Here is a 57671-nt window from a genome sequence, read left to right as displayed (position 1 = left end):
TGCGCCGGGCCGGTCTCGCCGTCGGGCAGCGGCCCCCGTCCCCGCCCGGGACGCCGTCCCTCTCCCCGGCGCCGCTGATCCTGCTGCCCGCCCTGGCGCCGGGCGGCCCCGCCCGGTTCGCCGTCTTCGACGTCCCCGACCGGGCGGCCCTGGTCCGCCTCGGCGCGTCGACCTGCGTCGCCACCGTCCTCGGCGGGCGCCTGGTCCACCGGCGCCGGTAGCCGGGGCCCGGCTCACCCGCCCCGGACCGGGACGCCCCTCTTCTGCACCGGGTGCGCGTCCGCGTGCTTCAGCAGATCGGTGCAGCGGGCGTCGCGCACGACGGCGAGCAGCCGGTCCGGCGCCGAGGTCGCGGGCGGTCCCCGCGTCTCCGCACAGGAGGCACGCGGTGCGGTACGGCCGCGTCCGCGCGGATCGGGCGAACTCCTCGAACCCGACGTCCGAGCCGGGCGGTGACGGCGTCTCGCTCCCTTCGCCAGCGCTGTCGCCCTTCCTCGAGCGCGCCCGGCCGGAAAAGGCCGAAGCCGATTCCCGGAAATCCCCCGGGCGCCGGGGCCGGTCCCCGGCCGCCCGGGGGGTGGCTGCCACAATGGCCGGGTGAGCCGAGCATCCCTGGACAAGCAGCCGCACGAAGTCGCCTCGATGTTCGACGACGTGGCGGCGAACTACGACCTCACCAACGACGTGCTCTCCCTGGGGCAGGACCGGCGCTGGCGCAAGGAGGTCGCGAAGGCGGTCGACGCGCGGCCCGCGCAGAAGATCCTCGACCTGGCCGCCGGGACCGCGACCTCCTCGCAGCCGTTCGTGAGGGCGGGGGCGTACGTCGTCCCGTGCGACTTCTCCCTGGGGATGCTGCGGGTCGGCAAGAAGAACCACCCGTGGATGCCGTTCACCGCGGGCGACGGCATGAACCTGCCGTTCCGCGACGACGTCTTCGACGCGGTCACCATCTCCTTCGGGCTGCGGAACATCCAGGACACCGGCCGGGCGCTGCGCGAGCTGCACCGCGTGACGAAGCCCGGCGGCCGGATCGTCATCTGCGAGTTCTCGCACCCCACCTGGGCACCGTTCCGCACGGTGTACGAGGAGTACCTGATGCGCGCGCTGCCGCCGGTGGCCCGCGCCGTGTCCTCCAACCCCGACGCGTACGTGTACCTCGCGGAGTCCATCCAGTCCTGGCCGGACCAGCCGACCCTGGCGGGCATGATGCAGAAGGCCGGCTGGTCGAAGGTGGCCCACCGGAACCTGACGGGCGGCATCGTGGCCCTCCACCGGGGCTTCAAGGCCTGACCCGCGCCCCTCCGCCCATGAACTTCCCCCCTCCTTCCCTCGACCCCTCCGGGAGACCCGCCGTGACCGAGCAGCCCCTCTCCGAGCACACCGCAGATGTGATCGTCGTCGGGGCAGGCCCGGCCGGCTCCACCACCGCGTACTACCTGGCCAAGGCCGGACTCGACGTCCTGCTCCTGGAGAAGACCGCCTTCCCCCGCGAGAAGGTCTGCGGCGACGGCCTCACGCCGCGCGCCACCAAGCAGCTCGTCGCCATGGGCATCGACATCTCCGAAGAGGCCGGCTGGCTGCGGAACCGGGGCCTGCGGATCATCGGCGGCGGCGTCCGCCTGGAGCTCGACTGGCCGGAGCTCGCCTCGTACCCGGACTACGGACTCGTCCGCAAGCGCGACGACTTCGACGAGCAGCTCGCCCGTCAGGCGCAGAAGGCCGGCGCCCGGCTGTACGAGCGCTGCAACGTCGGCGCGCCGATCATCGACGACCGCACGGGCCGGATCACCGGCGTCCACGCCAAGCTCGGTGAGGAGAAGCGCGAGGTCACCTTCCACGCCCCGCTCGTCGTCGCCGCCGACGGCAACTCCACCCGGCTCTCCCTCGCCATGGGCCTGCACCGGCGCGAGGACCGGCCGATGGGCGTGGCGGTCCGGACGTACTTCACGAGCCCCCGCCACGACGACGACTACCTGGAGTCCTGGCTGGAGCTGTGGGACCGGCGCGGCCCGCAGGACCGCCTGCTGCCCGGCTACGGCTGGATCTTCCCGATGGGCGACGGCACGTCCAACGTCGGCCTCGGCATCCTCAATTCCTCGAAGGCGTTCCGGGAGCTGGACTGGCGCGAGGTCCTCAAGGCCTGGTGCGCCTCCATGCCGGAGGACTGGGGCTACACCCCGGAGAACATGACGCAGCCGATCCGCGGCGCGGCCCTGCCGATGGCGTTCAACCGCCAGCCGCACTACACCAAGGGCCTGCTGCTGGTCGGCGACGCGGGCGGCCTGGTCAACCCGTTCAACGGCGAGGGCATCGCGTACGCCATGGAGTCGGGCCAGATCGCGGCCGACGTCATCGTCCAGGCGCACGCGCGCGCGACGCCCGCCCAGCGCGAGCTGGCCCTGCGGAACTACCCGCAGGTCCTCAAGGACACCTACGGCGGCTACTACACGCTGGGCCGCGCCTTCGTGAAGCTCATCGGCAACCCGAAGATCATGAAGATCGCGACCCAGCGCGGTCTGACCCACCCGCTGCTGATGAAGTTCACCCTCAAGATGCTGGCGAACCTCACGGACCCGACGGGCGGCGACGCCATGGACCGCATCATCAACGGACTGTCGAAGGTGGCGCCGAAGGCCTGAGCGGCCCCAGGCGCAGCGCTCGACGGCCCCGGCGGACTGCCGGGTCACCGGGGGCCGGGGCACGCGGGCGCCACGTCACCGTCCGGTTCCTCATGGAACCGGGCGCTCCGGGCACGATGGGCGGGCGCGTGGGCACGGGGCTCGGCGCGTCCACGGTGATCGCGGTGGCGCCGGTGCGGGACCGGACGCCGGTGGTGCACACGGGCACGGTCGTCGCGGCCCCGGTCGTCGGCCTGGTCACGGGAGTCGTCGCCGGGCCGCACCCGGCCCGGCGCGCCTCGCGCATCGAACCGGCCGAGGCGCTGCGCGGCTGGTCCCCGGTACGCCGAAGGGCCGTCGCTCCCCCGAGGAGTGACGGCCCTTGGCCATGCCGTGGGACGGGTCAGAGGATGCGGACCGCGCCCGAGGGGGTGTCCCAGTCCATGGAGTGCTGGACCACGCCGCTGGAGGGGTTCTGCGCGCCCACGTACTGGCCGCCGCCGACGTAGATGGCGACGTGGTACGAGCCGCTGCGGCTGCCCCAGTACAGGATGTCGCCCGGCTGCAGGTCGCTCAGGGAGACGGAGGTGCCCATGCTCGACTGCTCGTACGAGATGCGGGGCAGGTCGATGCCGGCCGCGCGGTAGGCGGCCTGGACGAGGCCGGAGCAGTCCCAGGAGTTGGGGCCGGTGCCGCCGGAGACGTACGCGTCGCCGATCTGGGCCTTGGCGAAGGCCACGATCGCGGCGGCGGAGCCGGTGGGGGCCTGCGTCTGGCTGCCGCTGTCCGAGGCGGTGGAGCCGCTGTCCGACGACGAGCCGCCGTCGTTCGAGGAGCTCTGGGCGGAGAGCTGGGTGCGGACGGTGTCGCGGGAGGCGCGTGCCGCGGCCTCCTGGCGCTCCTGCTCGGCCTTGAGGCGGGCCTCCTCGGCGCGCTCGGCCGCGGCCTTGCGGTCGGCCTCGGCCCTGGCCTTCTTGGCCTCCTTGGCGGCCTTCTGCAGCGCCGCGTCCTCCTGGGACCGGAGGCTCTGGTCGAGCGCCTCCTGCTGGGAGGCCTCGGCGGAGGCGGCGACGGCGCTGGCGAGGCCGCCGGCGGCGTCGAGGGAGCCCAGGGCGGGCATTTCGATGGTCTCGGTCACCGGCTCGGCGTTCGCCGGCCCGGCAGCACCGGCCACCGCGATGGTGCCGAGGACGCCACCGGCAACTCCGGCGCGGAGCGCGAGCTTCGAGGCGCTGCGGCGGGGCTTCCGGTGGCTGGGTATGTGAGCGGTGTGGGACATGGGAACAACCGCTATCAGGGCGCGACGGTTCCCTTCAAGAAACGTGGGGTGCGCCACAGTTGCGTTTGGAATCCGTGAATCCGCCCCCGTCGCAACCTTATTGACGCCGTAACGGGCAAATCGGGCACGGCCCATCCAGCCCTTGATCACGGGTTTTCATTGAAAAGCCCGAATTGCCCGACGCTTACCACCTCTTGACGCCGATGGCCAAGCCCTCTTCTTTTGAAGCTTCCGTGACGTGACGCAGGTCACACGTTGCTCGTGAAAACGCGCACGCGTCCACCTCCGTACGCGCCAACCCCCTACCGGGCGAAGGGCGGTTCCTTTATCACCCGGACGCGTCCATCGCCAATTTGCCTGCACTGGGCATCTCTTGATAGAGCGACACCCCTCCCGAGCAGCGATTTCCGGTCCGGATGTCACATCTGGTGATCACCTGCGTGCTTCGCGCAACAAGATCACTGCTCATCCGACTTCATGATCCTTCGCCTGGTGGTGGAGATCACAAAGTCCGCGCTGCACCCCGTGTCGCAGATCACAGAGGGGCAGGCATAAGATGCGGGGCAACCGGGCTTGTGAACTGCCTCACATGGGGGCGATCTTCCACGACCCGGCGGTGCGGTCCAACGGTCAAGGACGACTGGAAGGAGCGAGGAGCGTGAATGCGTACGCGCCCGTCCTCGTGCTCGGTGCCCTGGGTGCGGGGTTTGCGATCTTCTCCGTGGTCATGGCCACGCTTATCGGGCCAAAGAGGTACAACAGGGCAAAGCTTGAGGCGTACGAGTGCGGCATCGAACCGACGCCCACTCCCGCCGGGGGCGGTCGCTTCCCGATCAAGTACTACCTGACGGCGATGCTCTTCATCGTCTTCGACATCGAGATCGTCTTCCTCTACCCCTGGGCCGTCACCTTCGACGCCCTGGGGCTTTTCGGGCTCGTGGAGATGCTGCTCTTCGTGCTCACCGTCTTCGTCGCCTACGCGTACGTGTGGCGACGCGGCGGCCTGGAATGGGACTGAGGGGCTGAGAGGCACACTCATGGGACTCGAAGAGAAACTCCCCAGCGGCTTTCTGCTGACGACGGTCGAACAGGCCGCGGGCTGGGTGCGCAAGGCGTCCGTGTTCCCCGCGACCTTCGGCCTCGCCTGCTGCGCCATCGAGATGATGACCACCGGAGCCGGCCGGTACGACCTGGCCCGCTTCGGCATGGAGGTCTTCCGCGGCTCGCCGCGCCAGGCCGACCTGATGATCGTGGCCGGGCGGGTCAGCCAGAAGATGGCGCCCGTCCTGAGGCAGGTCTACGACCAGATGCCCAACCCCAAGTGGGTCATCTCCATGGGCGTCTGCGCCTCCTCGGGCGGCATGTTCAACAACTACGCGATCGTGCAGGGCGTCGACCACATCGTGCCGGTCGACATCTACCTGCCCGGCTGCCCGCCGCGTCCGGAGATGCTCCTGGACGCGATCCTCAAGCTCCACCAGAAGATCCAGTCCTCCAAGCTCGGCGTGAACGCCGAGGAGGCGGCCCGCGAGGCGGAGGAGGCGGCGCTCAAGGCGCTGCCGACGATCGAGTTGAAGGGTCTGCTCCGTTGAGTGACGAGACACCCAACCCCGACAAGGAACTCAGCGCCCAGAACCTGCCGGGCCAGCGCGGTGACCACGGCGAGGAGGTCCGCGTCCAGCGCGGCATGTTCGGCGCCCAGAGCGGGGCCGACACCTCCGGCTACGGCGGCCTGGTCCGCTCGATCCGGCTCCCCGGACCGGCCGCCCGCCCGTACGGCGGCTGGTTCGACGAGGTCGCCGACGAGCTCGAGGGCGCCCTGGAGGAACAGGGCCTCCTGCCCGAGAACGCCCTCGAGAAGACGGTCGTCGACCGCGGCGAGCTCACCTTCCACATCGAGCGCGAGCACCTCGTCCGCGTGGCCCGCACCCTGCGCGACGACCCGGCCCTGCGCTTCGAGCTCTGTACCGGCGTCTCCGGCGTCCACTACCCGGCCGACAAGGGCCGCGAGCTGCACGCCGTCTACCACCTGCGCTCGCTGACCCACGGCCGGCTGATCCGCCTGGAGGTCTCGGCCCCCGACGCCGACCCGCGCATCCCGTCCCTCGTCGCCGTCTACCCGACGAACGACTGGCACGAGCGCGAGACGTACGACTTCTTCGGCATCGTCTTCGACGGCCACCCCGCCCTCACCCGGATCATGATGCCGGACGACTGGCAGGGCCACCCGCAGCGCAAGGACTACCCCCTCGGCGGCATCGCCGTCGAGTACAAGGGCGCCCAGATCCCGGCTCCGGACCAGCGGAGGTCGTACTCGTGAACAGCACCGACGCGTCGTCCGCACGCGAGACCACCGAGGGCGCCGTCTACACGGTGACCGGCGGAGACTGGGAAGAGGTCGTCCAGTCCGCCGCGAAGGCCGACGACGAGCGCATCATCGTCAACATGGGTCCCCAGCACCCGTCCACCCACGGCGTGCTCCGCCTCATCCTGGAGATCGACGGCGAGACCGTCACCGAGGCGCGCTGCGGCATCGGCTACCTCCACACCGGCATCGAGAAGAACCTCGAGTACCGGACCTGGACGCAGGGCACCACCTTCGTCACGCGCATGGACTACCTCACCTCGTTCTACAACGAGACGGCGTACTGCCTGGGCGTGGAGAAGCTCCTCGGCATCACCGACCAGATCCCGGACCGCGCCAGCGTCATCCGCGTGATGCTGATGGAGCTCAACCGGCTCTCCTCGCACCTGGTCTGCATCGCCACCGGCGGCATGGAGCTCGGCGCCACCACGATCATGATCTACGGCTTCCGGGACCGCGAGATGATCCTGGACCTGTACGAGCTGATCACCGGCCTGCGGATGAACCACGCGTTCATCCGCCCCGGCGGCCTCGCCCAGGACCTCCCGCCCGGCGCCGTCGACGCCGTCCGCGAGTTCGTGAAGACCATGAAGAAGAACCTGCCGGAGTACGACAAGCTCGCCACCGGCAACCCCATCTTCAAGGCCCGCATGCAGGACGTCGGCTACCTCGACCTCACCGGCTGCATGGCCCTCGGCGCCACCGGGCCGATCCTCCGGTCGGCGGGCCTCCCGCACGACCTGCGGAAGACCGACCCGTACTGCGGCTACGAGAACTACGACTTCGACGTCCCGACCGCCGACACCTGCGACTCCTACGGACGCTTCCTCGTCCGCCTGGAGGAGATGCGGCAGTCCCTGCGGATCGTCGAGCAGTGCCTCGACCGCCTGGCCCCCGGACCGGTCATGGTCGGCGACAAGAAGATCGCCTGGCCGGCGCAGCTCGCCCTCGGCACGGACGGCCTCGGCAACTCCACCGACCACATCGCGAAGATCATGGGCACCTCCATGGAGGCCCTGATCCACCACTTCAAGCTGGTCACCGAGGGCTTCCGGGTCCCCGCGGGGCAGGCCTACGCGGCCGTCGAATCGCCCAAGGGCGAGCTCGGCGTCCACGTCGTCTCCGACGGCGGCACCCGCCCCTACCGGGTCCACTTCCGCGACCCGTCCTTCACCAACCTCCAGGCCATGGCCGCGATGTGCGAGGGCGGCCAGGTCGCCGACGTCATCGTCGCCGTCGCCTCCATCGACCCCGTGATGGGAGGCGTCGACCGATGACCGACCAGATCAGCCTGGGCATGCCCCAGCTCCCCGCCCCCGAGTACCCGGCGGACGTCCGCGCCCGCCTGGAGGAGGACGCCCGGGCGATCATCGACCGCTACCCGGGCTCCCGCTCCGCGCTCCTGCCGATGCTGCACCTCGTGCAGTCGGAGGAGGGCCACGTGACCCGCACCGGCATGCAGTTCTGCGCCGACATGCTCGGCCTGACCACCGCCGAGGTCACCGCCGTCGCCACCTTCTACACGATGTACCGGCGCAAGCCCTCCGGCGACTACCAGGTCGGCGTCTGCACCAACACGCTCTGCGCGGTCATGGGCGGCGACGCCATCTTCGAGGAGCTCAAGCAGCACCTCGGCGTCGGCAACGACGAGACCACGGCCGACGGCAAGATCACCCTCGAACACATCGAGTGCAACGCGGCCTGCGACTTCGCACCCGTCGTGATGGTCAACTGGGAGTTCTTCGACAACCAGACGCCCGAGTCCGCCAAGAAGATGGTCGACGACCTCCGGGCCGGACGCACCGTCGAGCCCACCCGCGGCGCCCCGCTCTGCACCTTCAAGGAGACCGCCCGCATCCTCGCCGGCTTCCCCGACGAGCGCCCCGGCGCCGTCGAGGCCACCGGCGGCGCGGGCCCGGCCTCCCTCGTGGGCCTGCGCCTGGCGAAGGGCGAGAAGCCGCACCACCGAATCGTCCACCCGCGTGGTGAGACCTCCGGACAGGAGGGGGAGGAATGACCTTGGCCGCCGAGATCAACAACAGCAGCCCCGAGAAGCTCCTGGCGCCCGTCCTGTCGGCCTTCTGGGACCAGCCCGACTCCTGGACCCTGGAGACCTACGAGCGCCACGAGGGCTACCGGGGCCTCAGGAAGGCCCTCGCGATGAGCCCCGACGACCTCATCGCGTACGTCAAGGAATCCGGCCTCCGCGGACGCGGCGGCGCCGGCTTCCCCACCGGCATGAAGTGGCAGTTCATCCCGCAGGGCGACGGCAAGCCGCACTACCTCGTCGTCAACGCCGACGAGTCCGAACCCGGCACCTGCAAGGACATCCCCCTCCTCTTCGCCAACCCGCACTCCCTCATCGAGGGCATCGTGATCGCCTGCTACGCGATCCGCTCGAACCACGCCTTCATCTACCTGCGCGGCGAGGTCGTCCCCGTCCTGCGCCGCCTCCACGAGGCCGTCCGCGAGGCCTACGCCGCCGGCTACCTCGGCACGAACGTCCTCGGCAGCGGACTCGACCTCGAACTCACCGTCCACGCCGGCGCCGGCGCGTACATCTGCGGCGAGGAGACCGCGCTGCTCGACTCGCTCGAAGGGCGCCGCGGCCAGCCCCGGCTGCGCCCCCCCTTCCCCGCGGTCGCCGGTCTGTACGCCTGCCCCACCGTGGTGAACAACGTCGAATCCATCGCCTCGGTTCCCGCGATCCTCAACAGGGGCAAGGACTGGTTCACGTCGATGGGGACCGAGAAGTCCCCGGGCTTCACGCTGTACTCGCTCAGCGGGCACGTCGCCTCGCCCGGCCAGTACGAGGCCCCCCTCGGCATCACCCTGCGCCAGCTCCTCGACATGAGCGGCGGCATGCGCCCCGGCCACCGGCTCAAGTTCTGGACCCCCGGCGGCTCCTCCACCCCCATGTTCACCGACGAGCACCTCGACGTGCCCCTCGATTACGAGGGCGTCGGCGCCGCCGGCTCCATGCTCGGCACCAAGGCGCTCCAGTGCTTCGACGAGACCACCTGCGTCGTCCGGGCCGTCACCCGCTGGACCGAGTTCTACGCCCACGAGTCCTGCGGCAAGTGCACGCCCTGCCGCGAGGGCACGTACTGGCTCGTCCAGCTGCTTCGCGACATCGAGGCCGGGAAGGGCGCGATGTCCGACCTCGACAAGCTCAACGACATCGCCGACAACATCAACGGCAAGTCGTTCTGCGCCCTCGGCGACGGCGCCGCCTCGCCGATCTTCTCCTCGCTGAAGTACTTCCGCGAGGAGTACGAACAGCACATCACGGGCCGGGGCTGCCCCTTCGACCCGGCCAAGTCGACCGCCTGGGCGGACAACCACAAGGAGGTGACCGCATGACCGTCATCGCGTCCACCCCCAGCGGCGGCGGCAGCGCGCCGGTACCGCCCGAGGACCTCGTGACGCTGACCATCGACGGCGCCGAGATCTCCGTCCCCAAGGGGACGCTGGTCATCCGCGCCGCCGAACAGCTCGGCATCGAGATCCCGCGCTTCTGCGACCACCCGCTCCTCGACCCCGCCGGCGCCTGCCGCCAGTGCATCGTCGAGGTCGAGGGGCAGCGCAAGCCCATGGCCTCCTGCACCATCACCTGCACCGACGGCATGGTGGTGAAGTCGCAGCTCACCTCGCCCGTCGCCGAGAAGGCCCAGCACGGCGTGATGGAGCTGCTGCTCATCAACCACCCGCTGGACTGCCCGGTCTGCGACAAGGGCGGCGAGTGCCCCCTGCAGAACCAGGCCATGTCCCACGGACAGGCCGAGTCCCGCTTCGAGGGCGTCAAGCGGACCTACGAGAAGCCGGTCGCGATCTCCACCCAGGTGCTGCTCGACCGCGAGCGGTGCGTCCTGTGCGCCCGCTGCACCCGCTTCTCGAACCAGATCGCCGGCGACCCGATGATCGAGCTCGTCGAGCGCGGCGCGCTCCAGCAGGTCGGCACCGGCGAGGGCGACCCCTTCGAGTCGTACTTCTCCGGCAACACCATCCAGATCTGCCCGGTCGGCGCCCTCACCTCGGCCGCCTACCGCTTCCGCTCCCGCCCCTTCGACCTGGTCTCCTCGCCGTCCGTCTGCGAGCAGTGCGCCGGCGGCTGCGCCACCCGCACCGACCACCGGCGCGGCAAGGTCATGCGGCGGCTCGCCGCCGAGGACCCGGAGGTCAACGAGGAGTGGATCTGCGACAAGGGCCGCTTCGGCTTCCGGTACGCCCAGCAGCGCGACCGGCTGACCACCCCCCTCGTCCGGAACCCCGAGTCCGGTGAACTGGAGGCCGCCTCCTGGCCCGAGGCCCTGGAGGCCGCCGCCCGCGGGCTCGTCCGCGGCCGGACCGGCGTCCTGACCGGCGGGCGGCTGACCGTCGAGGACTCCTACGCGTACGCCAAGTTCGCCCGGGTCGCCCTCGACACCAACGACATCGACTTCCGGGCCCGGATCCACTCCGGCGAGGAGGCCGACTTCCTGGCCTCCGCCGTCGCCGGCCGGGGACGCGACCTGGACGGCACGGGCGTCACGTACACCTCCCTGGAGGCCGCGCCGGCCGTGCTCCTCGTCGGCCTGGAGTCCGAGGAGGAGGCCCCCGCCGTCTTCCTGCGGCTCCGCAAGGCCTGGCGCAAGCACGGCCAGAGGACCTACGCGGTCGCCCCGTTCGCCACCCGGGGCCTGACGAAGGCGGGCGGCACCCTGCTGCCCGCCGCCCCCGGCACCGAGACCGAGTGGCTCGACGCCCTCACCTCCCGGGTCGGCCTCTCCGAGGAGGGCGCCGCCGCGGCCGAGGCCCTCCGCCGGGAGGGCGCCGTCCTCGCCGTCGGCGAGCGGCTCGCGGGCGTGCCCGGCGCGCTCACCGCCGCCCTGCGCGCCTCGGCCGCCACCGGCGCCCGCCTCGTGTGGATCCCGCGCCGCTCCGGCGAGCGCGGCGCCGTCGAGGCGGGGGCGCTCCCCGCGCTGCTGCCCGGCGGCCGGCCCGCCACCGATCCCCGCGCGCGTGAGGAGGTCGCCGCCGCCTGGGGCGTCCGCGAGCTCCCGCACCGCTACGGCCGCGACACCGGCCAGATCGTGGAGGCCGCGGCCGCCGGCGAGCTCGCCGCGCTGCTCGTCGCCGGCGTCGAGGTCGCCGACCTGCCGGACCCGGCACGCGCGCGTGAGGCCCTCGACACGGCGTTCGTGGTCTCCCTGGAGCTGCGGCCCGGCGAGGTCACCGAGCGCGCCGACGTGATCCTGCCGGTCGCGGCCGTCGCCGAGAAGGCCGGCACCTTCCTCGACTGGGAGGGCAGGGCCCGGCTCTTCGAGGCCGCGCTCAAGCCCGAGCAGATGACCCGGCCCCTCGCGCCGACCGACGCCCGCGTGCTCCACATGCTGGCCGACGCCCTCGACGCCCACCTCGGCCTGCCCGACCTGCGGTCCGTGCGGCGGGAGATGGACCGGCTCGGCGGCTGGACCGAGGAGCGGGCGACCGAGCCCGCCTCGCCCGGCCGTCCGGCGCCCCGGCCCGGCGACGGCGAGGCCGTCCTCGCCGGACACCGGCTCCTCCTCGACCTCGGCAGGCTCCAGGAGGGCGACGCCGCCCTGGCCGGCACCCGGCACGCGGCGGTCGCCCGGCTCTCCGCCGCCACCGCCGCCGACACCGGCGTCAAGGACGGCGACCTCCTGGAGGTGACCGGCCCCGCAGGCTCGGTCGCCTTCCCGCTCCAGGTCACCGAGATGCCCGACCGGGTCGTCTGGCTCCCGCTGAACTCGGCGGGCCGGGGCGTCCTCTCCGACACCGGCGCCCGCCCCGGCTCCCTGGTCCGCATCGGCCCGGCGACCCCGCAGGAGGTGCAGGCATGACCCCGAACGTCCTCGCCGCCGAAGACCTGTCCATGTTCGGCACGGACCCCTGGTGGCTCGTGCTGGTCAAGGCCGTCTTCTGCTTCGCCTTCCTGATGATCACCGTGCTCTTCTCCATCGTGTGGGAGCGCAAGGTCGTCGCCTGGATGCAGCTGCGCATCGGCCCCAACCGGCACGGCCCCTGGGGTCTCCTCCAGTCCCTCGCGGACGGCATCAAACTGATGCTCAAGGAGGACGTGATCGTCCGGCGGGCCGACAAGGTCGTCTACGTCCTCGCGCCGGTCGTCGCCGCGATCCCCGCCTTCATGGCGATCGCCGTGATCCCCTTCGGCCCGGCCGGCAACGAGGTCTCGATCTTCGGGCACCGGACCGCGATGCAGCTCACCGACCTGCCGATCGCGATGCTGTACGTCCTCGCGGTCGCCTCCGTCGGCATCTACGGCATCGTCCTCGCCGGCTGGTCCTCCGGATCCACGTACCCGCTGCTCGGCGGCCTGCGGTCCTGCGCGCAGATGATCTCGTACGAGATCGCCATGGGCGCGGCCTTCGCCTCCGTCTTCCTCTACTCCGGGTCGATGTCGACCTCGAAGATCGTGGAGGCGCAGGCGGACCGCTGGTTCGTGATCCTGCTGCCGGTGTCGTTCATCATCTACATCGTCACGATGGTCGGCGAGACCAACCGCGCCCCGTTCGACATGCCGGAGTCCGAGGGCGACCTCGTCGGCGGCTTCAACACCGAGTACTCGTCCATCAAGTTCGCGATGTTCATGCTCGCCGAGTACGTGAACATGGTGACGGTCTCGGCCGTGTCGGTGACCCTCTTCCTGGGCGGCTGGCGGGCCCCGTACCCGATCTCCTCCTTCTGGGAGGGCGCCAACCACGGCTGGTGGCCGATGCTCTGGTTCGTGGTGAAGGTGCAGCTGCTGCTGTTCTTCTTCATCTGGCTCCGCGGCACCCTGCCCCGCGTCCGCTACGACCAGCTGATGAAGCTCGGCTGGAAGGTCCTCATCCCGGTCGCCGTGGTCTGGCTGATGCTGGTCGCCACCGTCCGCGCGCTGCGGAACGAGAACATCGCCTTCTCCAACATCGTGCTGTACGTGGCCGGTGCCGTCCTCGCCCTGCTCCTCCTCTCCTTCGTGGTGGACGCGCTGCGCGACCGGAAGGCGAAGGAGGCCGCGGCCGGCCCCGCCGACGAGCGGGCCTTCGACCCGATGGCGGGCGGCTTCCCCGTACCGCCCAAGCCCGGACAGTCCCTGCCGCCCGTGCCGCGGCGCAGGTCGCGGTACGACCGGGACCTCGTTGTCAGTGGCGCCCCCGATACTGCTACTGCGAGTGATGGAAAGGAGACGGACGGTGTCTGATTTCCAGAATCCGGTGGCCGGCTTCGGCGTGACCTTCAAGGCCATGTTCAAGAAGCGGCTGACCGAGCAGTACCCGGAGCAGCAGAAGACGACGGCACCCCGCTTCCACGGCCGGCACCAGCTCAACCGTCACCCCGACGGCCTGGAGAAGTGCGTCGGCTGCGAGCTGTGCGCCTGGGCCTGTCCCGCCGACGCCATCTACGTCGAGGGTGCGGACAACACCGACGAGGAGCGCTACTCGCCGGGCGAGCGGTACGGCCGGGTCTACCAGATCAACTACGCCCGCTGCATCCTCTGCGGACTGTGCATCGAGGCGTGCCCCACGCGCGCGCTGACGATGACCAACGAGTTCGAGCTGGCCGACTCCTCCCGCGAGGCCCTGATCTACACCAAGGAGCAGCTCCTCGCGGGCCTGGAGGAGACCATGGTCGACACCCCGCACGCGATCTTCCCGGGCATGACCGAGCAGGACTACTACCGGGGGCTCGTCACCGAGGCGGCGCCCGGCACGGTCCGTCAGGTCGCCGTGTCCAAGGGGGAGAAGGGCGAGCCGGAGGGGGCGGACGCATGAGCGCGAACCTCGCGGCCTACGCCACTTCCACCGGTGAGGCCTTCCAGTTCTGGGTCCTCGGCACCGTCGCCGTCGTCGGCGCGCTGTCCACGATCCTGATGAGGAAGGCCGTGCACTCGGCGCTCTCCCTCGCCGGCACGATGATCGTCCTCGCGGTCTTCTACCTGGCGAACGGCGCGTACTTCCTCGGCATCGTCCAGATCGTCGTCTACACCGGCGCGATCATGATGCTCTTCCTCTTCGTCGTCATGCTGGTCGGCGTCACCGCCGCGGACTCGCTGAAGGAGACCCTCAAGGGCCAGCGGTGGCTGGCCGTCGCCTGCGGCCTCGGCTTCGGCATCCTGCTCGCCGCCGGCATCGGGAACGCCTCGCTGACGGAGTTCGCCGGCCTCGGCACGGCCAACAGCGCCCACGGCGGGAACGTCGAGGGCCTCGCCGCCCTCATCTTCACCAAGTACGTCTTCGCCTTCGAGATCACCGGCGCGCTGCTGATCACGGCGGCCGTCGGCGCGATGGTGCTCACCCACCGGGAGCGGACCGAGCGGGCCCGCACCCAGCGCGAGCTGTCCGAGCAGCGCGTCCGCGAGGGCAAGCACGTGCCGCCGCTGCCCGCGCCCGGCGTGTACGCCCGGCACAACGCCGTGGACATCGCCGGTCTGCTGCCCGACGGCACCGCGGCGGACCTCACCGTCATGGGGACCCTGCGCAAGCGCGGCCAGATCCGGGACGTGTCCACCGAGGCGATGGCCGACCTCAAGGCCCTGGAGCAGCGCTCCGAGGAGCGGCTCGGCCGCGACCGGGACGAAGAGGAGGCCACCCGGTGAATCCCGTCAACTACCTGTACCTCGCCGCCCTGCTGTTCACCATCGGTGCGGCCGGGGTGCTGATCCGGCGCAACGCGATCGTCGTCTTCATGTGCGTCGAGCTCATGCTCAACGCCTGCAACCTCGCGTTCGTCACGTTCTCCCGCATGCACGGCAACCTCGACGGCCAGATCATCGCCTTCTTCACGATGGTCGTCGCCGCCGCGGAGGTCGTCGTCGGGCTCGCGATCATCGTGTCCGTCTTCCGTGCCCGCCACTCGGCCTCGGTCGACGACGCCAGCCTGATGAAGCTGTAAGGGGCGGAACCGTGGACAATCTGATTGCGCTGCTCATCGCGGCACCTCTGCTCGGAGCACTCGTCCTGCTCCTCGGCGGGCGGCGGCTCGACAAGTCCGGGCACTGGCTCGGCACGCTGCTCGCGGCCGTCTCCTTCGTGATCGGCCTGGTGCTCTTCGCGGACATGCTCGGCAAGAGCGCCGACGACCGGGCCCTGCACCAGACGCTCTACACCTGGATCCCCGTCGAGGGCTTCCAGGCGGACATGGCGTTCCGGCTCGACCAGCTGTCGATGACCTTCGTCCTGCTGATCACCGGGGTCGGCACGCTCATCCACGTCTACTCCATCGGATACATGGAGCACGACGAGCGCCGCCGCCGGTTCTTCGGCTACCTCAACCTGTTCGTCGCGGCGATGCTCCTGCTCGTCCTCGCCGACAACTACCTGCTGCTGTACTTCGGCTGGGAGGGCGTCGGCCTCGCCTCGTACCTCCTGATCGGCTTCTGGCAGCACAAGCCCACCGCGGCCACCGCCGCGAAGAAGGCCTTCCTGGTCAACCGGGTCGGCGACATGGGCCTCTCGATCGCCATCATGCTCATGTTCACCACCTTCGGCACCTTCGCCTTCGGGCCGGTGTTCGAGGCGAGCGGGCAGGCGTCCGAGGGCAAGCTGACCGCGATCGGCCTGATGCTGCTCCTCGCCGCCTGCGGCAAGTCGGCCCAGGTGCCGCTGCAGTCCTGGCTCGGGGACGCGATGGAGGGCCCGACCCCGGTCTCGGCCCTCATCCACGCGGCCACGATGGTGACCGCCGGTGTCTATCTGATCGTCCGCTCGGCCGACATCTTCGACGCGGCGCCGGACGCCCAGCTCGTGGTCACCGTGGTCGGCGCGGTCACGCTCCTCTTCGGTGCGATCGTCGGTTGCGCCAAGGACGACATCAAGAAGGCCCTCGCCGGCTCGACGATGTCGCAGATCGGATACATGATCCTGGCGGCCGGCCTCGGCCCCATCGGCTACGTCTTCGCGATCATGCACCTGGTGACGCACGGCTTCTTCAAGGCCGGGCTGTTCCTCGGCGCCGGTTCGGTCATGCACGGCATGAACGACGAGGTCGACATGCGGAAGTACGGCGGCCTGCGGAAGTACATGCCGGTCACCTTCGTCACCTTCGGCCTCGGCTACCTCGCGATCATCGGATTCCCGGGCCTGTCCGGCTTCTTCTCCAAGGACAAGATCATCGAGGCGGCCTTCGCCAAGGGCGGCACCGAGGGCTGGATCCTCGGCGCGGTCACCCTGCTCGGCGCCGCCATCACCGCGTACTACATGACCCGCGTGATGCTGATGACCTTCTTCGGCGAGAAGCGCTGGCAGCCGGCGCCGGACGCCGACCAGGCGCCCAGCGCCGAGCCGGCCGCCGAGCACGCGGCGGGCGCCATGCCCCACCCGCACGAGTCGCCCAAGTCCATGGTCATCCCGATGATCCTGCTGGCCGTCGGCTCGGTCGCCGCAGGCGCCGTCTTCGAGTTCGCCGGCTTCGTCGAGTGGCTGGAGCCGGTCACCGGCTTCGAGCACGGCCATTCGCCGGTCAGCGCCGCCGCCGTCACCGCCGCCACCGTCGCCGTCATGGTGATCGGCGTCGGCCTCGCGTACCTCCAGTACGGCCGCCGGCCCGTCCCGGTGGTCGCCCCGCGCGGCTCGCTGCTCACCCGGGCCGCCCGCCGCGACCTGCTCCAGGACGACTTCAACCACGCCGTCTTCGTCACCGGCGGCACGCACCTGACCCGCTCGCTGGTCTACGTCGACCACAGCCTGGTCGACGGCGTCGTCAACGGCACCGCGGCCGCCGTCGGAGGACTCTCCGGCCGGCTGCGCAAGCTCCAGAACGGCTACGCCCGCACGTACGCGGTCTCCATGTTCGGAGGTACGGCGGTGCTGATCGCCGCGACCCTGCTGATGAGGGCGGTGTGACTCCCATGTCCCCAGTGGTCAACGCGGGCTTCCCGCTCCTCACGGCGACGGCGCTGCTGCCGGCGGCCGGCGCGGTCCTCACCGCCGCCGTCCCCGCCGCCCGGCGCACCGCCGCCAAGTGGCTGGCACTGCTCGTCTCGCTCGCCACCCTCGTGCTCGCCGCCGTCGTCTTCGCGGGCTTCGAGCCGGGCGGCGACCGCTACCAGTTCGTCGAGTCGTACTCCTGGATCAAGGACTTCGGCGTCCGGTACGAACTCGGCGTCGACGGCATCGGCGTGGCGCTCATCGCGCTCACCGCCCTGCTGATCCCCTTCGTGATCCTGGCCGGCTGGCACGACGCCGACCCGCTGGAGACATCCTCCAAGCGGTGGCGGCCGACGCAGGGCTTCTTCGCCCTGATCCTCATGGTCGAGGCGATGGTGATCCTCTCCTTCGAGGCCACCGACGTCTTCCTCTTCTACATCCTGTTCGAAGCCATGCTCATCCCGATGTACTTCCTCATCGGCGGCTTCGGCGACCGCGCCCACAGCGGCTCCGACGAGAACGCGGCGGCCCAGCGGTCGTACGCGGCGGTCAAGTTCCTCCTCTACAACCTCGTCGGCGGCCTGATCATGCTGGCCGCCGTCATCGGGCTCTACGTGGTCGCGGGGAACTTCTCGCTCACCGAGATCGCCGAGGCCCGGGCGAACGGCTCGCTGGAGATGGCGACCAGCACCGAGCGGTGGCTGTTCCTCGGCTTCTTCTTCGCCTTCGCCGTGAAGGCGCCGCTCTGGCCGCTGCACACCTGGCTGCCGAACGCGATGGGGGAGGCCACCGCCCCGGTCGCCGTCCTCATCACCGCCGTCGTCGACAAGGTCGGCACCTTCGCGATGCTCCGCTTCTGCCTCGGGCTCTTCCCCGAGGCGTCGAAGTGGGCGACGCCCGCGATCGTCGTCCTCGCCCTGATCAGCATCGTGTACGGCGCGCTGGTCGCGGTCGGCCAGCGGGACATCAAGCGACTGGTCGCCTACGCCTCGATCTCGCACTTCGGCTTCATCATCCTGGGCATCTTCGCGATGACCAGCCAGGGCCAGTCGGGCGCCACGCTCTACATGGTCAACCACGGCATCTCGACGGCCGCGCTCATGCTCGTCGCCGGCTTCCTGATCTCCCGGCGCGGCTCGCGGCTCATCGCCGACTACGGCGGCGTGCAGAAGGTGGCCCCGGTGCTCGCCGGCACCTTCCTGATCGGCGGCCTCGCGACCCTCTCGCTGCCCGGACTCGCCCCGTTCGTCAGCGAGTTCCTGGTGCTGGTCGGCACGTTCGCCCGGTACCCGGTGGCCGGGATCGTCGCCACCACCGGCATCGTCCTCGCCGCGCTCTACACCCTCGTCCTGTACCAGCGGACGATGACCGGGCCGGTGAAGGAGGAGGTCCGGGCGCTGCCCGACCTGCGGGCGCGCGAGCTGGCCGTGGTCGTCCCGCTGATCGCCGTCCTGATCTTCCTCGGGGTCTTCCCGAAGCCGCTGACGGACGTCGTCAACCCGGCCGTGCGGCACACCCTGTCCGACGTCCGGCAGAAGGACCCCCAGCCCCAGATTCAGAACGTGGAGGCGGCCAAGTGAGTTCCATGGCTGTCCACAGCTTGTGGACGACAGCTGCCGGGCCGCTGGACAAGATCCCGGCGCCCCACATCGAGTACACGCAGCTCTCACCCGTGCTCATCGTGCTCGGCGCCGCGCTCGTCAGCGTCCTCGTCGAGGCCTTCGTGCCCCGCAAGGCCCGCTACCACAGCCAGGTCTTCCTGTCGGTCCTCGCGCTCGTCGCCGCCTTCGCCGCGATCGTCGGCCTGGCGGCGGGCGGTTACGGCTCCACCAAGGCCCACATCGCGGCCATGGGGGCCGTCGCCGTCGACGGACCCGCCCTCTTCCTCCAGGGCACCATCCTCCTCGCCTCCCTCGTGGCGGTCTTCACCTTCGCCGAGCGCAGGCTCGACCCGGCCGACCACGGCCACAGGGTCGACTCCTTCGCCGCCGAGGCCGCCGCCGTCCCCGGCAGCGACCAGGAGAAGGCCGCCGTCAAGGCGGGCTTCACCACCACCGAGGTCTTCCCGCTCGCGCTCTTCGCGATCTCCGGCATGCTGGTCTTCCCGGCGGCCAACGACCTCCTGACGCTCTTCGTCGCCCTGGAGGTCTTCTCCCTCCCGCTGTACCTGCTCTGCGCCGTCGCCCGCCGCAAGCGGCTGATGTCGCAGGAGGCGGCCGTCAAGTACTTCCTGCTCGGCGCCTTCTCCTCGGCCTTCCTGCTCTTCGGGATCGCCCTGCTCTACGGCTACGCGGGCTCCGTCTCGTACGCCACGATCGCCCGCGTCGTCGACGGCTCCATCGGCGCCGTCGACCCGGCGCTCGCCGACACCATGGGCAACGACGCGCTGCTGCTCATCGGCTTCGCCATGGTCCTCATGGGGCTCCTCTTCAAGATCGGCGCCGTGCCGTTCCACATGTGGACCCCGGACGTCTACCAGGGCGCCCCGACGCCGGTCACCGGCTTCATGGCCGCCGCGACCAAGGTCGCCGCGTTCGGCGCGCTGCTCCGCCTGCTGTACGTGGTGCTCCCGGGCCTCACCTGGGACTGGCGCCCGGTCATGTGGGGCGTCGCCGTCGTCACCATGCTGGGCGGTGCGATCGTCGCCATCACCCAGACGGACATCAAGCGGCTCCTGGCGTACTCGTCGATCGCGCACGCGGGCTTCCTGCTCGCGGGCGTCATCGCCGCGACCCCGAGCGGGATCTCGTCCGTCCTCTTCTACCTGGGGGCGTACTCCTTCGTGACGATCGGCGCGTTCGCCGTCGTCACCCTGGTCCGGGACGCGGGCGGCGAGGCCACCCACCTGTCCAAGTGGGCCGGTCTGGGCCGCCGTTCGCCCCTGGTCGCGGCCGTCTTCGCGGTCTTCCTCCTCGCCTTCGCCGGCATCCCGCTGACCTCCGGCTTCTCCGGGAAGTTCGCGGTCTTCAAGGCGGCGGCGGACGGCGGCGCGGGCGCCCTCGTGGTGGTCGGCGTGATCTCCTCGGCGATCGCCGCGTTCTTCTACATCCGGGTCATCGTGCTCATGTTCTTCAGCGAGCCGAAGGCGGACGGCCCCACGGTCGCCGTGCCCTCGGCCCTGACGAGCATCACGATCACGGCGGGCGTCGTGGTCACCCTGGCCCTCGGCCTCGCCCCGCAGTACTTCCTGGACCTGGCGAACCAGGCGAGCACGTTCGTCCGGTAGCCCGGACGGCACGCGCGAAGGGCCCGGCTCGGGGGCGAGCCGGGCCCTTCGCGTTCCTGACACCGCCCGCGGCGCATGGCATCGTGGACGACCGAATGGTCTGGACCAGGCGGGAGGCGGACGATGCGCGGGACGACGGTCTTACCGGGGACCCCCTGTCCCGCCCCCCGGGGCGGGGAGCCGCCCGTCCACCGGCTGGAGGTCCGGACGCCGGGGGAGGTGCCCTTCGCGGCGGGCGGGTTCGACGCCATGGGGCCGATGTCGCGGGCCGCGTTCCCGCACCGGCACACCTTCTACGAGATCGTCCACGTGGTGGAGGGCAGCGGCGTGCACGTGCTCGACGTCGAGCGGTACGAGGTGCGGCCGCCGCAACTGGGGGTGATCCTGCCCGGACAGGTGCACCACTGGGAGGGCGTGCGGGGCCTGGAGGGCTCGCTCGTGCTGTTCACGCCCGAGTTCCTGCTCGGCGGCGCCGGGGACGAGGACCTGCTGCGGAGGCTCGGCGAGCGGCCCTGGGTGGGCCTCGACGGCGCCTCCCACGAGCGGACCTCGCTGCTGATGGCGGAGCTCGCCGAGGAGTACCGCTGCGGGGCCGACGGATTCGCCGGGGTGCTGCGCTCCCTGCTCCACGTGCTCCTGGTGCGGGCCGCCCGGCTGCCCGGAGCCGCCGCCCGGCCTGCGCCCGCACGGGGGCTCGCCGAGGAATTCGTCCGGCTCGCCGGGCGGGCCGGGGCCGAGGGGCTGTCCGTACGGGAGTGCGCCGAGCGGCTCGGGGTCAGCTCCGGCCACCTCGCCGAGGCCGTCCGGGCCGCCACCGGCCGTACCCCCGCAGCACTCCTGCGCGAGGCCCGCACCCGTGAGGCCCAACGCCTCCTCGTCAGTACGGAACTGTCGATACGGCAGGTCGCGACCCGGGTCGGCTTCGCGGATCCCGCCTACTTCTGCCGCTTCTTCCGCCGGGAGACCGGCCGGACCCCGGGGGGCTTCCGAAAACACCACGACCGCCGGGATCCGTCCATCGAAGACGCCGCCCCGCGCGCCTAGGTTCGTTGCCATCCCCCCAGGCCCCCACGGAGGAGCAGGCATGGACAACGAGACCGCCGCCGGACACCTCACCCGCAAGACCGTGCTGCGCGCCGCGCTCGCGGCCGGGATGGCGGCGCCCGCCGTCCTCATGGGCGTCCCGGCGCTCGCCCGCACGCTGACCGACGCGGAGGCGGCGCCCGCGCTCACCCCGGAGTGCGACGACGGCGACGACCCCACCCCGGAGCAGACGGAAGGCCCGTACTTCAAGCCGAACTCCCCGCTGCGCAGCAGCCTCCTGGAGGCCGGCACCACCGGTGTCCGGCTCACCGTCAGCGGCTACGTCTTCGGGCTGGCCTGCCGGCCGATACCGGGCGTCCTGCTCGACTTCTGGCAGGCGGACGTCAACGGCGCCTACGACAACACCGGATTCCGCTTCCGCGGCCACCAGTTCACCGACGCCACCGGCGCCTTCGAGCTGACCACGATCGTGCCCGGCCTCTACCCGGGCCGCACCCGCCACCTCCACGTGAAGCTCCAGGCCCCGGGGCGGCCGGTGCTCACCACGCAGCTGTACTTCCCGGGCGAGCCGCGGAACAACACCGACACGATCTTCGACCCCCGGCTCCTCATGACCGTCCGGGACGCCGGCACCGCGAAGGAGGCCGCCTTCGACTTCGTCCTGAACGTCCCGCAGGACCCCGGCCCGACGCCGACGCCCACCCCGACCCCCACGGGGGTCCCCGGCGGGACCTGGGCCGCCGGGACCGCCTACCGGGCGGGGGACGCCGTCACGTACGGCGGCCGGGGCTATGCGTGCCTCCAGGCGCACACGGCCCAGGCCGGCTGGGAGCCGCCGAACGTCCCCGCCCTCTGGCGCGCGGGTTAGGCGGACGGAACGATCCGGCCCCGGACCTCGCCGAGCGCCACCCGGGTGCCGTCCGGGCCCGGCGCCCAGGCCGTGAGGACGACCTCGTCGCCGTCCTCCAGGAACGTCCGCTTGCCGCCCGGCAGTTCGAGGGCGTCGCGACCGTTCCAGGTGAGCTCCAGGAGCGAGCCGCGCTGGTTCACCTCGGGCCCGGAGACCGTGCCGGAGCCGTACAGGTCGCCGGTGCGGAGCGAGGCGCCGTTCACCGTCATGTGGGCGAGCTGCTGGGCCGCCGTCCAGTACATCGACGAGAACGGCGGCTCGGCCACCACCTCGCCGTTGATCTCCACCGAGATCCGCAGGTCGAAGCCGCCCGGCTCCTCCTCGGCCGCGTCGTCCAGGTACGGAAGGAGCGGGAGGTCCCGCGCGGGCGGGGCGGTCCGGGCGGCGTCCAGGGCCTCCAGGGGCGTCACCCACGCCGACACCGAGGTCTGGAACGACTTGCCGAGGAACGGGCCCAGCGGCACGTACTCCCAGGCCTGCACGTCCCGCGCCGACCAGTCGTTGAGCAGCGTCAGACCGAAGACGTGCTCCCGGAAGTCGGAGAGCGGGACGGGCCGGCCGAGCTCGGACGGGGTGCCGACCAGGAAGCCGACCTCCGCCTCGATGTCCAGCTTCACGGACGGACCGAAGACCGGCGCCGGGTCCGAGGGGGCCTTGCGCTGCCCGGAGGGCCGCACGACATCGGTGCCGGAGACCACGACCGTGCCCGCGCGGCCGTGGTAACCGATCGGCAGGTGCTTCCAGTTGGGCGTGAGCGCGTCGCCGTCCGGGCGGAAGATGCGGCCCACGTTCGTCGCGTGGTGCTCGCTCGCGTAGAAGTCGACGTAGTCCGCGACCTCGTACGGCAGGTGCAGCGTCACCGCGTCCAGCGGGTGCAGCAGCGGCTCGATGTCCGCCCGGTGCGCGGGCACCGTCACCCAGGCCGTCAGCGCCCGGCGGACGTCGCGCCAGGCGGTCCGCCCGGCCGCGAGCAGCGGGTTGAGGCTGGGCTGCGCGAGCAGCGCCGCGTACGGGGAGCCGAGCGCGTGCGCCGCGGCACCCGCGTCCAGGACGTGCCCGCCGATGCGGACGCCGAGCCGGCGCCGCCCGGGCTCGTCGGCGGTGGAGAAGACGCCGTACGGGAGGTTGTGCGGGCCGAAGGGGTCGCCCTCGGCCAGATCGAGCGGGCTGTGCTCGGACATCGGTGCGTGCCTCGCTTTCCACGTGTGTGGGGGACACGTTACGGGGCGGGCCGCCGGGCGCTGATGACATGGATCACACAGAAAGTGCGGCCTCCGTGGGCAACTGCCCGCATTCGCGCGGTTTGTGTCCCGAGCGCTCCCGGAACGCCCCGGCGAGCTGCGGAAACAGGGCTCCCCGCGACCTCCTCCCCGCCCTACGATCATGCCGGGTGCCGCGCCGCGTGAGGTAGCCGCTGGCACGCACCCGCCACCCTTCTTCGCAGTCCTCCTCTCTGACCAGGAAAAGGTCCACAACGTGAAGATCCGCCGCATCCTGGCGACCGCCGTGGCCGCCGCCGTGACCACCCCGGTCGTGTTCCTCTCGGCCGCGCCGGCGTTCGCCGAGACCAAGCCGTCCGCGTCGACGCAGAAGCCCGCGACCCACGAGGACGACCCCGACGAGGACATGCCGTCGATCGAGGAGCTCAAGGCCGCCGTCGCGCTCGCGCAGAAGGAGTACGACGAGGCCGTCGCCGACCTCGACAAGGCCATGGCGGACCTGAAGGCCCTCGACAAGGACGACCACCCCCTCCGGGTCGCCGTCGCCGAGGCCAAGAAGGCCGCGGACGAGGCCGCCGCCGAGAAGACCGCCGCCGACGCGGCGCTCGCCAAGGCGAAGCAGGACGAGCAGGCCGTGAAGGACCGGCCCGAGGCCACCGACCAGGAGAAGGCGGACGCCGCCGCCGCCGTCACCGCCGCGCAGACGGCCGTCGACGAGGCCGCCGCCGCGCAGACGGCCGCCGACGAGAAGCTGGCGAAGGCCGGCACCGCCCTCGGCGACGCCAGCGTCGCCGCCTCCCGCGTGGTCGGCCTCGCCCAGAAGGTGAAGAAGGCCGCCGAGGAGAAGCTCGCCGAGGCCAAGGAGGAGCTGGAGTTCGCCGAGGAGATGGAGGGGGAGTGCGCCGACGAGGCCGCCCTCAAGGTCGCGCTGACCGGCCCCGGGAAGGTCACGGCCGGCAAGAGCGCCCTCTTCTCGCTGCGCGTCAGCAACGAGACGGGCCGGAACCTGGACGCGGTCGAGGCCTACGTCAACGCCCTGCGGGCCCCCGAGTCCGACGACGAGGTCATCGACGAGGACACGGACCTGACCGACCGCTTCATCAAGGTCGAGTGGTCCTCCGCCGACCACCTGGAGTGGACGCGCTTCACCGAGAATTCCCCCTCCATCGAGATCGGCAAGATCGCCAAGGGTGGTCACGCCGACGTGAAGCTGCGTCTCACCGTCGACGCGGACGCCCCGGCCGGCAAGGGCGTGGCCTTCGCCTTCAGCGCGTACGAGAACAACGACGGCAGCTGCGGCACCGGCGACGACTTCGCGACCCTGGACTTCCAGATCGACGCCGCCGACAAGGGCGACAAGCCGAAGCCGAAGCCCACGGACACGCCGACCCCGGTGCCGACCGCCACCACCGGCGGCAACACGAACACCACCCAGCAGGGCGGCTCGTCCGTCACCCCCGTGAACGGCACCCTCGCCGCCACCGGTGCGAACGACACCCTGCCGCTCGGCCTCGCCGCCGCCGGGGCCGTCGTCCTGGGCGCCGGCGCGCTGGTCGTCGCCCGCCGCCGCAAGGCCGGCGCCGACGCGTAGGACCCCCGGGATCCCCCGTACGGCCGCGCTCCGGCCGCCGTGCGGGGGATCCGTCGTACCGGGGGCGTCGCCCGCCGTTCGTATCGCCGTCGCTCGCCGTTCGAGACAAAACGCCCAGTTCCGATCGTATGAGCTGATCGCGAACATACCGGGGGTGACGGGAAGGCGCCCACGGTGATCGAAACGTGACCGGATACGCTGGCTTGAGTGCATGGACCGACACATCGACAATCCGAATGAGCGGTGTGCGGTCCGGACAGCGTCAGCAGGCGTCAGCAGACAGGAGACCCCCTCGTGACCGTCGTCGGGCCGTTCGGTCTTAGCGTGCGGGACCAGGCTCTTGAGGCCGATGTCCAGACCGGTTTGGCGGCCGTGGAGGCGGGCCTCCTGGACGCCACCAAGAGCGATGTCCCCTTCATCACGGAGGCCGCGCAGCACCTCGTCCTGGCCGGGGGGAAGCGGTTCCGCCCCCTGCTCGTGATGCTCGCCGCCCAGTTCGGCGACCCCTACGCGCCGGGCGTCGTGCCCTCCGCCGTGGTCGTCGAGCTCACCCACCTGGCCACGCTCTACCACGACGACGTCATGGACGAGGCCGACGTCCGCCGCGGCGTCGACAGCGCCAACACCCGCTGGGGCAACTCGATCGCCGTCCTCACGGGTGACTTCCTCTTCGCCCGCGCCTCGCACACGCTCGCGGACCTCGGCCCCGAGGCCGTACGCATCCAGTCCGAGGCGTTCGAACGGCTCGTGACCGGCCAGATCCTGGAGACGGCCGGCCCGATGGACGGCCGCGACCCCGTCGAGCACTACCTCGACGTCCTCGGCGGCAAGACCGGCTCCCTCGTCGCCGTCTCCTGCCGCTTCGGCGCCATGATGTCCGGCGCCGACGAGAGCGTCGTCGACACCCTCACCCAGTACGGCGAGCGGCTCGGCGTCGCCTTCCAGCTCGCCGACGACGTCCTCGACATCGCCTCCGACTCCCACGAGTCCGGCAAGACCCCCGGCACCGACCTCCGCGAGGGCATCCCGACCCTCCCCGTCCTCCACCTGCGGGCCGCCGCGGCCGCCCACGGGCGCCCGGAGGACCTGGAGCTCGTCGCCCTGATCGACGGCGACCTCGGCGACGACGAGCGGCACGCCGAGGCCCTGCGCCGGCTGCGCGCCCACCCCGCCCTGGAGCAGGCCCGCCGGGACACCGTGCGGTACGCCGAGGAGGCGCGCGCCATGCTCGCGCCGCTGCCCGACGGGTACGCGAAGGCGGCCCTGGCGGAGATGTGCGACGCCGTGGTCCACCGCGCGGGGTAGCCCTTCTCGGGGTCGGGTCATCCCCAAGCAGTACGTGAGGTTGATCCCGGGGTCTGACGATTCCGCGCGCCCGCCCTGGTGAGATGGAGACATCATCCACAGGGGCAGCACGGCACGGAGGTAGCGCAGACCATGGCAGAGACCCGTAAGGCGAGCCGGTTCGTCGTCCCGGTCGCGGTGGCAGGAGTGGCCGCGGCCACCATCGGGCTCGTCCCGGCGCTGGCGGCGTCCGGCGACCCGGACCTGCCGGAGATCACGGCCCGGCAGCTCATCGAGAAGATCGCCGCCTCGGACACCCAGACCCTGTCCGGCACCTTCAAGATCTCCACTGACCTGGGGCTGCCGTCCCTCGGCGGCCTGGCGTCCGGCCTCGGGGGCACGGACGGCGGCTCCTCCTCGGCGGACCCGTCCGAGAAGCTCACCGAACTCGTCTCGGGCAGCCACACCCTGCGGGTGGCGGCGGACGGCCCCGAGCGCCAGCGGCTCACCCTGCTCGACGGCTCCGACGAGTACAGCCTGATCCACAACGGCGACGACGTCTGGGCCTACGACAGCAAGTCGAACGAGGCCTTCCACGAGAAGGGCGCGCCGTCCGGCGCCCCCGAGAAGGACCGGGAGCTCCCCGGCACGCCCAAGCAGCTCGCCGACGAGGTCCTGAAGGCGGCGGGCGCCACCACGTCGATCACGGTCGACGGGACGGCGAAGGTGGCCGGCCGGGACGCGTACCAGCTGGTGATCAAGCCGAAGCAGAGCGGTTCGACGGTCGAGTCGGTGAAGATCGCGGTGGACGCGGCGAACGGCACCCCGCTGAAGTTCACCCTCTCCTCGGTCGAGGGCGGCAAGCCGGTCGTCGACGCGGGCTTCACGAAGGTCGACTTCGGGAAGCCGACCGCCTCGGAGTTCACCTTCACCGCGCCGAAGGGCGCGAAGGTGACGGAGGACGCGGCGGAGAAGGGCGAGGAGGCCCCGGGGGACCTGCCCAAGGGCTTCGGGAAGGGCATCCCGGGCCTCGGAGAGGTCTTCGGCGGCGCCGGCGCCGGCTCCGGGGAGGGCCCGGACGTCATCGGCGAGGGCTGGACGACGATCGCCAAGATCGACACGGGCGCGCCGGCACCCAGGACCGACGAGGCGCCGAAGGAGATCCAGGGCTTCCTGGACTCCTTCGGCGACAAGGTCACCGGGAAGTTCGGCTCGGGCACCGTCTTCAGGACGAAGCTGGTGAACGCCCTCCTCACCGACGACGGCAGGGTCTACGTCGGCGCGGTGACGAAGGACGCCCTCGTGGAGGCGGCGAACGCCGGCAGGTGACGGCGGGGTTGGGACCCCGGGCGGGTCGGGGGCTGTGGTCACCGACCCGCCCGGGAGTTCTGCGTCCTACGGGAACGTCAGCTTGAATCCGCTGATGTAACCCGTGTCGGCCGACGCCTTGTCCTGGACGCGGAGCTTCCAGGTGCCGTTGGCGACCTCGGTGGAGGCGTTCACGGTGTACGTCTGGTTGATGTTGTCGGCGCTGCCGCCGGCCCGGTTGCTCAGGTTGTAGACCGAGCCGTCGGGGGCGATGAGGTCGACGACCAGGTCACCGATGTAGGTGTGGACGATGTCCACGCCCACCTTGAGGGTCGAGGGCGCGTTGCCCGCGACGCCGCTGACGGTGACGGAGGAGGTCACCGCGACGCCGTTGTCCGGGATGGCGACGTCCGCGGTGTTCTCGAAGACCGTGCCGGTCGGCGGGGTGGTCGTCCCCGAGGACAGGTTCCAGACCGCGTACGCGATGGCGTCCGCGTTCCGGTCCAGGGCCGTGTCGTTGATGTTGGCCGTGGTGTCGCAGGACGAGTGGTAGCAGCGGTCGAAGGCCTGCCCGGCCGTGCCGCCCCACTTCTGCGCCTGCGCCGACGTCTTGGTGTAGTCGGCGCCGGAGAACAGGCCGCCGACCGGTATGCCCACGTTCTTGAAGGGCGCGTGGTCCGAGCGGCCGTCGCCCTCGGTCTCGATCTCGGTGGGGATGCCGAGCCCGGCGTAGTAGTTCTTGAAGGTCTGCTCGATCGTCGGGTCGTCGTCGTAGACGAAGTAGCCCGGGTTCGGCGAGCCGATCATGTCGAAGTTCAGATAGCCGCTGATCTTCGAACGCTCGGTGCTGGGCAGGTTGTTGACGTAGTACTTCGACCCGACGAGCCCGAGTTCCTCGGCGCCCCACCAGCCGAAGCGCAGGTGCTTCGTCGGCTGGAGCTGGGCGCGGGAGACGGCGAGCGCGGTCTCCAGGATCGCGGCGGACCCGGAGCCGTTGTCGTTGATGCCGGGGCCCGCGGTGACCGAGTCCAGGTGCGCGCCGGACATGATCACCTGGTTCGGGTCGCCGCCCGGCCAGTCGGCTATCAGGTTGTAGCCGGTGGCGCCGTTGTAGCTGAACTGCTGGAGCGTGGTGGTGTAGCCGGCGGCGTCCAGCTTCGCCTTCACGAAGTCGATCGAGGCCTTGTAGCCGGTACGGCCGTGGGCGCGGTTGCCGCCGTTGGCGGTGGCGATCGACTGGAGGTCCGCCAAGTGCTGCTTGACGTTGGCGAGGGAGATGTCGGGCGGCGTGACGGCCGCCGGGTCGGCGGAGGCGCTGGTGCCGGTGAGGCCGGCGAGGGCGAGCGCCGCGAGCGCGGCGACCGCGGTGGCGCGTCTGGGAACGGAGAGGTTCATGTGGGGGCTCCGGATTCCGAACGGGGATGGGACGGAACGTGCGAGACGCCCCGGGCGTGGGTGCCACGAGGCGGCTGGAGCTGTACGAGTGCATGTGCGGTGTTCGTTTGTTCTGTTGTGCGTGCTGAATGTTCAGTGAGAATTTGACTTCACGTCAAGAGCGGAAACCGGTCAGGTGTGTTCGCTCACCGGACGGTGGCACCGGAACGCGATCTGCCGCTTCGTCACAGGTCACGGCGGATCATGCCCGGACGGTCGAGGATCCCGACGAAGCGGATCCGGCCGTGGACGACGTGGAGGCCGAGCACCCCCGTCCCGGCGCCCGACGGCAGACGCGGTGACCTTCGTCGTGGGGGGCGCCCGGCCGGTGGCCCGAGGCGCGCGGGCTCCGGCGGAAGCCCCGTCGGAGCGGCCGCTCCGGGACCGGCGCGGGACGACCGGACGGGCGCGTTCAGGCATTAGGGTCGGGCTCCCCCGATCCGCCGTCCCCGAAGGAGCGCACGCACATGAAGATCGCCGTACTGGGAACCGGCGAGGTCGGACGCCGGCTCGCCACGAAGCTGGTCTCCCTCGGGCACGAGGTCGCCATGGGGTCCCGTACGGCGGACAACGCCGACGCCGCCAGGTGGGCGGAGGAGCACGGCGGGACGCACGGCACCTTCGCCGACGCCGCCGGCCCCGCCGAACTGGTCGTCAACGCGACCGGCGGCCTGGTCTCCCTCGCCGCCCTCCGGGCCGCGGGCGCCGCGAACCTGCGCGGCAAGGTCCTGGTCGACGTGTCCAACGCGCTCGACTTCTCGGAGGGCTTCCCGCCCAAGGTCGGCCTGCCCGACGGCAGGAGCGTCGCCGAGCAGCTCCAGGACGCCTTCCCCGAGACGCGCGTCGTCAAGACCCTCAACACCATGACCAACACCGTCATGGTCGAGCCCGGCCGGGTCCCCGGACACCACAACGTCTTCCTCAGCGGCGACGACGAGGACGCGAAGGCCGTGGTCGCCGAACTGCTCGCCTCCTTCGGCTGGGCCGCCGACCGGATCGTCGACCTCGGCGACCTGACGAGCGCCCGCGCCACCGAGCAGCTCCTGCCCCTGTGGCTGCGGCTCTACGGGATGCTCGGCACCGGCGACTTCAACTTCGGCGTCGCGGGGACGGGAGCCGGGGCCTAGGGGGCGTCCCGTCGATCGGGCCGGGCCCGCGCCTCGGCCGGGACCCGGGGCCTCAGGTGGTCCAGGAGGCCCTCCGGCTCCGGGTAGGGATCCTCCCGGGGGAGCAGCCGGCCGGCGGCCTCCAGGTCGCCGGTCCGGACCAGGGCGTGGACCTCGTGGGCGAGCGGGGTCACGTCGGTGACGGAGACCGTCCACTCGTCCGCGTACCGACGGGTCGCCTCGCCCGCCAGGCCGAGCTGGAGCGAGCGGTACGGGAGGGGGCGCAGGCGCGGGTCGCGCTCGGGGTCCCACTGGACCCGGGCCGGCGACCGCCGCAGCTGCCGCTTCCAGGAGGCCTGGTCGGTGTGGAAGCCGTGCGCGTAGTGGGAGAGGCAGGCGTTCCGCAGGGCCCACTCGAAGCCCTCGCGCGTGATCTCCACGGCGAGGACGGTCTCCTGCCCCTCCTTCGCGCCCCACCCGGAGCGGTACATCATCCACAGGAACGACGGCTTGATCCACGTCATCCGGTCCCGCTTCCAGACCGCCGGGAAACGGCCGTCGCGGGCGGCGGCCCGTCCGATCTCGGGACGGTACGCCTGGTAGACGGTGATCGTGCGCCCGGTGTGGAGCGCGCGGATCCGGTACTTCGGTTCTTCCATGCGCCTCAGGGTGCGGGGCGACCGCCGGGCGGGGCCACCGGATTTCCGCCCGCCCCCCGAGGGGGCGCCGGGGCCGGAGGCTGCGACGAACGTCACGGTCCGTCCCCTTCGGCCCGCCCCTAATCTGGAGGAATGAACGATTTGCCCGGCAGCCCGCTGATCGACGTCGCCGCCACGTACATGCCCCGGCTCTCGGAGTTCTCCTTCGAGCCGGGACTCGTGGCCGCCGTCGACCAGCACGCGGCGGCCGTGTGCGACGCGCTGATCCCGCCCCGGCGGGACCCGGAGGGACGGACCGTCCGCCGGGAGGAGCTGGCCGACTACGTCCTCGGGTTCACCGACTGGCTCTCCGAGGTCGACTGGACCGAGCCCCTGGGCCACGACTTCGCGACCCTCCGCCTGACGGCGGTCTGCTGGCTGATCCGGGAGCACGATTTGCTGGGCGTGTGAGCCCCGGGGCGCAGGACGTCCGTCTCCGGGGCCCCGGCCCGTGGACCGCCGTGCCCCCATCGGTCCATGGGCGGCTCGCGGGACCCGCCGCGCTCGTCCCGCTCCCGTCGCGCCGTGCTCTCCTGCGCCGCCGGCATCCCGCTCCGGGCGTCCTCGATGCCGTTGATCACGACGCTGACCGGGTTGACCGGGTTGACCGGGTTGGGGCCGAAGACCCCGAAGGCCGGCTGAAGGGCGATCGGCAGGATCGCGGGGAAGCCGATGGACTTCGGGACGAACGCGGCGACGGCGGACCAGGCGTTCGTGAATCCCTTGCCGGAGTCGACCGGGGGTGAGGGGCTGCGGCACGGAGCCGTCACCCCGCTCGGGAGGGGCCCCGTACCGCCGGGGCCTGGTCCTCCGACACGACTACGCGCGCGTCCCCCCGCCCCCCGTCAGCGTCCGGGCGGGGCCGATGGGGCGGAAACCGGTGCCGCCCCGGCCTCTCCGCCGGCGTGTCCGGCCGCGGGGGCGGTCGGTGCGGGAGCGGCTTCCACGGGAGCGGTCTCCGCGCGACCGGCCTCCGCGGGAGCGGTCTCCGCGCGACCGGCCTCCGTACGGGCGGCGGCGACAGCGGCCTCGACCGCGGCGCGGTTCTTCCGGGCCGTCCGGAGCGCGTCCCAGGTGAGGAGCGTCAGCGCCAGCCAGACGAGGGAGAACCCGGCCCAGCGCTCCGGCGGCATCTCCTCGTGGAAGTAGACGACCCCGAGCAGGAACTGGAAGGTCGGCGCGAGGTACTGGAGCAGTCCGAGCGTCGACAGCGGCACGCGGATCGCCGCCGCCCCGAAGCAGACCAGGGGGGCCGCCGTGACGAGGCCGGTGGCGGCGAGCAGTGCCGTGTGGCCGGCGCCGTGGGAGCCGAAGGCCAGGGTGCCCCGGGTCCCGAGCCAGACGAGGTAGCCGAGGGCGGGCAGGAACTGGACGGCGGTCTCGGCGGCGAGCGACTCCAGGCCGCCGAGGTTGACCTTCTTCTTCACCAGGCCGTAGACGGCGAAGGAGAACGCGAGGGTGAGCGAGATCCACGGCGGCCGCCCGTAGCCGACGGCCAGGACGAGGACGGCCGAGAAGCCGACGCCGACCGCCGCCCACTGCGCGGGGCGCAGCCGCTCCTTGAGGACGAGGACGCCGAGGGCGATGGTGACGAGCGGGTTGATGAAGTAGCCGAGGGAGGCCTCGACGACGTGGCCCGTGTTGACGGACCAGATGTAGAGGCCCCAGTTCACGGTGATGACGGCGGCGGCCAGGGTGATCAGGCCGAGCTTGCGCGGGCTGCGCACGAGTTCGGACACCCAGCCCCAGCGGCGCAGCGCGAGCAGGGCGACGCCGACGAAGAGCAGGGACCACACCATGCGGTGGGCGAGGATCTCGACGGCCCCGGCGGGTTTGAGGAGGGGCCAGAAGAGCGGGACCAGTCCCCACATACCGTAGGCGCCGATCCCGTAGAGCAGTCCTGCTCGTCCTTCGTTCTGCTCGGTCTTCACCCTGGACCTCCCGCCCCGTGCCGCGCTGTCCTGTCGAAGGTAGCGCCGCACGGGGCGGGTTGTCATGCCCGTACCGGCATACGGTCATGACAGCGTCACGAGGCGGCGAGCGCCTCCTCGATCGACTCGGCGATCGGGGTGGTCGGGCGGCCGATGAGCCGGGCCAGGTCGCCGGTCCGCAGGGCGAGCGCGCCGCCCGCGACGGCCCGGTCGACGTCGACCAGGATCTCGGCGAAGGGCCGCGGCACCCCGGCGCCGGTGAGGATCTCCAGGTGGGTCGCGGCGGGGACGTCGCTGTACGTGATCTCCCGGCCGGACCGGGCGGCGACCTCGGCCGCGTACTCGGCGAAGGACCAGGCGGTGTCGCCGCTCAGCTCGTACGCCCTGTTCAGGTGCTCCTCGGCCGGGCCGGTCAGGACGGCGGCCGCGGCGGCGGCGTAGTCGGCGCGGGAGGCGGAGGCGATCCGGCCCTCGCCGGCGTTGGCGACGACGGCGCCGTGGGCCAGGACCGGGGCGAGGTTGGCCGTGTAGTTCTCGGAGTACCAGCCGTTGCGGAGGAAGGTGTACGGCAGGCCGGACGCCAGGATCAGCTCCTCGGTCGCCTTGTGCTCGTCCGCGAGGGCGAAGTCGGCCTCCGGGCCGCCGAGGATGCCGGTGTACGCGAGCTGGGCCACGCCGGCGGCCTTCGCGGCGCTCACCACGGCGGCGTGCTGGGCCACCCGCTGCCCGACCTCGCTCCCGGAGATCAGGAGCACCCGGTCGCCGGCCCCGAAGGCTCCCGCCAGGCTCTCCGGCTCGCTGTAGTCGGCGACGCGGAGCTCGACCCCGCGCTCGGCCAGGTCGGCGGCCCTGGTCTTGTCGCGGACGACGGCGACGACGGACCCGGCGGGGACGCGGGTCAGCAGCTCGCTGATGACGAGGCGGCCCAGCTGACCGGTGGCGCCGGTGACGACGATGCTCATGGCTCTCTTCTTCCCGTGGGGTGCGGTGGGCGATGCACTCACCGTACGACGGGCGCTAACCATTCGTAAGTACCCACTTTGAAGTAAGGTACTGATATGGGAGTAAGTGAGCCGCCGAACGTGAACGAGCCGATGTGCCCCTCGCGCCTCGTCCTGGAGCACGTCACCAGCCGCTGGGGCGTCCTCGTCCTCGCGGCCCTCCTGGAGCGCTCGTACCGCTTCAGCGAGCTGCGCCGCACGATCGGCGGCGTCAGCGAGAAGATGCTCGCGCAGACCCTCCGGACCCTGGAGCGCGACGGCTTCGTCCACCGCGACGCCAAGCCCGTCATCCCGCCCCGCGTCGACTACGGCCTCACCCCCCTCGGCGAGGAGGCCGCCCGCCGGGTCTGGGAACTCGCCCGCTGGACCGAACGCCGGGTCCAGGCCGTCCAGGAGGCGCGCGTGCGTTACGACACGGTGCGCGAGACGTCCCAATGACGTTGTAGCCCGGGCGAGTTGACCCCTGGACCCGTACGATCTCCTTCACCGACCGGGGGATCGTGTGAGCGACCGTGGGGGAATCGTGAGGGACGCGTACGGAAGAACGCTGCGCACCGCCGCCGCACTGGCGGCGGGCGCGGCACTCCTGGCGGGCTGTTCGTCGGGAGGCGGGGACGACGGGAAACCGGCCCGGAGCACACCGAGCGCGAGCGCGTCGGCGCCCTCGACCGCGAAGCCCACGCCCACCGCCCTCGATTTCACCGCGGACCCGAAGCGCGTCCCGAAGAACGCCGCCGAGGGCCGTCGCCTGGCGCTGGCGATCGTGGCAGGGCCCGAATCCTGGGGCCCCGACTTCGTCAAGCGCAGCCCGTACCTCAGCGACCCCGACTCCTGGCCGGTCCTCGACGCGAACTGCGAGTGGGAGACCGGCACCCTCCCCCGCTCCGTCCTGGCCAGCGTCACCGCCCACAGCGAGATCCCGGCGGCCGGAGGAAAGGGCTCCCTGAGGGTCGCCGCCACCGTCACCGTGCACCGCACCGAGTCCGACGCCGACTGGGAGATGGCCGAGACCCTGGAGGAGGCGCTGCGCTGTCCCGACCAACAGTTGCGGCAGGGCGAACGCATCACCGGCCTCGGGTCCCTCGGCATGCCCTACGGCGTCGGCGGCAACGGCCATTCGACCGACTCCCTCTCCGAGACCGGCTCCTACGTCAACGACGCCTTCAAGGGACGGCAGGGCTACAACTGGTACCAGGTCCGCATCGGCCAGGTCACCATGGCCACCGTCGTCAAGGGCGCGCCCGGCCGCACCGAGGACCTCGTCACCGTCCTGACCCAGGCCCAGCTCACCATGGAAGAACGCGTCAAGGCGCAGATGGGAGTCGCGTCGTGAGCCCGACGTCCCAGCCCGCCCCGGCCCCCGGGCCCGATCCCGCCGCGCTCCAGCCGCTCCTCCCCTCCGACCCCTCCGCCCTCGCCGGCTACCGGCTCCTCGGCCGCCTCGGCGCCGGAGGCATGGGCGTCGTCTACCTCGGCCGCACCGACACCGGCGAACTCGCCGCCGTCAAGGTCACCCACGCCGACCAGGCCGACCAGCCCGACTTCCGCGCCCGCTTCCGCCGCGAGGTCGAGGCCGCCCGCCGGGTCTCCAGCCCCTGGGCCGTGCCCGTCACCGGCGCCGACCCCGACGCCCCCGAGCCGTGGATGGCCACCGCCTTCGTGCCGGGACCGTCCCTCGGCGAGGCCGTCCGCGCCCACGGGCCGCTGCCGGAGCGGAGCGTACGGATCCTCGGCGGCGCCGTCGCCCGCGCGCTCGCCGCCGTGCACACGGCCGGGCTCGTGCACCGCGACGTGAAGCCCGGCAACATCCTGCTGGCCGTCGACGGGCCCCGGCTCATCGACTTCGGCATCGCCCGCGCCACCGGGGAGACCGGGCTGACCTCGACCGACATGGTCGTCGGCACCCCCGGCTTCCTCGCCCCCGAACAGGCCGAGGCCCGCGCCGCCGAGATCGGCCCCGCAGCCGACGTCTTCGCCCTCGGCTGCCTGCTCGCCTTCGCGACGACCGGCCGCCCCCCGTTCGGCACGGGCGCCCCGGACGCGCTCCTCTACCGGACCGTGCACGACGAGCCCGACCTCGCCGGCGTACCGGGGCCGCTGCTCGACCTCGTACGGCAGTGCCTCGCCAAGGAACCGGCGGCCCGGCCCACCGCCGACGAGATCGCCCTCCGGCTCACCGAGGACACCCCCGGTGCCCCCGCCGACTGGCTGCCCGCGCCCGTCGTCACCACCATCGCCACCCGCTCGGCGGCCATGCTGGCGCTCCCCGACATCGACCCGACCGCGCCCGGCACGGACCCCGCCGCCCCGGCCGGGCCCGGCAGACGCGGCTTCCTGCTGCTCGGCGCCGGGGCCGCCGTGCTCGCGGCGGGCGGCGGCGCGTACGCCCTCTGGAACTCCCGGCGCGACGACACCGACGGCACCGGCGACGGGAAGCCCCCCGCGCCGAAGCCCCGGAACACCTGGGCCATCGGCGTCCTCGCCGACCTGTCCGGCCCCGCCCAGGAGATCGGCAAGGCCCAGGAACGCGGCGCCCGGCTCGCCGTCGAGCGGTTCAACGCCGTGCACAAGGGCAAGCCCTTCACCCTCGAACTCAAGGTCTCCGACGACCGCGGGGACCGCGGCGGAGCCTTCGCCGCCGCCCGCCGGCTCACCTCCGACCCCTCGGTGATCGCCGTCCTCGGCCCCACCTCCGACGCCACCGGCATCGCCGCGCTCCCCGCATTCGAGGAGGCCGGCGTGCCGCTCCTCACCACCTCGGCGGGGTACAACCTCTTCACCCTGCGCGGTGAGACCGGCCCGCCGAACACGACCGTGCTGCGCGCCATCCCGAGCCACTTCATGGCGGGCACCTTCCTCTCCTGGGCCGTCACGCTGCTGCCGCAGGTCCGCCGCCCCGGAATCCTCCAGGAACGCACCGACGACCAGTACAGCTGGCAGTACGTCCGCGGCGCCGGCTTCGGCTTCCGACAGGCCGGGCTCAAGCCGCACTTCCGGGTGGTCCCGGGCCGGGCCACCGACTACCGCTCGATCCTCGGGGAGATGATCGACGCCGGCATGGACGCGTACGTCCACTGCGGTGTCCGCTCCACGGCCGTGCTCGCCGCCCGCGCCCTGAACCAACTCGGCTTCACCGGAGCCCGGTTCGCCGGCCAGCACGTCTTCGGATCGGAGTTCCTGGAGGAAGCCGGCAGCGACGCCGAGGGCTGGTACGTCTGCGCGCCCGTCATCGACCCCGTCCAGCGGGCCGCCGACACCAAGCAGAAGGCCGCCGACCGCAAGCTCACCCAGGACTTCCTCACCGCCCACCGCAAGCGCTACGGCACCACTCCGGCCTTCTACACCGGAGAGTCCTTCGACGTGGTCAACCTGGTCGTGTCCTGGCTCTCCTCGAACGCCGCCAGGGGCCCGTTCACCCGCAAGGGCCTGTGGGAGGCCCTGCGCGCACAGAAGTACACCGGGGCCATGGGCGGTTACACGTTCGACAAGAACGGCGACCTGTCCGGCGTCGGCACCTTCCTCTACGGCGTGCAGAAGGGGACCTACAAGTTCCTCGGCGCGGCGCCCGCCGGGCCCGCCAACACCACGTCCGGAAAGAGCTGAGGGGTGCAGCCGCTCAAGAAGGCCGACCCTTCCGCCCTCGCCGGCTACCGGCTGCTCGGACGGCTCGGCACCGGAGGCATGGGCGTGGTCTACCTCGCCCGGTCCGCCGGCGGTGCGCTCGCCGCGCTCAAGCTCATCCGCGCCGAGCACGCCGCCGACCCCGGCTTCCGGGAGCGGTTCCGCCGCGAGGCGCGGGCCGCCGAACGGATCACCGGCCGCTGGGTCGTCCGCGTCCTCGGCGCCGACCCGGAGGCCCGGGAACCGTGGCTCGCCACCGAGTACGTGCCCGGGCCCTCGCTCGCCGAGGCCGTCGCCCTGCACGGCGCCCTGCCCGAGCCGGCCGTACGGGCCCTCGGCGCCCGGCTCGCCGACGCCCTCGCCGACATGCACACGGCCGGACTCGTGCACCGCGACGTCAAGCCCGGCAACGTGCTCCTCGCCCTCGACGGGCCCCGGCTCATCGACTTCGGCATCGCCAGGACCGCCGGGGCGACCGCGCTCACGGCCACCGACGCGATGATCGGCACCCCGGGTTTCCTCGCCCCCGAACAGGCCCGGGTCGCGGGCGCCGGCGAGGTCGGCCCGGCCGCCGACGTCTTCTCGCTCGGCTGCGTCCTCGCGTACGCGCTGACCGGGGAGCGCCCCTTCGGCACGGGCGCGGTGGCAGCGGTCGTCTACCGCACCGTCCACGAGGAGCCCGACCTCGACGGGCTGCCCGAGCGACTGCTGCCCCTGGTCGAAGCCTGCCTCGCCAAGGACGCCGCCGACCGGCCGACCGCCGCCGAGGTGCGGGACGCCCTCGGTCCGCACGAGGGGCCCGCGGCGGGCGACTGGCTGCCGCCCGGCCTGCCCGCGCTGATCGCCCAGCGCTCGTCGCGGGTCCTGGACCTGCCGGTCGCCGACCCGACCCTCCTCGACCCCGAGGAGGTGCCGGGGACTTCGCGGCGCCGATTCCTCGCCCTCGGCGCGGCCGGGGCCGTCGCGGGCACGGGCGGCCTCACCGCCTGGCTGCTCGGCCGTGATCCCGCGAGCGGCGCCGACAGCGGTACGGGGGTGCCGAGGAGGGCCTACACGCTGGGCGTGCTCACCGACCTCAGCGGCCCGGGCAGGGCGGACGGACGCGCCCAGGAACGCGGGCTGCGCCTCGCCATGGAGACCTTCAACGCCCGCGCGGACCGGCCCTTCGACCTGGTGCTCCGGGTGACGGACGACGGTGGGGACCCGAAACGGGCCAGCGCAGGGGCCCGCGCCCTGCTCGAGGATCCGGCCCTGGTCGCCGTGTTCGGCCCGACGACCGCCGACACGGCCGTCGCCACGACGGACGCGCTCGTCGACGCGAAGGTGCCGGTGCTGAGCGTGGTGGCGTCGGTCCCCGCCGGGACGACGATCCGGGGGCAGATGCCGGACATGCGCACCTACTTCGAGGCACGGCCCTACGCCCAGGCGATGATCCTGCCCTTCGGCCGCTACCTCACCGCGCACCACCGGGACCGCACCGCGGTCATCGAGGACCGGGCCGCCGGCACCTACGGCTGGCTCACCGCCCAGACCGTGCGGCAGTCACCCCCCGCCCGCGGCACGGTCACCGTGCACCGGGTCGCGGCGGACGGCGAGGACTTCGGTCCGGCGGTCCGAGAGGCGCTCGCCACCTCCCCGACGGGCGTGATGTACGTGGGGATCTCGCCGCGCCGGGCCGCCCTGTGCGCCAAGGCCCTGCGACAGCAGGGGTACCGGGGGCCGTGCGGAAGCGTCGAGGCGGCGTTGCAGCCGGAGTTCCTCGCCGTGGCGGGCCCGGCCGCCGAGGGCTGGTACTTCGGGACGGGCTACACCGATCCCGACACGGTCCCGGCCGCGAAGGCCTTGGCGGCCGCGTATCGCAAGCGCTGGCGGATCGCCGCCTCGGAGCCCCTCGACCGCTTCGCGGCGGAGTCGTACGACGTCCTGTTCTGGGTGGGGCAGGCACTGCGCACCGCCGTCCGGAGGAACGCGGAGCGGCCGGGCGCGGCGATGTCGACGGTGTTCATGAAGGACGACCGGCAGTACCGAGGTGTGGTGAGGTCCTACGAATCCATGGCCGGCGAGGGCGCGGACGCCACACTCGACGGCCTGACCCTCTGGCGGATCCGCTCCGGAAGGCCCCGCTGCCTCGGCCCGTTCGCCGAGGCGGCGAAGCGCGACGACTGACCGCGCGGGCGGTCGGGGGCGGTGGACCCGGACCGCCCGCGCGGACGGACGTCAGCCGACGACCGTCCAGGTGTCGTTGCCCGTGAGGAGCTGGCCCAGGTCGCCCTTGCCGTACCGCTCGACGGCCGTCTCCAGCTGCTCCGCCATCAGCGCGTCGTACACCGGGCGGTCCACCGACCGGAAGACGCCGATCGGGGTCTGGTGGAGGGTGTCCGGGTCCGCGAGGCGCGACAGGGCGAACGCGGTCGTCGGGGTCGCCGCGTGGGCGTCGTGGACGAGGATCCGGGCCTCGTTCTCCGGGGTGACCGTGACGACCTGGAGGTCGCCGGTGGCCGGGTCGCGGACGACGCCCTTCTCGTTCCCGGCGCCGAAGCGGATCGGCTGCCCGTGCTCCAGGCGGATCACCGCCTCCTCGGCCCGGTCCTTGTCCTTGAGGACCTCGAAGGCGCCGTCGTTGAAGATGTTGCAGTTCTGGTAGATCTCGACGAGCGCCGTGCCGTCGTGCCCGGAGGCCTGGCGGAGCACCTCGGTGAGGTGCTTGCGGTCGGAGTCGACCGTGCGGGCCACGAAGCTCGCCTCCGCGCCCAGCGCCAGCGACACCGGGTTGAAGGGGGCGTCGAGGGAGCCCATCGGGGTCGACTTGGTGATCTTGCCGACCTCGGAGGTGGGGCTGTACTGGCCCTTGGTGAGGCCGTAGATCCGGTTGTTGAAGAGGAGGATCTTGAGGTTCACGTTGCGGCGCAGGGCGTGGATCAGGTGGTTGCCGCCGATGGACAGCGCGTCGCCGTCGCCCGTGACCACCCACACCGACAGGTCGCGCCGCGAGGTGGCGAGACCGGTGGCGATGGCCGGGGCGCGGCCGTGGATGGAGTGCATCCCGTAGGTGTTCATGTAGTACGGGAAGCGGGAGGAGCAGCCGATGCCGGAGACGAAGACGATGTTCTCCTTCGCCAGTCCGAGCTCGGGCATGAAGCCCTGCACGGCGGCGAGGACCGCGTAGTCGCCGCAGCCCGGACACCACCGGACCTCCTGGTCGGACTTGAAGTCCTTCATGGACTGCGCGGCCTCGGCCTTCGGCACCAGGTGCAGCAGGGACTCAGGCATCGATGACCTCCTTGAGGGCGGCGGCGAGCTGCTCGGCCTTGAACGGCATGCCGTTGACCTGGGTGTGGCTGCGGGCGTCGACCAGGTACTTCGCCCGGACGAGGGTGGCGAGCTGGCCGAGGTTCATCTCGGGGACCACGACCTTCTCGTACCGCTTCAGCACCTCGCCGAGGTTCTTCGGGAAGGGGTTGAGGTGGCGCAGGTGGGCCTGGGCGATCGGGCCGCCCTCCCGCCGGATGCGGCGGACGGCCGCCGTGATCGGCCCGTAGGTGGAGCCCCAGCCGAGGACCAGGGTGCTCGCGCCGTCCGGGTCGTCGACCTCGACGTCCGGCACCTCGATGCCGTCGACCTTGGCCTGGCGGGTGCGGACCATGAACTCGTGGTTCGCGGGGTCGTACGAGATGTTGCCGGTGCCGTCCTGCTTCTCGATGCCGCCGATGCGGTGCTCCAGACCGGGGGTGCCGGGCACGGCCCAGGGGCGGGCGAGGGTCTCGGGGTCGCGCTTGTACGGCCAGAAGACCTCGGTGCCGTCGGCCAGCTCGTGGTTCGGCCCGGTCGCGAAGGGCGTCTTCAGGTCGGGGAGCTCGTCGACCTCGGGGACGCGCCAGGGCTCGGAGCCGTTGGCCAGGTAGCCGTCGGAGAGCAGGAAGACCGGCGTGCGGTACGTGAGCGCGATGCGGGCGGCGTCGAGGGCCGCGTCGAAGCAGTCGGCGGGCGTCCTCGGGGCCACGACCGGCACCGGCGCCTCGCCGTTGCGGCCGTACATGGCCTGGAGGAGGTCGGCCTGCTCGGTCTTGGTGGGCAGACCGGTGGACGGGCCGCCGCGCTGGATGTCGACGATCAGCAGGGGCAGCTCCAGGGAGACCGCGAGGCCGATGGTCTCGGACTTCAGCGCCACACCGGGGCCGGAGGTGGTGGTGACGGCGAGGGAGCCGCCGAAGGCGGCGCCCAGCGCGGCCCCGATGCCGGCGATCTCGTCCTCGGCCTGGAAGGTCCGCACGCCGAAGTTCTTGTGCTTGCTGAGTTCGTGCAGGATGTCCGAGGCCGGGGTGATCGGGTACGAGCCGAGGTAGAGCGGCAGGTCGGCCTGCCGGCCGGCGGCGATCAGACCGTACGACAGGGCCAGGTTCCCCGAGATGTTCCGGTACGTGCCGGTGGGGAAGGACCGGGTCGCGGGGGCCACCTCGTACGAGACGGCGAAGTCCTCGGTGGTCTCGCCGAAGTTCCAGCCGGCCCGGAAGGCGGCCACGTTGGCCTCGGCGATCTCCGGCTTCTTCGCGAACTTCTGGCGCAGGAAGGTCTCGGTGCCCTCGGTGGGGCGGTGGTACATCCAGGAGAGCAGCCCGAGGGCGAACATGTTCTTGCTCCGCTCGGCCTCCTTCCGGGGCAGGCCGAACTCCTTGAGCGCCTCCAGGGTCAGCGTCGTCAGCGGCACCGGGTGGACCCGGTAGCCGTCGAGCGAGCCGTCCTCCAGGGGCGAGGTCGCGTACCCGACCTTGGCCATCGCCCGCTTGGCGAACTCGTCGGTGTTGACGATGACCTCGCCGCCGCGCGGCACGTCCCCGATGTTCGCCTTGAGGGCGGCGGGGTTCATCGCGACCAGCACGTTCGGGGCGTCGCCCGGGGTCAGGATGTCGTGGTCGGCGAAGTGCAGCTGGAAGGACGACACGCCCGGCAGGGTCCCGGCGGGTGCCCGGATCTCGGCCGGGAAGTTCGGCAGCGTGGAGAGGTCGTTCCCGAAGGACGCCGTCTCCGAGGTGAAGCGGTCACCCGTGAGCTGCATGCCGTCACCGGAGTCACCCGCGAAGCGGATGATCACCCGGTCGAGCCGGCGCACTTCCTTCTCGGTGCCGTGGTGGGGCTTCGCCGGGGCGCTGCGCTGCTCCCCGACCAGGGCCTCACCGGCCTCGCTACTGACCTGGCTGGTCACTGAACTGGACCTCCCTCGCGGCAAGGGGACTCTCCGCCGGAGGCGGGGAGAAGGCTCGGGGCGCGGCCGGTGGGCACCGGTCGATCGTCGATCACTCGTCGATCCCCGGAGATCACCTTCCGTCCCGAGGCCCACCCTACGACGGTAAGGGGGCCCTTCCCGGGACTTCTCGCATCATGGACCTCTTTTTGAGACGCCCCTTTGTGTGGAATTGTCACGGTCCGTCGCCACTCGGAGGTTCCGGAAAGTCGGATTCCGCCTCATCCTTCGGGCCCGGGACTCCGAACCAGGCTATCTGACAGAGTGTCAGACGATCAGGACTTCAGGTACGTCAACACCGCGAGTACCCGGCGGTGATCACCGTCACTCGGGGAGAGGCCCAGCTTCAGGAAGATGTTGCTGATGTGCTTCTCCACCGCGCCGTCGCTCACCACCAGCGCCTTCGCGATCGCCGAGTTCGTCCGGCCCTCCGCCATCAGACCGAGGACCTCCCGCTCGCGCGGGGTCAGGTTCGCCAGCACGTCCTGCTGACGGCTCCGGCCCAGCAGCTGCTGCACGACCTCGGGATCGAGCGCCGTACCGCCGCCGGCCACCCGGACGACGGCGTCCACGAACTCCCGGACCTCCGCGACCCGGTCCTTCAGCAGATACCCCACGCCCCGGCTGGAACCGGCCAGGAGTTCGGTGGCGTACTGCTCCTCCACGTACTGCGACAGCACCAGCACCCCGAGCCCCGGGTACTCCTTGCGCAGCCGCACCGCCGCCCGCACGCCCTCGTCCGTGTGCGTCGGCGGCATCCGCACGTCCGCCACCACCACGTCCGGCAGCGCGCCCCCGTCCGCGAGCCCCGCCACCGTCCTCACCAACGCCTCGCCGTCACCGACCCCGGCGACGACCTCGTGCCCCAGGTCCGTCAGGAGCCGGGTCAGCCCCTCCCTGAGCAGGACGGAGTCCTCGGCGATGACCACCCGTACCCGCCCCGCCACGTCTTGCGTGCTCACGCCCTGCGCCCCCATGCTCCGGTCATCCGACAAGACCCTCAGCATGGCACCCGCGCCCCCCGCCCGCGCCCACCCGCCCCCACTCGCACGGGCCCGCGCCCGGCGGACGCCGCCCCTGCCCGCACGGGCCGCACCCGGCGGGGCGGCGCCCCCGCCCGCATGGGGCCCGTGCCCTGCGGAGCGGTGCCCCCGCCCACCCGCCGTGCGGGACCCGCGCCCTGCGGGGCGGTGCCCCCCCCTGCCCGTGTGGGGCCCGCGCCTGGCTGGGCGGCGCCCCCGCCCACCCGCCGTGTGGGCCCGCACCCGGCGGCGGAGCCGCTTCCGCCGCCCGCCGTGTGGGCAATCGTCCCGCTGGGCGGGACGGGTGGGCACACGGGACGGCGCCCTCCAGCGGCGCCTTCGCGTCCCGGGCCTGGACCCGCACCACGCGCGCGGCGCACAACGGGGTGCGGGTCCAGGCACGGGAGCCTCGGGCGCCGGCAAGGGCGCCGTCCCGTTGTGCCCACCCTCCCCCGAGCTCTCGGCTTCGCTCGAGCAGGGGGGACCCCCCTCGCCCCAGCGGAACGACTGCCCACAACGGGGGGCGGGGAGGGGCGCCGCCCCAGTGGGCGCCCACGACGGGGGGCGGGCACCGTGCGCCGGGCGCGGGCGCGGGCACCGCACCGGCGGGGCGGGCGTCGGGGCGGCGGGCATCCCGGGAGGTCCGCCCGCCGCAGGCCCGGCCCGCCGCAGGCCCGGCCCGCCGCAGGCCCGGCCCGGCGCGGGCTACGCCCGCCAGGGCAGTTCCGCCGTCACCGTCGTCGGCCCACCCCCCGGCGAGTCCACCGCCAGCACCCCGTCCACCGCCCCCACCCGCCCCGAGAGGTCCGCGAGGCCACCCCCGGCCCCCACCTCGGCGCCGCCCGCCCCGTCGTCCCGCACCTGGAGCATCAGCCGGTCCTCCGTGCGCCACACGTCCACCCAGGCGCGCCGCGCGCCCGAGTGGCGGGAGACGTTCCGGAGGAGTTCCGAGGCCGTGAAGTACGCGATGCCCTCGATCGCCGGCGCCGGCCGGCCCGGCAGGTCCACGTCCACGGAGACGGGCACCGCGCACCGGGAGGCCACCGCCGAGAGCGCCGCGTCGAGCCCCCGGTCGGTGAGGACCGCCGGGTGGATGCCCCGGGCGAGGTCGCGCAGTTCCTGGAGGGCGAGCTTGACCTCGCCGTGTGCCTCGTCGACGAGTACCGCCGCCGCCCGCGGGTCCCGCGCCAGCTTCTCCTTGGCGAGCCCCAGGTCCATGGCGAGCGCGGCGAGCCGGGCCTGCGCGCCGTCGTGCAGGTCGCGTTCGATGCGCCGCAGGTCGGCCGCGGCGGTGTCGACGACGGCGCCCCGGTCCGATTCCAGTTCGGTGACGCGGGAGGCCAGCCGGGACGGGCCGAGGAGCCCGGAGACGAGGAGCCGGTCGACGGAGACGAGTCCGCGCAGCACCCACGGCCCGGCGAGGACGAACACGAGCCCGATCAGGCTGGTCACGGCCAGTTCGAAGGGCGTGTCGAGGTAGAAGGCGTGGTTCCGGTCGCCGTACAGCTGGATCCCGTCCTGCCCCGCCCACAGGGGGAGGGCCCACTGCCACAGCGGATACGTGAAGAGGCTCCAGCCCCAGCCCCACAGTGCCACCGTGACGGAGAAGGAGAACACCGCCCACGGCATGTGCAGGACCGCGTACAGCAGGTGCCGCCACGACGCGCCGCTCTTCAGCATGGCGCCCATCCAGGAGAACGCCCCGCCGGTCCGCCCGCGGACCGGCTCGGGGGCGGCCACGTCGAGGTCGAGCAGTCCGCGCGCCCGGGCCCGCTCGACCGCGCCGAAGCCCCGGCACATCGCGAGCGTCCCGGCCAGGACCGGCACGCCGAGGAAGGTGACGAGCAGTCCGGCGCCGGCCGAGGCGAAGGCGATGGAGAGCGCGAACCAGCAGATGCTCAGCGGCAGTCCGATCAGCACGTACAGGAAGGCGCGCCAGGTGCGGGCCTCGAACGGCGCGCGGATCGCGGCGGGGAGACGGTGGGAGGCCATCGCGGTGTTCCTTCTCTGCTCGGAGACCCTGTCGGGGGACCTGGCCGGAGGGGCGGGCGGTACGTGTTCCAGCGTCCCGTCCGGTGCCCTGCCGGACCATGAGGCGGGTGGGCGTCTGCGGGCGGGGGTTTTCCCCACCTCCGCGTCGCCTCCGGGTCAGGCCCGCGGCCGGGAGCGCCACGGCAGCTCCGCCGTGACCGTCGTCGGACCGCCTTCGGGGGAGTCGAGGACGAGCACCCCGTCGACCGCGCCGAGCCGCTCCGCGAGCCCGGCGAGCCCCGTGCCGCCGTCGAGGCGCGCCCCGCCGGCCCCGTCGTCGCGCACCTGGAGCAGCAGCCGGTTCCCGGCCCGCCAGACGTCCACGGAGGCGGACCGGGCACGCGCGTGCTTGGACACGTTCTGGAGGAGTTCGGACACGGTGAAGTACGCGATGCCCTCGATCGCCTCGGCCGGCCGTTCTGCCAGGTCCGCGTTCACCCTCACCGGCACCGTGCAGCGCGCGGAGACGGAGGAGAGGGCGGCGCCCAGTCCCCGGTCGGTGAGGACCGCCGGGTGGATGCCCCGGGCGAGGTCGCGCAGTTCCTGGAGGGCGAGCTTCACCTCGCCGTGCGCCTCGTCGACCATCGCCGCGGCGGCCTCCGGGTCCTCCAGCAGCTTCTCCTTGGCGAGGCCGAGGCCCATGGCGAGCGCCACGAGCCGGGCCTGCGCGCCGTCGTGCAGGTCGCGTTCGATGCGCCGCAGGTCGGCCGCGGCGGTGTCGACGACGACGCCCCGGTCCGACTCCAGCTCGGCGACCCGCCGCTCCAGTTCGTCGGAGGGGGAGAGCAGCCCCCGGACCATGCCCCGGTCGCCGTGGGCCAGGCCGCGGGTCAGGAAGGGCAGGACGGGCCAGAGGACGAGGAGCGAGACGAGCGAGACGACGAACGTCAGGATTCCCCAGGGCAGCCGGATCAGCCCGTACAGCTGGGTCCGCCAGGCCACCGGGTCCTTCAGCGAGGCCCACAGCCAGCCGAAGAAGCCGTGGCGCCGCGGCGGTGGGGAGGGCTCGGCGACCTCCACCCCGAGCAGCGCGCGGGCCCGTGCGCGCTCCGACCGGCCGATGAGGCGGGCGCCGCCGAGGCCGAGGGCGAGCAGGGGCAGCCCGATCACGGTGACGGAGAGGCCCACGCCGACGGAGACGGTCACGACCGCGTAGACGAAACCGCCCAGGGCCGTGAAGAGGTTGGAGAGGAGGAAGGCGATCTCCTTCCAGGTCTCCTTCCCGTAGGCGAGCCGCAGGGGCGGGCGGGGCGTCTCGGCGGAATCAAGATCGGCGCTCATGGTCCCCAAGACTGCCGGTCGGGGGCGGCGCGACGCCATGGGGGAGGTGGGTGAGCGGGAGGGGGGATATCCCCACCGGCGCGGCCACCGCGGGGCACCGCCGCCACGGGGCGCCGCGGGGCGCGGGGCAGCGGCCGCGGGCCGCCGGCGCGGCTCCCGCCAGGTACCGGCGCGGTTCCCGCGAGGCGTCGGTGAAGCTACTGGCCGGGCTACTGACGGGGCAACCGCGGAGCCGTCGGCGAGGCACCCGCGAAGGCACCCGCACCTGCTTACGGTCCCTTTAGCAGGGCCTAGACTCGCGTCCGTACAGAAGTGACTCATGAGACACCGAGACCGAGGGGCGGACGTGCGGGAACCGACCGTTGTCGCGGCCGACGCGGCGGACTACTTCCAGACGTACTCCGTCGTCGGCGTGCTCGCCGTCGTCGGCGTGCTCTTCGTCGCCGTGGCCTTCTCTGCCAACCGGCTGCTCAGGCCCGTCGTGCCGACGCCCGAGAAGCTCCTCACCTACGAGTGCGGTGTCGATCCCGTGGGGGAGGGCTGGGCCCACACCCAGGTCCGCTACTACGTGTACGCCTTCCTCTACGTCATCTTCGCCGTCGACTCGATCTTCCTCTTCCCCTGGGCGACGGTCTTCGCCGCGCCCGGATACGGCGCCACGACCCTGGTCGAGATGTTCGTCTTCCTCGGCTTCCTGGCCGTGGGGCTGCTCTACGCGTACAAGAAGGGCGTCCTGGCATGGACGTAACACCCCTGCCGGCTCCGAAGCTGGGGCCGCTCGCCCGCCTGGCCCCCGAGCCGATGAAGGTGGTCCTGAACTGGGGCCGCCGCTACAGCCTGTGGGTCTTCAACTTCGGCCTCGCCTGCTGCGCGATCGAGTTCATCGCCGCGTCCATGGCCCGGCACGACTTCATCCGGCTCGGCGTGATCCCCTTCGCGCCGGGCCCGCGCCAGGCCGACCTGATGATCGTCTCGGGCACGGTGACGGACAAGATGGCGCCGGCGGTGAAGCGCCTGTACGAGCAGATGCCGGAGCCCAAGTACGTCATCTCCTTCGGCGCCTGCTCGAACTGCGGCGGCCCGTACTGGGACTCGTACTCCGTCACCAAGGGCGTCGACCAGATCATCCCGGTGGACGTCTACGTGCCGGGCTGCCCGCCGCGCCCCGAGGCGCTGCTCCAGGGCATCCTCAAACTCCAGGAGAAGATCGCCCGGGAGAGCCTGGCCGAGCGGTACGCCACCGCCGCCACGGTCTCCCAGCTGACGAGCCCCCTGGTCGAGCGGCCGGGAGGCACGGCATGACCGCCTACGACTCCCTCCCCGACTCCGTGACGGAGATCTTCGGCGAGGAGGCGGCGGCGGAGCGGGCGTACGACCTGCTGACCGTCGACGTCCCCCCGTCGGCCTGGCTCACGGCGCTCGAGACCGCCCGGGACGTCCTCGGCTGCACGTACTTCGACTGGCTGAGCGCCGTGGACGAGCCGGGCACGGGCTTCCGCGTCTGCGCGCACGTCGTGGCGCTCGGCGCCGGTCACCCGCGCCGCCTGCTGCTGCGTACGACGGTCCCGCACGAGGCCGCCGTCCTCCCGACGGCGATCGGGGTGTACGCGGGCGCGGGCTGGCACGAGCGCGAGACGCACGAGATGTTCGGCGTGGGCTTCGAGGGCCACCCGCACCTCGTCCCCCTCCTGCTCCCCGAGAACTTCGAGGGCCACCCGCTCCGCAAGGACTTCGTCCTGGCGGCCCGGGTCGCCAAGGCGTGGCCGGGTGCGAAGGAGCCGGGCGAGTCGCACGACGGCGGCGGGCCCAAGCGCCGCCAGATGCTTCCGCCGGGCGTTCCGGACCCCAACGAGTGGGGCCCCCTCAAGGGCCAGCTCCCGCCGGCCCCCGCCCGCCCCGCCCGCGCGACGGCCGGCGACCGGCCGGTCCGCCGGACCCGTACGGCCGCGGAGGGCTCGGCCGGCCAGGCGGCCGCGGAGCCCACGGCTCCGGTCCGCCGTTCCCGCTCGGCGTCCGAAGGCTCGGCGAGCCAGGCGGCCGGGGAGCCGACGGCTCCGGTACGCCGTTCCCGCTCGGCGTCCGAAGGCTCGGCGAGTCAGGTGGCCGCGGAGCCCGGTGCGCCGGACGCCCCGGCGGCCCGTCCGCCGCGCCGTTCCCGCTCCGCGTCCGACGGCTCGGCGAGCCAGACGACCCCGGAGCCGGGCACGACCCCGGAGCCGGGCACCTCCCCGGAGACCGCGGCCCGTCCGCCGCGCCGCTCCCGCTCGGCCGCGGACGGCTCGGCGAGCCAGCAGGCCCCGGACACGGCGGCGCCCCGCGCGGGGGCCGCCCCTGCGCGTACCCGCAGCTCGGACGCCCCGTGGCACCACGCCCGCCCGGCCTTCGACGACGAGACGCCACCCCCGGCCACGCCTTCCACAACGGAAACCCCGGCCCCACCGGCCACAACGGAAACCCCGGCCCCACCGGCCACAACGGAAACCCCGGCGACCCCGGCCCCACCGGCCACAACCGAAACCCCGGCCGCCCCGGCCACCCTGGCCTCCGGGCCCGAGGCCCCGGCCTCGGAGGGGACTCCGGCTCCCGAGCCCGAGCCCCCGGCGGACACCCCGGCCCCCGGGCCCGGGGCCCCTCCGACCACCCCGGCCCCCGGGCCGGGCGCCCCCGAATCCGAGGGACCCGCCCCGGCGGAGCCCCGGGCCCCCCGGCCCGAGGGCGCCCGTGCCGTCGGCGAGGACGGAGACCGCACCGACGAGCCGCCCGCCGGGCGGGACCGTACCGACAACCCCCACGACCCCGCCGGAGGCGATCCCGCGTGAACGACGTACTCGACGTCGCCCTCCGGCTGGTCGCCGTCTTCGTGTGCTTCCTCGTGCTGCCGCTGGTCGTCGGGCAGACCGAGCACAAGGTCATGGCCCACATGCAGGGCCGCCTCGGCCCCATGTACGCGGGCGGCTTCCACGGCTGGGCCCAGCTCGTCGCCGACGGCGTGAAGTTCGCGCAGAAGGAGGACGTGGTCCCGGAGAACGCGGACCGGCGGATCTTCCAGCTCGCGCCGGCCGTCGCCCTCCTCCCGTACCTCCTCGTCCTCCTCGCGATCCCGATCGGCCCGAGCGAGGGCGCGGTCGGCCAGGTCGTCGACGCGGGCGTCTTCTTCGTGCTCGCCGTCATGGGCGTCGGCGTCCTCGGCAGCCTGATGGCCGGCTGGGCCTCGGCGAACAAGTTCTCGCTGCTCGGCGGCCTCCGCACGGCCGCCCAGCTCCTCGCGTACGAGCTGCCGATGCTGCTCGCCGCCGCGTCCGTCGCGATGGCCGCCGGCACCGTCTCGCTCCCGGGCATCCTGAACGCCTTCGCGTGGTGGTGGGTGCCCTGGCAGATCGTCGGCGCGCTGGTGTTCTTCACCGCCGGGCTCGCCGAGCTCCAGCGCCCGCCGTTCGACATGCCCGTCGCCGACTCGGAGATCATCTTCGGCGCGTACACCGAGTACACCGGCCTCCGCTTCGCGCTCTTCCTGCTCGCCGAGTACGCGGGCATCGTCGTCCTCTGCGGTCTCACCACCGTCCTCTTCCTCGGCGGCTGGCACGGCCCCTTCGGCGGCGACGGCCTCGGCTGGGTCTGGACCCTCCTCAAGACGGCCGTGCTCGCGTTCGTCGTGATCTGGCTCCGCGTGTCCTACCCGCGGCTCCGCGAGGACCAGCTGCAGAAGCTGGCCTGGACGACGCTCGTCCCGCTCGCCCTGGCGCAGATCGCGCTCACCGGCATCGTGAAGGTGGCGATCCAGTAACCATGCCCCCCATCCCCGGCTCCGGCCTCGCCAAGGGACTCGCCGTCACGCTCCGCACGATGACGCGCAAGAACGTCACCGCGCAGTACCCGGACGTGCAGCCCGAGCTGCCGCCCCGCACCCGCGGGGTCATCGGTCTGTTCGAGGAGAACTGCACGGTCTGCATGCTCTGCGCCCGTGAGTGCCCCGACTGGTGCATCTACATCGACTCCCACAAGGAGACGGTGCCGCCCGCCGCCCCCGGCGGCCGCGAGCGCAGCCGGAACGTCCTCGACCGCTTCGCCATCGACTTCTCGCTCTGCATGTACTGCGGCATCTGCATCGAGGTCTGCCCCTTCGACGCGCTGTTCTGGTCGCCCGAGTTCGAGTACGCGGAGACCGACATCCACGAGCTCACCCACGAGCGCGACAAGCTCCGCGAGTGGATGTGGACGGTCCCCGAGCCGCCCGCGCTCGACCCGCGCGCGGAGGAGCCCAAGGAGATCGCCGCGGCCCGCAAGGCGGCGGAGAAGGCCGCCGCCCAGGCGGCCGCCGAGGCCCGGGCCGCCCAGGCCGAGGCCCAGGAGGACCAGCAGTGACCCTCGCAGCGACAACAGCGGCAGCCCACGGCTTCCTCTCGCCCACCGGCGTCGAGGTCGCCTTCGTCCTCGTCGGCCTCGCCACCCTCGGCGCCGCCCTCGTCACCGTCACCACCCGCCAGCTGGTGCACGCCGCCCTCTGGCTGGTCGTGGCGCTCGGCGGGCTGGCCGTCGAGTACCTCCTCCTGACCGCCGAGTTCATCGCCTGGGTCCAGGTCCTGATCTACGTCGGTTCCGTCGTCGTCCTCCTCCTCTTCGGTCTCATGCTCACCAAGGCCCCCATCGGCCGCTCCCCGGACGCCGACTCCGGCAACCGGCCGGTCGCCCTCGCCGTCGCCCTGGCCGCCGCGGCCGCCCTCGTCTGGGTCGTCGTCGACGCGTTCCGCACGACCTGGATCGACCTGGACGGGCCCGCCCAGGGCTCCACGGACGTGATCGGCCAGATCCTCTTCCGGCACTGGGTGCTGCCCTTCGAGGCGCTGTCCGTGCTGCTGCTCGCCGCCCTCGTCGGCGCGATCGTCCTCTCCCGCAAGAAGAAGGAGGACGAGCGCTGATGCACCTCGCCTACCCGGCCGTCCTCGCCGCCCTCCTCTTCGCCGTCGGCCTCTACGGCGTCCTCGCCCGCCGCAACGCGATCCTGGTCCTGATGTCCGTCGAGCTGATGCTCAACGCCGTCAACCTCAACCTGGTCGCCTTCGACGTCTGGCTCCGTGACGCCCTCCACGCCGGCCAGGCCCTCACCCTCTTCACCGTCGCCGTCGCCGCAGCCGAGATCGGCATCGGACTCGCCATCGTCCTGATGGTCCACCGCAACCGCGGCACCTCGGACGTCGACCGTCTGCGCGACACCAGGGAACAGCCGTCCGCCGAGGAGAAGGCCGAGGCCGCCGCGTGACCACGACCACCCTCGCCGTCCTCGTCCCCCTCCTCCCCTTCCTCGGCTCCGTCGCCGGACTCCTGCTGGGCCGCACCGCGCCCGGCCTCGTCCGCCCGCTGGCCGTGCTGCCGACGCTCACCGCCGCCGTCCTGGCCGCCCTCGTCGCCGCCCGCCAGGGCGGGGGCAGGGCGATCGACGCCGCCACCCAGCTCACCCCGACCGGCTCGGTCCCCATCGACCTGGCCCTCCACATCGACGGCTTCGCCGCCCTCGTCGCCGTCCTCGTCGGCGTGGTCGCCACCTGTGTGCAGGTCTACTCGACCGGCTACCTCCGCGACGACCCGCGCTACCCCTCGTACGCCGCGCTCGTCTCCCTCTTCACCTCCGCGATGCTGCTCGTCGTCTACTCCGGCGACCTGATGGTGCTCCTGGTCGGCTGGGAGGTCATGGGCATCTGCTCGTACTTCCTCGTCGGCCACTACTGGGAGACCCCCGAGGCCCGGTCCGCCTCCCTGAAGGCCTTCCTCGTCACCAAGCTCGGCGACGTCCCCTTCCTGATCGGTCTCTTCGCGCTCGCCGCCGACGCGGGCACGTTCCGGATCACGGGCGTCCTCGGCGCCGTCGCGAGCGGCGGCCTCGACCACCCCACCGTGATCGCGCTGCTGCTGCTCGCCGGCGTCGCGGGCAAGTCCGCGCAGTTCCCGCTCCACACCTGGCTCCCGGACGCCATGGCCGGCCCCACCCCCGTCTCCGCGCTCATCCACGCGGCGACGATGGTCGCCGCCGGCATCTACTTCACGGCCCGGCTCCTCCCGGTCTTCGCCGCCTCCGCCGCCGCGATGACCGTGCTCGCCGTGATGGCCGCGATCACCATGGTCGGCTCGGCGCTCGCCGCGCTCGCCCAGGACGACATCAAGCGGGTCCTCGCCTACTCGACGATGGGACAGCTCGGCTACATGGCCGGGGCCCTCGCCGTCGGCGACCGCGGGGCCGCCGTCTTCCACCTCCTCTCGCACGCCGCGTTCAAGGCGCTGCTGTTCCTCGCCGCCGGCGCGGTCATCCACGCCGCCGGCACCAACTCGCTCACCGCGATGTCCCGCATGAGCGGCCTCGCCCGGCGCGTCCCCGACGCGTACTGGACGATGACCGTCGCCCTCCTCGCGCTCGCCGCGATCCCGCCCTTCGCCGGCTTCTTCTCCAAGGAGGCCGTGCTCGTGGCCGCCGAGCACACCGCCCTCGGCGAGCGGGACGTCGCCCCCGCCGGGGCCGGCTGGACCGTCCTCGTCGCGGGTCTGCTGACCGCCCTGCTCACCGCCGCCTACGCGCTCCGCCTCTGGCTGCGGACCTTCCGCGGCCGCGGCCCCGAGGCCCCCGACCACGGGCGCCAGCCGATCGCCATGACGAGCGTCCTGTGGGTGCTCGCGATCCCCTCCCTGGGCTTCGGTACGACCGTCACGTACCTCGACGACTGGTTCGACGGGCACGCCCTCACCCCGACCCTGACCACGGCCGTCCTCGGCACCGGCCTCGCCGTCGCCGGAGCCGTGATCACCTACGCGGTCTGGCGGACCCTCGCGACCCGCACCCCGGTCACGGCCTCCGTGCCCGCCCCCGTCCCGCGCGTCGCCCACCCGGACGCCGAGGCGGGTCAGGTCGAAGCCGAGGCGCTGCACCTGCCGCGGCCCGCCGAGGACCCGGCCGACCCCGGCCGCGCCCTCCTGGGACCGCTGCACGGACCGGCCGCCGCCGGCTTCCACCTGGACGCCGTCTACCGGACCGCCTTCGTCCGCCCCGTACTCGCCGCCGCCTCCCTGGTCCGCTTCCTGGACCGCGAGGTCGTCGACACCTACGTACGGGCCGCGGGGAACGGCGCGAAGGGCCTCGGATGGCTCGTCCGCCGCGCCCAGACCGGCAACGTCCAGACCTACCTGAGCGCCCTGCTCGCCGGCTCCGTCGTCCTGGCGATCGTCGCCGTCGCCCTCGCCAACGCCGTCGCCGGAGCGTGAGCCGTGATCGATATCAGCGAATCCGTGATGCAGTTCCTCCTCGCGTCGATCGTCGTCGGCCCGCTGGTCGGCGCCGTCGCCGCCTTCCTGCCCGCCCCGCCCGGACTGAAGGGGAAGTCACCCGACCAGGCCGTGCTGCGCCACGGCGTCACCGTCACCGGCGTCATCCTGCTGGCCGCGCTCGTCCTCGCGCTCGGCTTCGACCACGACCACCCGTCGACGATGCAGGCCACGACGGACATCAGCTGGATCAGGGCGCTGGACGTGCGCATCCACCTCGGTGTCGACGGCATCTCCCTCCCCCTCCTGGTCCTGACCGCGCTGCTGACCTTCCTCTGCGCGCTGTACAGCTACTTCAAGCAGCAGCACCAGCGGCCGACGCCGGGGGCCCCGGGGCCTTCCCCCAAGGCCTTCGTCGCCCTGCTGCTCGTCCTGGAGTCCGGCACCCTCGCCACCTTCGCCGTCCTCGACCTCGTCCTGTTCTTCCTGGCCTTCGAGACGGTCCTCATCCCGATGTACTTCCTGATCGCCCGCTGGGGCGGCGAGGGCAGGCAGGCCGCCGCCTGGAAGTTCATCCTCTACACGCTGCTCGGCTCCGTCGTCATGCTGCTCGGCCTGCTCCTCATCGGTGTGAAGGCGGGCACGTTCGACATGGTGGCACTCGCCGCCGACAACGGCCGCGGACTGACCACATCGGTGCAGGTCATCGCCGTTCTCGCGATCGGCCTCGGGCTCGCCGTGAAGACCCCGATGTGGCCGCTGCACAGCTGGCTCCCGGACGCCCACACCGCCGCCCCGACCGTCGGCTCCGTCCTCCTCGCCGGCGTCCTGCTCAAGATGGGCACGTACGGCTTCGTCCGGATCGTCCTGCCGATCGCCCCCGACGGCATGCGGACCTTCGCCCCGTACCTCGCCGCCTTCGCCGTCGCCGGGATCATCTACGGCTCGCTCGCCTGCCTCGCCCTCGCGAGGCCCGGCAGCAAGGGCGACCTCAAGCGCCTCATCGCGTACTCCTCCGTCGGCCACATGGGCTTCGTGCTCCTCGGCATCGCCACCATGACCCCCACCGGCGTCAACGGCGCGCTCTTCGCCAACATCGCCCACGGCCTCATCACCGGCCTGCTGTTCTTCCTGGTCGGAGCCGTCAAGGACCGCTACGGCACCGCCGACCTCGACACCCTCGCCGGCGCCACCGGCGCAGCCCTCTACGGCCGGGCCCCCCGCCTCGGCGCCCTCCTCGCCTTCGCCGCCGTCGCCTCCCTCGGACTGCCCGGCCTCGCCGGATTCTGGGGCGAGATGCTCGCCCTCTTCGGCGCCTTCGACCCGGCCGCCGGGCTCAACCGCCCCGCCTTCCTCACCTTCATGGCGATCGGCGCCTTCGGCACCCTCCTCACCGCCGCCTACCTCCTCGTCGTCGTCCGCCGCGTCTGCATGGGCGGCCCGCGGCCCGCCGGGGAGACGGCCGTCGCCGACGTCCAGGGGTACGAGTTCGCCGCCTGGACCCCGCTCGTCGCCCTCACCGTCCTCGCCGGACTCTGGCCCGCCGTCCTCCTCGGCCTCACCGACCCGGCCGTCCAGCAGCTCCTCGCGGGAGGCCCCCGATGACGTCCCTCGTCCAGTCCGTCGACTGGCTCGCGATCGCGCCCCCGACCCTCACCGCCGTGGTCGCGCTCGTCGTCCTCGTCGCCGACCTCTTCGTCCCCCAGGAGCGCAAGCAGCTCCTCGGCTGGACCGCGATCGGCGGCCTCACCGCCGCCCTCGCCCTCCTCCTGCCGCTGCGGTCCGGCGACCGCGAGACCTTCTGCCTCACCGCCGACACCCGCACCCAGGCGTGCAGCTACACCGCCGACCACTTCACCCTCGTCATCCAGCTGCTCGTCCTCGCCGGCGCGCTGCTCACCGCGCTCCTCTCCCTGGACGCCACCCGCGAGAGGCTCCCGGCCGGCGAGTACTGGTTCCTGCTGCTCTCCTCCGCCGCCGGCGCCGCCCTGCTGCCCGCCTCACGGGACCTGGCGACCCTCGTGGTCGCCCTGGAGGTGGCCTCGCTGCCGGCCTTCGCGCTGGTCGGCCTCAAGCGCGGCGACCGCATGTCCGGCGAGGCCGCGCTCAAGTTCTTCCTCTCCTCCGTCACCGCGACCGCCGTCACCCTCCTCGGCGTCAGCTTCGTGTACGCGGCGACCGGCACCCTCCACCTCACGGAGGTCGCCCAGCGCCTCGACGACGTCCCCGGACAGCTCCAGACCCTCTCCGAGGCCGGCGTCGCCCTCACCCTCGTCGGCTTCGCCTTCAAGACGGCCGCCGTCCCCTTCCACTTCTGGGTGCCCGACACCTACGTCGGCGCCCCGCTGCCCGTCGCCGCCTACCTCTCCGTCGTGGGCAAGGCCGTCGGCTTCACCGGTCTCGTCCTGGTGACCGTCGTCGCCTTCCCGTCGTACGCGGACGTGTGGGGCCCGGCGCTCGCCGTCCTCGCCGCGCTCACCATGACCGCCGGCAACGTCGCCGCCCTCCGCCAGGTCTCCACGCGCGCGTGGAGCGCGGTACGGCTCCTCGCCTGGTCCTCCGTCGCCCAGGCCGGCTACCTCCTGGTGCCGATCGCGGCCGCCGCGTACTCCGGCGACGACCAGATCGGCGCCACCGTCGCGTACGCCCTGATGTACGCCGTCGTGAACCTCGGCGCCTTCGCGGTCGTCGCGCTCGTCGCCCGCACCCGCCCCGAGAACCGGATCGCGGACTACCGGGGCCTGTACGCCGCCCGCCCCGCCGCCGCCCTCGCGCTCGGGTTCTTCCTCCTGAATCTGGCCGGTTTGCCCCCGGGTATCATCGGCCTCTTCGCCAAGGTGACCGTCTTCTCGGCGGCCGTCGACGCGGGCCTCGGATGGCTGGCCGTGATCATGGGCGTCAACGTCGTGATCGCGCTCTTCTACTACCTGCGCTGGACGGCCCTGCTCTTCCGCGCGCCGGAGGGGGCGGCCGAGAAGGCCCCCCACAGGGCCCCCGTTCCGGTCACCCTGGCGATCGTGCTGACCGCCGTCGCCGGAGCCGTGCTGTCGGGCTACCCGCAGTTCGCCCTCCGCTTCGCGGCGACGACCCTGTTCTGACCCCCGCAGAGACATACCGAGGAGCAACACCCCGTGCTGAACGGATTCAAGGACTTCATCCTTCGCGGGAACGTCATCTCGATGGCCATCGGCCTGGCCGTCGGCTCGGCGTTCACGGCCGTCGTCACCGGCTTCAGCAAGGCGTTCATCACCCCGCTCATCGGCCTGGCGACCGGTTCGGTCGGCGACTTCAGCGAGGCCAGCTTCTCGATCCAGGGCACGGTCTTCCCGTACGGTCTGGCCATCGCCGC

The 57671-nt window shown here is 72.4% G+C and carries 50 protein-coding genes (2 of these 50 running past the window's edge); 39 read left to right on the top strand and 11 right to left on the bottom strand.

The features are described from left to right. From IE180_RS16070 to IE180_RS16060, 3 genes are all read left to right on the top strand, one after another. A protein-coding gene (locus IE180_RS16070) for an amidohydrolase family protein (RefSeq protein WP_190157538.1) crosses the window boundary here: on the top strand, positions 1–221 show its end. 379 nt of this gene lie to the left of the window's left edge; 221 of the gene's 600 nt are visible here — the last part of the coding sequence; its start codon lies off the left edge, out of view; it ends in the stop codon at positions 219–221. A gap of 376 nt (positions 222–597) precedes the next feature. Next, entirely contained in the window at positions 598–1290 is a 693-nt protein-coding gene (locus IE180_RS16065; protein ID WP_190157537.1) for a demethylmenaquinone methyltransferase, read from the top strand. 62 nt (positions 1291–1352) lie between these two features. Then, the gene (locus IE180_RS16060) at positions 1353–2639 is read left to right on the top strand and encodes a geranylgeranyl reductase family protein (RefSeq protein ID WP_506005092.1); all 1287 of its coding nucleotides are present in this window, start codon (positions 1353–1355) and stop codon (positions 2637–2639) included. Between the two features lie 382 nt (positions 2640–3021). Here the strand turns inward: IE180_RS16060 and IE180_RS16055 are convergent, their stop codons facing one another. Continuing rightward, positions 3022–3897 (bottom strand): C40 family peptidase, encoded by an 876-nt coding sequence (locus IE180_RS16055; RefSeq protein WP_190157535.1) that lies wholly within the window; start codon positions 3895–3897, stop codon positions 3022–3024. Between the two features lie 658 nt (positions 3898–4555). Between IE180_RS16055 and IE180_RS16050 the strand changes: the two genes are divergently transcribed. The 16 genes from IE180_RS16050 to IE180_RS15975 all read left to right on the top strand — a co-directional run bounded on the left by IE180_RS16050 (position 4556) and on the right by IE180_RS15975 (position 22268). Beyond that, entirely contained in the window at positions 4556–4915 is a 360-nt protein-coding gene (locus IE180_RS16050) for an NADH-quinone oxidoreductase subunit A (protein ID WP_019888619.1), read from the top strand. A 19-nt stretch (positions 4916–4934) separates the two neighbouring features. Beyond that, complete coding sequence (locus IE180_RS16045) at positions 4935–5489, top strand: NuoB/complex I 20 kDa subunit family protein (RefSeq protein ID WP_030318842.1); 555 nt, start codon at positions 4935–4937, stop codon at positions 5487–5489. Beyond that, positions 5486–6217 carry an NADH-quinone oxidoreductase subunit C gene (locus IE180_RS16040; protein ID WP_190157534.1) on the top strand — a complete coding sequence of 244 codons (732 nt, stop codon included), beginning with the start codon at positions 5486–5488 and terminating at the stop codon, positions 6215–6217. Before IE180_RS16045 ends, IE180_RS16040 begins: the two co-directional genes overlap by 4 nt. Beyond that, positions 6214–7539, top strand: a complete 1326-nt coding sequence (locus tag IE180_RS16035; protein ID WP_190157533.1) for an NADH-quinone oxidoreductase subunit D — start codon at positions 6214–6216, stop codon at positions 7537–7539. The genes IE180_RS16040 and IE180_RS16035 overlap by 4 nt, the downstream gene beginning before the upstream one ends. After that, a complete protein-coding gene (nuoE, locus tag IE180_RS16030; protein ID WP_190157532.1) occupies positions 7536–8279 on the top strand; it encodes an NADH-quinone oxidoreductase subunit NuoE in 744 nt (247 codons plus the stop codon). Before IE180_RS16035 ends, nuoE begins: the two co-directional genes overlap by 4 nt. After that, on the top strand, positions 8276–9625 hold the full coding sequence (gene nuoF, locus IE180_RS16025; protein WP_190157531.1) for an NADH-quinone oxidoreductase subunit NuoF: 1350 nt from the start codon (positions 8276–8278) through the stop codon (positions 9623–9625). The genes nuoE and nuoF overlap by 4 nt, the downstream gene beginning before the upstream one ends. Beyond that, a complete protein-coding gene (locus IE180_RS16020) occupies positions 9622–12105 on the top strand; it encodes an NADH-quinone oxidoreductase subunit G (protein WP_190157530.1) in 2484 nt (827 codons plus the stop codon). Before nuoF ends, IE180_RS16020 begins: the two co-directional genes overlap by 4 nt. After that, entirely contained in the window at positions 12102–13466 is a 1365-nt protein-coding gene (nuoH, locus tag IE180_RS16015) for an NADH-quinone oxidoreductase subunit NuoH (RefSeq protein WP_190157529.1), read from the top strand. The genes IE180_RS16020 and nuoH overlap by 4 nt, the downstream gene beginning before the upstream one ends. Continuing rightward, positions 13441–14037 carry an NADH-quinone oxidoreductase subunit NuoI gene (gene nuoI / locus IE180_RS16010; protein ID WP_190157528.1) on the top strand — a complete coding sequence of 199 codons (597 nt, stop codon included), beginning with the start codon at positions 13441–13443 and terminating at the stop codon, positions 14035–14037. The genes nuoH and nuoI overlap by 26 nt, the downstream gene beginning before the upstream one ends. Further along, positions 14034–14861, top strand: coding sequence for an NADH-quinone oxidoreductase subunit J (locus tag IE180_RS16005; protein ID WP_190157527.1), 828 nt, complete (start codon positions 14034–14036; stop codon positions 14859–14861). Before nuoI ends, IE180_RS16005 begins: the two co-directional genes overlap by 4 nt. Then, positions 14858–15157: an NADH-quinone oxidoreductase subunit NuoK gene (gene nuoK, locus IE180_RS16000; protein ID WP_017239464.1), complete on the top strand. Its 300-nt coding sequence runs from the start codon at positions 14858–14860 to the stop codon at positions 15155–15157. Before IE180_RS16005 ends, nuoK (IE180_RS16000) begins: the two co-directional genes overlap by 4 nt. An 11-nt stretch (positions 15158–15168) precedes the next feature. Beyond that, on the top strand, positions 15169–17106 hold the full coding sequence (gene nuoL / locus IE180_RS15995; protein ID WP_190157526.1) for an NADH-quinone oxidoreductase subunit L: 1938 nt from the start codon (positions 15169–15171) through the stop codon (positions 17104–17106). A gap of 5 nt (positions 17107–17111) precedes the next feature. Further along, positions 17112–18710, top strand: a complete 1599-nt coding sequence (locus tag IE180_RS15990; protein ID WP_190157525.1) for an NADH-quinone oxidoreductase subunit M — start codon at positions 17112–17114, stop codon at positions 18708–18710. After that, the gene (gene nuoN / locus IE180_RS15985; RefSeq protein ID WP_190157524.1) at positions 18707–20356 is read left to right on the top strand and encodes an NADH-quinone oxidoreductase subunit NuoN; all 1650 of its coding nucleotides are present in this window, start codon (positions 18707–18709) and stop codon (positions 20354–20356) included. The genes IE180_RS15990 and nuoN overlap by 4 nt, the downstream gene beginning before the upstream one ends. Before the next feature lie 123 nt (positions 20357–20479). Further along, positions 20480–21400 (top strand): AraC family transcriptional regulator, encoded by a 921-nt coding sequence (locus tag IE180_RS15980; RefSeq protein WP_190157523.1) that lies wholly within the window; start codon positions 20480–20482, stop codon positions 21398–21400. A gap of 40 nt (positions 21401–21440) precedes the next feature. Continuing rightward, positions 21441–22268 carry a dioxygenase family protein gene (locus tag IE180_RS15975; RefSeq protein WP_190157522.1) on the top strand — a complete coding sequence of 276 codons (828 nt, stop codon included), beginning with the start codon at positions 21441–21443 and terminating at the stop codon, positions 22266–22268. Here IE180_RS15975 and fahA read toward each other — a convergent pair. After that, a complete protein-coding gene (fahA, locus tag IE180_RS15970) occupies positions 22265–23491 on the bottom strand; it encodes a fumarylacetoacetase (RefSeq protein ID WP_190157521.1) in 1227 nt (408 codons plus the stop codon). The genes IE180_RS15975 and fahA overlap by 4 nt on opposite strands. Positions 23492–23786: 295 nt before the next feature. Here fahA and IE180_RS15965 point away from each other — a divergent pair, with 295 nt between their 5' ends. The 3 genes from IE180_RS15965 to IE180_RS15955 all read left to right on the top strand — a co-directional run bounded on the left by IE180_RS15965 (position 23787) and on the right by IE180_RS15955 (position 27734). Beyond that, a complete protein-coding gene (locus tag IE180_RS15965) occupies positions 23787–25121 on the top strand; it encodes an LPXTG cell wall anchor domain-containing protein (RefSeq protein ID WP_190157520.1) in 1335 nt (444 codons plus the stop codon). 294 nt (positions 25122–25415) lie between these two features. Continuing rightward, positions 25416–26426, top strand: a complete 1011-nt coding sequence (locus IE180_RS15960; RefSeq protein ID WP_190157519.1) for a polyprenyl synthetase family protein — start codon at positions 25416–25418, stop codon at positions 26424–26426. A 132-nt stretch (positions 26427–26558) separates the two neighbouring features. After that, positions 26559–27734 (top strand): LolA family protein, encoded by a 1176-nt coding sequence (locus IE180_RS15955; protein ID WP_190157518.1) that lies wholly within the window; start codon positions 26559–26561, stop codon positions 27732–27734. Between the two features lie 66 nt (positions 27735–27800). Here IE180_RS15955 and IE180_RS15950 read toward each other — a convergent pair whose 3' ends face one another. Next, on the bottom strand, positions 27801–29108 hold the full coding sequence (locus tag IE180_RS15950) for a M28 family metallopeptidase (RefSeq protein WP_190157517.1): 1308 nt from the start codon (positions 29106–29108) through the stop codon (positions 27801–27803). A 506-nt stretch (positions 29109–29614) separates the two neighbouring features. Between IE180_RS15950 and IE180_RS15945 the strand changes: the two genes are divergently transcribed. Beyond that, positions 29615–30274 (top strand): NADPH-dependent F420 reductase, encoded by a 660-nt coding sequence (locus IE180_RS15945; protein WP_190157516.1) that lies wholly within the window; start codon positions 29615–29617, stop codon positions 30272–30274. Here IE180_RS15945 and IE180_RS15940 read toward each other — a convergent pair. After that, positions 30271–30912: a DUF4291 domain-containing protein gene (locus IE180_RS15940; RefSeq protein WP_190157515.1), complete on the bottom strand. Its 642-nt coding sequence runs from the start codon at positions 30910–30912 to the stop codon at positions 30271–30273. The genes IE180_RS15945 and IE180_RS15940 overlap by 4 nt on opposite strands. A 132-nt stretch (positions 30913–31044) precedes the next feature. Here IE180_RS15940 and IE180_RS15935 point away from each other — a divergent pair, with 132 nt between their 5' ends. Continuing rightward, positions 31045–31362, top strand: a complete 318-nt coding sequence (locus IE180_RS15935) for a DUF6401 family natural product biosynthesis protein (RefSeq protein WP_190157514.1) — start codon at positions 31045–31047, stop codon at positions 31360–31362. Positions 31363–31796: 434 nt separating this feature from the next. Here the strand turns inward: IE180_RS15935 and rarD are convergent, their stop codons facing one another. Further along, entirely contained in the window at positions 31797–32822 is a 1026-nt protein-coding gene (rarD, locus tag IE180_RS15930; RefSeq protein ID WP_373302788.1) for an EamA family transporter RarD, read from the bottom strand. 155 nt (positions 32823–32977) lie between these two features. Further along, complete coding sequence (locus IE180_RS15925) at positions 32978–33844, bottom strand: NAD(P)H-binding protein (RefSeq protein WP_190157512.1); 867 nt, start codon at positions 33842–33844, stop codon at positions 32978–32980. A gap of 96 nt (positions 33845–33940) precedes the next feature. On the opposite strand from IE180_RS15925, the gene IE180_RS15920 reads away from it, so the two are divergent. From IE180_RS15920 to IE180_RS15905, 4 genes are all read left to right on the top strand, one after another. Beyond that, on the top strand, positions 33941–34321 hold the full coding sequence (locus IE180_RS15920) for a winged helix-turn-helix transcriptional regulator (protein WP_229860502.1): 381 nt from the start codon (positions 33941–33943) through the stop codon (positions 34319–34321). A gap of 85 nt (positions 34322–34406) precedes the next feature. Then, positions 34407–35216, top strand: coding sequence for a hypothetical protein (locus tag IE180_RS15915; RefSeq protein ID WP_229860501.1), 810 nt, complete (start codon positions 34407–34409; stop codon positions 35214–35216). Next, positions 35213–37486, top strand: a complete 2274-nt coding sequence (locus IE180_RS15910; protein WP_190157511.1) for a bifunctional serine/threonine-protein kinase/ABC transporter substrate-binding protein — start codon at positions 35213–35215, stop codon at positions 37484–37486. The genes IE180_RS15915 and IE180_RS15910 overlap by 4 nt, the downstream gene beginning before the upstream one ends. A 3-nt stretch (positions 37487–37489) precedes the next feature. Further along, complete coding sequence (locus tag IE180_RS15905) at positions 37490–39670, top strand: bifunctional serine/threonine-protein kinase/ABC transporter substrate-binding protein (RefSeq protein WP_190157510.1); 2181 nt, start codon at positions 37490–37492, stop codon at positions 39668–39670. Positions 39671–39721: 51 nt separating this feature from the next. Here IE180_RS15905 and IE180_RS15900 read toward each other — a convergent pair whose 3' ends face one another. The 5 genes from IE180_RS15900 to IE180_RS15880 all read right to left on the bottom strand — a co-directional run bounded on the left by IE180_RS15900 (position 39722) and on the right by IE180_RS15880 (position 47077). Continuing rightward, entirely contained in the window at positions 39722–40774 is a 1053-nt protein-coding gene (locus IE180_RS15900) for a 2-oxoacid:ferredoxin oxidoreductase subunit beta (protein WP_190157509.1), read from the bottom strand. Then, complete coding sequence (locus IE180_RS15895) at positions 40767–42704, bottom strand: 2-oxoacid:acceptor oxidoreductase subunit alpha (protein WP_190157508.1); 1938 nt, start codon at positions 42702–42704, stop codon at positions 40767–40769. Before IE180_RS15895 ends, IE180_RS15900 begins: the two co-directional genes overlap by 8 nt. A 314-nt stretch (positions 42705–43018) precedes the next feature. Then, the gene (locus tag IE180_RS15890) at positions 43019–43690 is read right to left on the bottom strand and encodes a LuxR C-terminal-related transcriptional regulator (RefSeq protein WP_308434407.1); all 672 of its coding nucleotides are present in this window, start codon (positions 43688–43690) and stop codon (positions 43019–43021) included. Positions 43691–44470: 780 nt separating this feature from the next. Then, positions 44471–45757: a sensor histidine kinase gene (locus IE180_RS15885; protein WP_190157507.1), complete on the bottom strand. Its 1287-nt coding sequence runs from the start codon at positions 45755–45757 to the stop codon at positions 44471–44473. A 156-nt stretch (positions 45758–45913) separates the two neighbouring features. Then, the gene (locus IE180_RS15880; protein ID WP_190157506.1) at positions 45914–47077 is read right to left on the bottom strand and encodes a sensor histidine kinase; all 1164 of its coding nucleotides are present in this window, start codon (positions 47075–47077) and stop codon (positions 45914–45916) included. 319 nt (positions 47078–47396) lie between these two features. On the opposite strand from IE180_RS15880, the gene IE180_RS15875 reads away from it, so the two are divergent. The 11 genes in view from IE180_RS15875 to mscL are tightly spaced (at most 33 nt apart) and all read left to right on the top strand, a layout consistent with a single transcriptional unit that may run on beyond the window. Continuing rightward, positions 47397–47825: an NADH-quinone oxidoreductase subunit A gene (locus IE180_RS15875; RefSeq protein ID WP_123454568.1), complete on the top strand. Its 429-nt coding sequence runs from the start codon at positions 47397–47399 to the stop codon at positions 47823–47825. Continuing rightward, positions 47816–48379 (top strand): NADH-quinone oxidoreductase subunit B, encoded by a 564-nt coding sequence (locus IE180_RS15870; RefSeq protein ID WP_190157505.1) that lies wholly within the window; start codon positions 47816–47818, stop codon positions 48377–48379. Before IE180_RS15875 ends, IE180_RS15870 begins: the two co-directional genes overlap by 10 nt. Then, the gene (locus tag IE180_RS15865) at positions 48376–49896 is read left to right on the top strand and encodes an NADH-quinone oxidoreductase subunit C (RefSeq protein ID WP_190157504.1); all 1521 of its coding nucleotides are present in this window, start codon (positions 48376–48378) and stop codon (positions 49894–49896) included. Before IE180_RS15870 ends, IE180_RS15865 begins: the two co-directional genes overlap by 4 nt. Next, the gene (locus tag IE180_RS15860; protein ID WP_190157503.1) at positions 49893–50861 is read left to right on the top strand and encodes a complex I subunit 1/NuoH family protein; all 969 of its coding nucleotides are present in this window, start codon (positions 49893–49895) and stop codon (positions 50859–50861) included. The genes IE180_RS15865 and IE180_RS15860 overlap by 4 nt, the downstream gene beginning before the upstream one ends. A gap of 2 nt (positions 50862–50863) precedes the next feature. Beyond that, a complete protein-coding gene (locus IE180_RS15855) occupies positions 50864–51439 on the top strand; it encodes a NuoI/complex I 23 kDa subunit family protein (RefSeq protein ID WP_190157502.1) in 576 nt (191 codons plus the stop codon). Then, positions 51436–51993 carry an NADH-quinone oxidoreductase subunit J family protein gene (locus IE180_RS15850; protein ID WP_190157501.1) on the top strand — a complete coding sequence of 186 codons (558 nt, stop codon included), beginning with the start codon at positions 51436–51438 and terminating at the stop codon, positions 51991–51993. Before IE180_RS15855 ends, IE180_RS15850 begins: the two co-directional genes overlap by 4 nt. Further along, complete coding sequence (gene nuoK / locus IE180_RS15845) at positions 51993–52334, top strand: NADH-quinone oxidoreductase subunit NuoK (RefSeq protein ID WP_190157500.1); 342 nt, start codon at positions 51993–51995, stop codon at positions 52332–52334. The genes IE180_RS15850 and nuoK (IE180_RS15845) overlap by 1 nt, the downstream gene beginning before the upstream one ends. Next, the gene (locus IE180_RS15840) at positions 52331–54322 is read left to right on the top strand and encodes an NADH-quinone oxidoreductase subunit 5 family protein (RefSeq protein ID WP_190157499.1); all 1992 of its coding nucleotides are present in this window, start codon (positions 52331–52333) and stop codon (positions 54320–54322) included. Before nuoK (IE180_RS15845) ends, IE180_RS15840 begins: the two co-directional genes overlap by 4 nt. A gap of 3 nt (positions 54323–54325) precedes the next feature. Continuing rightward, entirely contained in the window at positions 54326–55927 is a 1602-nt protein-coding gene (locus IE180_RS15835; protein WP_190157498.1) for a complex I subunit 4 family protein, read from the top strand. Beyond that, positions 55924–57420 carry an NADH-quinone oxidoreductase subunit N gene (locus tag IE180_RS15830; RefSeq protein WP_190157497.1) on the top strand — a complete coding sequence of 499 codons (1497 nt, stop codon included), beginning with the start codon at positions 55924–55926 and terminating at the stop codon, positions 57418–57420. Before IE180_RS15835 ends, IE180_RS15830 begins: the two co-directional genes overlap by 4 nt. Positions 57421–57453: 33 nt before the next feature. Beyond that, positions 57454–57671: the beginning of a large conductance mechanosensitive channel protein MscL gene (mscL, locus tag IE180_RS15825; RefSeq protein WP_190157496.1), read on the top strand. Its footprint extends 238 nt past the window's final position; only the first 218 of its 456 coding nucleotides appear in the window; it begins with the start codon at positions 57454–57456; the stop codon falls past the right edge of the window.

Origin of the sequence: Streptomyces litmocidini (assembly GCF_014649755.1) — a bacterium.
Classification (GTDB): Bacteria; Actinomycetota; Actinomycetes; order Streptomycetales; family Streptomycetaceae; genus Streptomyces; species Streptomyces litmocidini.
This window is presented reverse-complemented; position numbering and strand designations above follow the sequence as displayed.

Bases quoted from the DNA above. Each gene is read 5' to 3' on its own strand.
- rarD (WP_373302788.1), bottom strand. From the start codon at position 32,822: ATGTGGGGACTGGTCCCGCTCTTCTGGCCCCTCCTCAAACCCGCCGGG.
- IE180_RS15945 (WP_190157516.1), top strand. From the start codon at position 29,615: ATGAAGATCGCCGTACTGGGAACCGGCGAGGTCGGACGCCGGCTCGCC.
- nuoE (WP_190157532.1), top strand. From the start codon at position 7,536: ATGACCGACCAGATCAGCCTGGGCATGCCCCAGCTCCCCGCCCCCGAG.
- IE180_RS15940 (WP_190157515.1), bottom strand. From the start codon at position 30,912: ATGGAAGAACCGAAGTACCGGATCCGCGCGCTCCACACCGGGCGCACG.
- nuoI (WP_190157528.1), top strand. From the start codon at position 13,441: ATGGAAAGGAGACGGACGGTGTCTGATTTCCAGAATCCGGTGGCCGGC.
- nuoH (WP_190157529.1), top strand. From the start codon at position 12,102: ATGACCCCGAACGTCCTCGCCGCCGAAGACCTGTCCATGTTCGGCACG.
- IE180_RS15870 (WP_190157505.1), top strand. From the start codon at position 47,816: ATGGACGTAACACCCCTGCCGGCTCCGAAGCTGGGGCCGCTCGCCCGC.
- IE180_RS15990 (WP_190157525.1), top strand. From the start codon at position 17,112: ATGTCCCCAGTGGTCAACGCGGGCTTCCCGCTCCTCACGGCGACGGCG.
- IE180_RS15880 (WP_190157506.1), bottom strand. From the start codon at position 47,077: ATGAGCGCCGATCTTGATTCCGCCGAGACGCCCCGCCCGCCCCTGCGG.
- IE180_RS15925 (WP_190157512.1), bottom strand. From the start codon at position 33,844: ATGAGCATCGTCGTCACCGGCGCCACCGGTCAGCTGGGCCGCCTCGTC.
- IE180_RS15865 (WP_190157504.1), top strand. From the start codon at position 48,376: ATGACCGCCTACGACTCCCTCCCCGACTCCGTGACGGAGATCTTCGGC.
- IE180_RS15830 (WP_190157497.1), top strand. From the start codon at position 55,924: ATGACGTCCCTCGTCCAGTCCGTCGACTGGCTCGCGATCGCGCCCCCG.
- IE180_RS15900 (WP_190157509.1), bottom strand. From the start codon at position 40,774: ATGCCTGAGTCCCTGCTGCACCTGGTGCCGAAGGCCGAGGCCGCGCAG.
- IE180_RS15955 (WP_190157518.1), top strand. From the start codon at position 26,559: ATGGCAGAGACCCGTAAGGCGAGCCGGTTCGTCGTCCCGGTCGCGGTG.
- IE180_RS16020 (WP_190157530.1), top strand. From the start codon at position 9,622: ATGACCGTCATCGCGTCCACCCCCAGCGGCGGCGGCAGCGCGCCGGTA.
- nuoF (WP_190157531.1), top strand. From the start codon at position 8,276: ATGACCTTGGCCGCCGAGATCAACAACAGCAGCCCCGAGAAGCTCCTG.
- fahA (WP_190157521.1), bottom strand. From the start codon at position 23,491: ATGTCCGAGCACAGCCCGCTCGATCTGGCCGAGGGCGACCCCTTCGGC.
- IE180_RS16005 (WP_190157527.1), top strand. From the start codon at position 14,034: ATGAGCGCGAACCTCGCGGCCTACGCCACTTCCACCGGTGAGGCCTTC.
- IE180_RS15975 (WP_190157522.1), top strand. From the start codon at position 21,441: ATGGACAACGAGACCGCCGCCGGACACCTCACCCGCAAGACCGTGCTG.
- nuoK (WP_190157500.1), top strand. From the start codon at position 51,993: ATGCACCTCGCCTACCCGGCCGTCCTCGCCGCCCTCCTCTTCGCCGTC.
- IE180_RS15935 (WP_190157514.1), top strand. From the start codon at position 31,045: ATGAACGATTTGCCCGGCAGCCCGCTGATCGACGTCGCCGCCACGTAC.
- IE180_RS16055 (WP_190157535.1), bottom strand. From the start codon at position 3,897: ATGTCCCACACCGCTCACATACCCAGCCACCGGAAGCCCCGCCGCAGC.
- IE180_RS15980 (WP_190157523.1), top strand. From the start codon at position 20,480: ATGCGCGGGACGACGGTCTTACCGGGGACCCCCTGTCCCGCCCCCCGG.
- IE180_RS15855 (WP_190157502.1), top strand. From the start codon at position 50,864: ATGCCCCCCATCCCCGGCTCCGGCCTCGCCAAGGGACTCGCCGTCACG.
- IE180_RS15920 (WP_229860502.1), top strand. From the start codon at position 33,941: ATGGGAGTAAGTGAGCCGCCGAACGTGAACGAGCCGATGTGCCCCTCG.
- IE180_RS16045 (WP_030318842.1), top strand. From the start codon at position 4,935: ATGGGACTCGAAGAGAAACTCCCCAGCGGCTTTCTGCTGACGACGGTC.
- IE180_RS15875 (WP_123454568.1), top strand. From the start codon at position 47,397: ATGAGACACCGAGACCGAGGGGCGGACGTGCGGGAACCGACCGTTGTC.
- IE180_RS15885 (WP_190157507.1), bottom strand. From the start codon at position 45,757: ATGGCCTCCCACCGTCTCCCCGCCGCGATCCGCGCGCCGTTCGAGGCC.
- IE180_RS15950 (WP_190157517.1), bottom strand. From the start codon at position 29,108: ATGAACCTCTCCGTTCCCAGACGCGCCACCGCGGTCGCCGCGCTCGCG.